50 protein-coding genes and 3 tRNA genes (1 of these 53 cut by a window edge) are annotated in these 56,721 nt (G+C 61.8%); 50 read left to right on the top strand and 3 right to left on the bottom strand.

The genetic code is table 11. From position 1 onward, the window contains the following. The 35 genes from tsaE to GEOBRER4_RS14335 all read left to right on the top strand — a co-directional run. On the top strand, window positions 1-455 hold the 3' portion of the coding sequence (gene tsaE / locus GEOBRER4_RS14505) for a tRNA (adenosine(37)-N6)-threonylcarbamoyltransferase complex ATPase subunit type 1 TsaE (protein ID WP_185242907.1). Its footprint begins 7 nt before the window's first position; the window shows 455 of its 462 coding nt (coding positions 8-462); the start codon falls outside the window, past its left edge; it ends in the stop codon at window positions 453-455. A 280-nt stretch (window positions 456-735) separates the two neighbouring features. After that, entirely contained in the window at window positions 736-1,950 is a 1,215-nt protein-coding gene (locus GEOBRER4_RS14500; protein ID WP_085811988.1) for an aspartate kinase, read from the top strand. A gap of 153 nt (window positions 1,951-2,103) precedes the next feature. After that, window positions 2,104-3,690, top strand: coding sequence for a citramalate synthase (cimA, locus tag GEOBRER4_RS14495; protein WP_185242906.1), 1,587 nt, complete (start codon window positions 2,104-2,106; stop codon window positions 3,688-3,690). Further along, entirely contained in the window at window positions 3,690-4,244 is a 555-nt protein-coding gene (locus GEOBRER4_RS14490; protein ID WP_185242905.1) for a ComEA family DNA-binding protein, read from the top strand. The genes cimA and GEOBRER4_RS14490 overlap by 1 nt, the downstream gene beginning before the upstream one ends. Window positions 4,245-4,752: 508 nt before the next feature. Further along, complete coding sequence (locus GEOBRER4_RS14485) at window positions 4,753-5,163, top strand: RrF2 family transcriptional regulator (protein ID WP_085811991.1); 411 nt, start codon at window positions 4,753-4,755, stop codon at window positions 5,161-5,163. A 143-nt stretch (window positions 5,164-5,306) separates the two neighbouring features. Continuing rightward, a complete protein-coding gene (locus GEOBRER4_RS14480; RefSeq protein WP_185242904.1) occupies window positions 5,307-6,650 on the top strand; it encodes a cytochrome ubiquinol oxidase subunit I in 1,344 nt (447 codons plus the stop codon). A gap of 10 nt (window positions 6,651-6,660) precedes the next feature. Further along, the gene (gene cydB / locus GEOBRER4_RS14475) at window positions 6,661-7,689 is read left to right on the top strand and encodes a cytochrome d ubiquinol oxidase subunit II (RefSeq protein WP_185242903.1); all 1,029 of its coding nucleotides are present in this window, start codon (window positions 6,661-6,663) and stop codon (window positions 7,687-7,689) included. Between the two features lie 338 nt (window positions 7,690-8,027). Further along, complete coding sequence (gene tig / locus GEOBRER4_RS14470; protein WP_185242902.1) at window positions 8,028-9,335, top strand: trigger factor; 1,308 nt, start codon at window positions 8,028-8,030, stop codon at window positions 9,333-9,335. Window positions 9,336-9,343: 8 nt separating this feature from the next. Beyond that, the gene (gene clpP / locus GEOBRER4_RS14465) at window positions 9,344-9,943 is read left to right on the top strand and encodes an ATP-dependent Clp endopeptidase proteolytic subunit ClpP (protein WP_085811995.1); all 600 of its coding nucleotides are present in this window, start codon (window positions 9,344-9,346) and stop codon (window positions 9,941-9,943) included. Next, window positions 9,940-11,193, top strand: a complete 1,254-nt coding sequence (clpX, locus tag GEOBRER4_RS14460; protein WP_085811996.1) for an ATP-dependent Clp protease ATP-binding subunit ClpX — start codon at window positions 9,940-9,942, stop codon at window positions 11,191-11,193. Before clpP ends, clpX begins: the two co-directional genes overlap by 4 nt. Before the next feature lie 14 nt (window positions 11,194-11,207). Then, window positions 11,208-13,628 (top strand): endopeptidase La, encoded by a 2,421-nt coding sequence (gene lon, locus GEOBRER4_RS14455; RefSeq protein ID WP_185242901.1) that lies wholly within the window; start codon window positions 11,208-11,210, stop codon window positions 13,626-13,628. 63 nt (window positions 13,629-13,691) lie between these two features. Then, window positions 13,692-13,991, top strand: coding sequence for an HU family DNA-binding protein (locus GEOBRER4_RS14450; protein WP_226377793.1), 300 nt, complete (start codon window positions 13,692-13,694; stop codon window positions 13,989-13,991). 20 nt (window positions 13,992-14,011) lie between these two features. After that, a tRNA-Asp gene (locus GEOBRER4_RS14445) sits at window positions 14,012-14,088 on the top strand. 12 nt (window positions 14,089-14,100) lie between these two features. Beyond that, a tRNA-Val gene (locus GEOBRER4_RS14440) sits at window positions 14,101-14,176 on the top strand. A gap of 96 nt (window positions 14,177-14,272) precedes the next feature. Then, window positions 14,273-14,349, top strand: a tRNA-Asp gene (locus GEOBRER4_RS14435). A 229-nt stretch (window positions 14,350-14,578) separates the two neighbouring features. After that, window positions 14,579-15,322: a polyprenol monophosphomannose synthase gene (locus GEOBRER4_RS14430; protein WP_197971386.1), complete on the top strand. Its 744-nt coding sequence runs from the start codon at window positions 14,579-14,581 to the stop codon at window positions 15,320-15,322. Beyond that, window positions 15,319-15,504, top strand: coding sequence for a hypothetical protein (locus GEOBRER4_RS14425; RefSeq protein WP_085811999.1), 186 nt, complete (start codon window positions 15,319-15,321; stop codon window positions 15,502-15,504). The genes GEOBRER4_RS14430 and GEOBRER4_RS14425 overlap by 4 nt, the downstream gene beginning before the upstream one ends. Before the next feature lie 72 nt (window positions 15,505-15,576). Further along, window positions 15,577-16,782, top strand: a complete 1,206-nt coding sequence (locus GEOBRER4_RS14420; protein WP_185242899.1) for a type II secretion system F family protein — start codon at window positions 15,577-15,579, stop codon at window positions 16,780-16,782. Window positions 16,783-16,789: 7 nt separating this feature from the next. Continuing rightward, window positions 16,790-18,511, top strand: coding sequence for a GspE/PulE family protein (locus GEOBRER4_RS14415; RefSeq protein WP_185242898.1), 1,722 nt, complete (start codon window positions 16,790-16,792; stop codon window positions 18,509-18,511). A 9-nt stretch (window positions 18,512-18,520) separates the two neighbouring features. Next, the gene (gene pilM, locus GEOBRER4_RS14410) at window positions 18,521-19,438 is read left to right on the top strand and encodes a type IV pilus biogenesis protein PilM (protein WP_185242897.1); all 918 of its coding nucleotides are present in this window, start codon (window positions 18,521-18,523) and stop codon (window positions 19,436-19,438) included. Continuing rightward, a complete protein-coding gene (locus tag GEOBRER4_RS14405; RefSeq protein ID WP_185242896.1) occupies window positions 19,435-19,971 on the top strand; it encodes a PilN domain-containing protein in 537 nt (178 codons plus the stop codon). Before pilM ends, GEOBRER4_RS14405 begins: the two co-directional genes overlap by 4 nt. Beyond that, complete coding sequence (pilO, locus tag GEOBRER4_RS14400; RefSeq protein WP_185242895.1) at window positions 19,968-20,522, top strand: type 4a pilus biogenesis protein PilO; 555 nt, start codon at window positions 19,968-19,970, stop codon at window positions 20,520-20,522. The genes GEOBRER4_RS14405 and pilO overlap by 4 nt, the downstream gene beginning before the upstream one ends. Next, complete coding sequence (locus GEOBRER4_RS14395; RefSeq protein WP_185242894.1) at window positions 20,519-21,151, top strand: type II secretion system protein PulP; 633 nt, start codon at window positions 20,519-20,521, stop codon at window positions 21,149-21,151. The genes pilO and GEOBRER4_RS14395 overlap by 4 nt, the downstream gene beginning before the upstream one ends. A 20-nt stretch (window positions 21,152-21,171) precedes the next feature. Next, complete coding sequence (locus tag GEOBRER4_RS14390) at window positions 21,172-23,889, top strand: cohesin domain-containing protein (RefSeq protein ID WP_185242893.1); 2,718 nt, start codon at window positions 21,172-21,174, stop codon at window positions 23,887-23,889. A gap of 20 nt (window positions 23,890-23,909) precedes the next feature. After that, window positions 23,910-24,404, top strand: a complete 495-nt coding sequence (locus GEOBRER4_RS14385; RefSeq protein ID WP_185242892.1) for a type II secretion system protein — start codon at window positions 23,910-23,912, stop codon at window positions 24,402-24,404. 4 nt (window positions 24,405-24,408) lie between these two features. Further along, a complete protein-coding gene (locus GEOBRER4_RS14380) occupies window positions 24,409-24,816 on the top strand; it encodes a type IV pilin protein (RefSeq protein WP_085812007.1) in 408 nt (135 codons plus the stop codon). A 31-nt stretch (window positions 24,817-24,847) separates the two neighbouring features. Beyond that, window positions 24,848-25,519, top strand: a complete 672-nt coding sequence (ftsE, locus tag GEOBRER4_RS14375; RefSeq protein WP_185242891.1) for a cell division ATP-binding protein FtsE — start codon at window positions 24,848-24,850, stop codon at window positions 25,517-25,519. Next, window positions 25,506-26,450: a permease-like cell division protein FtsX gene (ftsX, locus tag GEOBRER4_RS14370; protein WP_185242890.1), complete on the top strand. Its 945-nt coding sequence runs from the start codon at window positions 25,506-25,508 to the stop codon at window positions 26,448-26,450. Before ftsE ends, ftsX begins: the two co-directional genes overlap by 14 nt. A 1-nt stretch (window position 26,451) precedes the next feature. Beyond that, window positions 26,452-27,645, top strand: a complete 1,194-nt coding sequence (locus tag GEOBRER4_RS14365; RefSeq protein WP_185242889.1) for a murein hydrolase activator EnvC family protein — start codon at window positions 26,452-26,454, stop codon at window positions 27,643-27,645. A gap of 34 nt (window positions 27,646-27,679) precedes the next feature. Continuing rightward, window positions 27,680-29,014, top strand: a complete 1,335-nt coding sequence (locus tag GEOBRER4_RS14360; RefSeq protein ID WP_185242888.1) for a S41 family peptidase — start codon at window positions 27,680-27,682, stop codon at window positions 29,012-29,014. 166 nt (window positions 29,015-29,180) lie between these two features. Beyond that, window positions 29,181-30,428, top strand: a complete 1,248-nt coding sequence (locus tag GEOBRER4_RS14355; RefSeq protein WP_185242887.1) for a cohesin domain-containing protein — start codon at window positions 29,181-29,183, stop codon at window positions 30,426-30,428. A 226-nt stretch (window positions 30,429-30,654) separates the two neighbouring features. Continuing rightward, window positions 30,655-32,112 carry an NADP-dependent succinate-semialdehyde dehydrogenase gene (gabD, locus tag GEOBRER4_RS14350; RefSeq protein ID WP_185242886.1) on the top strand — a complete coding sequence of 486 codons (1,458 nt, stop codon included), beginning with the start codon at window positions 30,655-30,657 and terminating at the stop codon, window positions 32,110-32,112. 104 nt (window positions 32,113-32,216) lie between these two features. Next, a complete protein-coding gene (gene fdhD, locus GEOBRER4_RS14345; protein ID WP_185242885.1) occupies window positions 32,217-32,984 on the top strand; it encodes a formate dehydrogenase accessory sulfurtransferase FdhD in 768 nt (255 codons plus the stop codon). A 252-nt stretch (window positions 32,985-33,236) separates the two neighbouring features. Continuing rightward, window positions 33,237-35,756 (top strand): bifunctional aconitate hydratase 2/2-methylisocitrate dehydratase, encoded by a 2,520-nt coding sequence (acnB, locus tag GEOBRER4_RS14340; protein WP_185242884.1) that lies wholly within the window; start codon window positions 33,237-33,239, stop codon window positions 35,754-35,756. A 112-nt stretch (window positions 35,757-35,868) separates the two neighbouring features. Further along, complete coding sequence (locus GEOBRER4_RS14335; RefSeq protein WP_085812016.1) at window positions 35,869-36,069, top strand: hypothetical protein; 201 nt, start codon at window positions 35,869-35,871, stop codon at window positions 36,067-36,069. A gap of 105 nt (window positions 36,070-36,174) precedes the next feature. On the opposite strand, the gene GEOBRER4_RS14330 is transcribed toward GEOBRER4_RS14335, so the two are convergent. Further along, window positions 36,175-37,941: a M3 family oligoendopeptidase gene (locus GEOBRER4_RS14330; RefSeq protein ID WP_185242883.1), complete on the bottom strand. Its 1,767-nt coding sequence runs from the start codon at window positions 37,939-37,941 to the stop codon at window positions 36,175-36,177. 310 nt (window positions 37,942-38,251) lie between these two features. Here GEOBRER4_RS14330 and GEOBRER4_RS14325 point away from each other — a divergent pair, with 310 nt between their 5' ends. Then, on the top strand, window positions 38,252-39,040 hold the full coding sequence (locus GEOBRER4_RS14325; protein WP_185242882.1) for a helix-turn-helix domain-containing protein: 789 nt from the start codon (window positions 38,252-38,254) through the stop codon (window positions 39,038-39,040). Here the strand turns inward: GEOBRER4_RS14325 and GEOBRER4_RS14320 are convergent. Together GEOBRER4_RS14320 and thrC are read right to left on the bottom strand one after the other, a co-directional pair. After that, the gene (locus GEOBRER4_RS14320) at window positions 39,030-39,722 is read right to left on the bottom strand and encodes an HAD-IA family hydrolase (protein WP_185242881.1); all 693 of its coding nucleotides are present in this window, start codon (window positions 39,720-39,722) and stop codon (window positions 39,030-39,032) included. The two genes, GEOBRER4_RS14325 and GEOBRER4_RS14320, sit on opposite strands and share 11 nt — an antisense overlap. 58 nt (window positions 39,723-39,780) lie before the next feature. Further along, window positions 39,781-41,157, bottom strand: coding sequence for a threonine synthase (gene thrC, locus GEOBRER4_RS14315; RefSeq protein WP_185242880.1), 1,377 nt, complete (start codon window positions 41,155-41,157; stop codon window positions 39,781-39,783). Window positions 41,158-41,616: 459 nt separating this feature from the next. Between thrC and rimP the strand changes: the two genes are divergently transcribed. From rimP to rnk, 14 genes are all read left to right on the top strand, one after another. Next, window positions 41,617-42,099 (top strand): ribosome maturation factor RimP, encoded by a 483-nt coding sequence (gene rimP / locus GEOBRER4_RS14310; RefSeq protein WP_085812021.1) that lies wholly within the window; start codon window positions 41,617-41,619, stop codon window positions 42,097-42,099. A gap of 38 nt (window positions 42,100-42,137) precedes the next feature. Next, a complete protein-coding gene (gene nusA, locus GEOBRER4_RS14305) occupies window positions 42,138-43,289 on the top strand; it encodes a transcription termination factor NusA (protein ID WP_185242879.1) in 1,152 nt (383 codons plus the stop codon). Window positions 43,290-43,295: 6 nt separating this feature from the next. Continuing rightward, on the top strand, window positions 43,296-43,889 hold the full coding sequence (locus GEOBRER4_RS14300; protein WP_185242878.1) for a DUF448 domain-containing protein: 594 nt from the start codon (window positions 43,296-43,298) through the stop codon (window positions 43,887-43,889). Next, window positions 43,890-46,835, top strand: a complete 2,946-nt coding sequence (gene infB / locus GEOBRER4_RS14295) for a translation initiation factor IF-2 (RefSeq protein ID WP_185242877.1) — start codon at window positions 43,890-43,892, stop codon at window positions 46,833-46,835. A 120-nt stretch (window positions 46,836-46,955) separates the two neighbouring features. Next, window positions 46,956-47,315, top strand: coding sequence for a ribosome-binding factor A (locus GEOBRER4_RS14290; protein WP_085812024.1), 360 nt, complete (start codon window positions 46,956-46,958; stop codon window positions 47,313-47,315). Then, window positions 47,296-48,264, top strand: a complete 969-nt coding sequence (locus tag GEOBRER4_RS14285) for a DHH family phosphoesterase (protein ID WP_185242876.1) — start codon at window positions 47,296-47,298, stop codon at window positions 48,262-48,264. The genes GEOBRER4_RS14290 and GEOBRER4_RS14285 overlap by 20 nt, the downstream gene beginning before the upstream one ends. A gap of 2 nt (window positions 48,265-48,266) precedes the next feature. Next, complete coding sequence (gene truB / locus GEOBRER4_RS14280) at window positions 48,267-49,151, top strand: tRNA pseudouridine(55) synthase TruB (RefSeq protein WP_226377958.1); 885 nt, start codon at window positions 48,267-48,269, stop codon at window positions 49,149-49,151. Window positions 49,152-49,268: 117 nt separating this feature from the next. After that, the gene (gene rpsO, locus GEOBRER4_RS14275) at window positions 49,269-49,535 is read left to right on the top strand and encodes a 30S ribosomal protein S15 (protein WP_085812027.1); all 267 of its coding nucleotides are present in this window, start codon (window positions 49,269-49,271) and stop codon (window positions 49,533-49,535) included. 184 nt (window positions 49,536-49,719) lie between these two features. Then, window positions 49,720-51,810 carry a polyribonucleotide nucleotidyltransferase gene (gene pnp, locus GEOBRER4_RS14270; protein WP_185242874.1) on the top strand — a complete coding sequence of 697 codons (2,091 nt, stop codon included), beginning with the start codon at window positions 49,720-49,722 and terminating at the stop codon, window positions 51,808-51,810. A 53-nt stretch (window positions 51,811-51,863) separates the two neighbouring features. Next, window positions 51,864-53,120, top strand: a complete 1,257-nt coding sequence (locus GEOBRER4_RS14265; protein WP_185242873.1) for a M16 family metallopeptidase — start codon at window positions 51,864-51,866, stop codon at window positions 53,118-53,120. A 1-nt stretch (window position 53,121) separates the two neighbouring features. Further along, entirely contained in the window at window positions 53,122-53,562 is a 441-nt protein-coding gene (dut, locus tag GEOBRER4_RS14260; RefSeq protein WP_085812030.1) for a dUTP diphosphatase, read from the top strand. 154 nt (window positions 53,563-53,716) lie between these two features. Then, the gene (locus GEOBRER4_RS14255; protein ID WP_185242872.1) at window positions 53,717-54,820 is read left to right on the top strand and encodes an aminopeptidase; all 1,104 of its coding nucleotides are present in this window, start codon (window positions 53,717-53,719) and stop codon (window positions 54,818-54,820) included. 347 nt (window positions 54,821-55,167) lie between these two features. Next, window positions 55,168-55,983 carry a rod shape-determining protein gene (locus tag GEOBRER4_RS14250; protein ID WP_226377792.1) on the top strand — a complete coding sequence of 272 codons (816 nt, stop codon included), beginning with the start codon at window positions 55,168-55,170 and terminating at the stop codon, window positions 55,981-55,983. A gap of 45 nt (window positions 55,984-56,028) precedes the next feature. Continuing rightward, window positions 56,029-56,460 (top strand): nucleoside diphosphate kinase regulator, encoded by a 432-nt coding sequence (gene rnk / locus GEOBRER4_RS14245; protein WP_085812033.1) that lies wholly within the window; start codon window positions 56,029-56,031, stop codon window positions 56,458-56,460. Window positions 56,461-56,721 lie beyond the last annotated feature (261 nt).

Raw genomic sequence — 56,721 nt, 5'->3', positions numbered from 1 at the left:
CAGTCGAGACCAACAGCTGCGAGGAAACGGTGGAGTTGGGGGCGAGGCTCGGCAGGCTCCTTGAGCCGGGCGATTTCGTCGCCCTGGTGGGGGAGCTTGGGGCGGGGAAGACCCAGTTCGCCAAGGGGATCGCCCTGGGGCTCGAGGTGGACCGGGAGACCCCGGTGACAAGCCCCACCTACACCATACTTAACGTCTACCAGGGGAGGATCCCCCTGTACCACTTCGACCTGTACCGCCTCCAGGGTGCGGACGAGGTGATCGACCTCGGTTTCGAGGAGTACTTCTCCGGCGACGGGGCCTGCGTGGTCGAGTGGGCCGAGCGCCTGGAAGACGAGGTCCCGAAGGAGATCCTCACCGTCAACCTGAGCCACCGGGGGGAGGGGCGCTCCGTGTCATTCCACGCCAAAGGGGCGCGCCCTAACGTCATTTTGAAGTCCCTGTTCCCCTCCTGACACCTGCCATAAACAGCATCTTCAAACAGCGGGTTGCCCGGCCGCGGCAGCGCGCGCGACAACCTTCACCTCACGCTGCAACCCCGCTCGTTCCTCAACGGGCGGGGTTCTTTTTTGGGGGGGATTCTCCCCTGACCGGAATAATTTACCCATTCCGGTGCCTTGGCCGCTCTTACTTAAAAAAATGTTTTGACCGTGAACTCTATTCTTGCTAATAAAGGTGTCTCTAAACCACCGGGGGCTTTCCGGGAATTAACAGTTGAGTATAAGGAGGACTGACATGGCTTTGGTGGTCCAAAAGTACGGCGGCACCTCGATGGGTTCCGTCGAACGAATTCGCAACGTCGCCAAGAGGGTGGCGAAAACCTACGATGCCGGCAACGACATGGTGGTGGTCGTCTCCGCTATGTCTGGCGAAACTAACAAGCTGGTGGCGCTTGCCAACGAAGTCTGCGAATTCCCGGACAACCGCGAATACGATGTCCTGGTTGCAGCAGGCGAGCAGGTTTCCATCGCATTGCTGGCCATGTGCCTCAAATCGATGGGTTACAAGGCTAAATCCTACCTGGGTTTCCAGGTTCCCATCGTGACCGATAGCGCCTACGCCAAGGCGCGCATCGAAAAGATCGACGATACCAAGATGCGCAGCGACTTGAAGGAGGGGACCATCCTCATCGTGGCCGGTTTCCAGGGCGTGGACGAGACCGGAAGCGTCACCACACTCGGGCGCGGCGGCTCGGACACCTCGGCGGTTGCCCTCGCGGCGGCGCTCAAAGCGGACGTCTGCGAGATTTTCACCGACGTTGACGGCGTCTACACCACGGATCCGAACATCTGCAAGGACGCCAAGAAGATCGAACGCATCTCCTACGAGGAGATGCTGGAGCTGGCAAGCCTGGGAGCCAAGGTGCTCCAGATCCGCTCCGTCGAATTCGCCAGCAAGTACAACGTCGACGTCCATGTCCGCTCTAGCTTTAACGAAAATCTCGGAACCATGGTTACCAAGGAGGATAAAGATATGGAAGCAGTACTCGTCTCGGGTATCGCCTATGCCAAGGATGAAGTGAAAATAGCAGTCATGCAGGTCCCGGACAAGCCGGGGATCGCAGCCCAGATCCTGTCGCCGCTCTCCGATGCCAATATCTCCGTGGACATGATCGTTCAGAACGTGAGCGAGGCCGGTTCCACCGACTTCACCTTCACCGTGCCCCAGGCCGAATTCAAGAAGGCGCTTGCCATCACCCAGGAGACCGCGCAGGCGATCAACGCCAAGGAAGTCCTCTCCGACGAGAACGTGAGCAAGGTCTCCATCGTCGGCCTCGGCATGAGAAGCCACGCAGGGGTCGCCACCACGATGTTCAAGGCGCTCGCCGCCGAAGGGATCAACATCCAGATGATCTCCACCTCCGAGATCAAGATCTCCGTGGTAGTCGATGCCAAGTACACCGAGCTCGCCGTAAGGGTGCTGCACGACGTCTTCGGCCTTTCGAAATAACACCCGTTCAACGTTCAAGGTTCGACGTTCCAGATCTTGCCGGCCCTGGCTGGAGGTTCTGGGACGTCGGGCGGCGCGCGTGCGAGCGGCTTGATCTTTTAAAAACGTTGAACGTCGAACGTTGAACGTCTTTTGAATGAAGGGTGGGGTGATATGAGCTTGGTGAAACTGTACGATACGACGCTTAGGGACGGAACGCAGGCAGAAGACATCTCTTTCCTGGTGGAAGACAAGATCCGCATCGCCCACAAGCTGGACGAGACCGGGATCGCTTACATAGAAGGCGGGTGGCCCGGCAGCAACCCCAAGGACGTCGCCTTCTTCAAGGACATCAAGAAAGAGAAGCTTTCCCAGGCGAAGATCGCCGCTTTCGGCTCCACCAGGCGCGCCAAGATCACCCCGGACAAGGACCAGAACATCCGCACGCTGGTGCAGTCCGAGGCGGACGCGGTCACCATCTTCGGCAAGAGCTGGGACTTCCAGGTCCACGAGGCGCTGAGGATCCCGCTGGAAGAGAACCTGGAGCTGATCTACGACTCGCTGGAATACCTGAAGGCGCGCATGCCCGAGGTGTTCTACGACGCCGAGCACTTCTTCGACGGCTACAAGGCGAACCCCGAATATGCCATCAAGACGCTCAAGGCGGCAGAGCAGGCGGGTGCGGACTGCATCATCCTCTGCGACACCAACGGCGGCACCATGCCTTTCGAGATCGCCAGCATCGTGGCCGAGGTAAAGAAGGCGGTCTCGACGCAGCTTGGCATCCACACCCACAACGACAGCGAGTGCGCCGTGGCGAACTCCATAGTCGCGGTCCAAAGCGGCATCGTCCAGGTGCAGGGGACCATCAACGGCTTCGGCGAGCGCTGCGGCAACGCGAACCTCTGCTCCATCATCCCGGCGCTCAAGGTGAAGATGAAGATGGAGTGCGTGAGCGACCAGCAGATGCGCCAGTTGCGCGACCTCTCCCGCTACGTCTACGAGCTCGCCAACCTCGCCCCCAACAAGCACCAGGCCTACGTCGGCAACTCCGCCTTCGCCCACAAGGGGGGGGTGCACGTCTCCGCCATCCAGCGCCATCCAGAGACCTACGAGCACATGAGACCGGAGCTGGTGGGGAACACCACCCGGGTGCTCGTCTCCGACCTCTCCGGGCGCGCCAACATCCTCGCCAAGGCGACCGAGTTCAACATCAACCTGGACAGCAAGGACCCGGTGACCCTGGAGATCCTGGAAGACATCAAGGCGATGGAGAACCGCGGCTACCAGTTCGAGGGGGCGGAGGCTTCCTTCGAGCTCCTGATGAAGCGCGCGCTCGGCACCCACCGCAAGTTCTTCTCCGTGATCGGTTTCAGGGTCATCGACGAGAAGCGCCACGAGGACGACCAGCCGATCTCCGAGGCCACCATCAAGGTCAAGGTGGGGGGGAAGATCGAGCACACCGCGGCGGAAGGGGCAGGGCCGGTCAACGCGCTCGACAACGCGCTCAGGAAGGCGCTGGAGAAGTTCTATCCCAAGCTTCGCGACGTGAAGCTGCACGACTACAAGGTCAGGGTGCTCCCGGCGGGGCAGGGGACGGCATCCTCCATCCGGGTCCTGATCGAGTCCGGCGACAAGGAAGGTCGCTGGGGAACCGTCGGGGTCTCCTCCAACGTCATCGAGGCCTCCTACCAGGCTCTCGTCGACGCCATCGAGTTCAAGCTCCACAAGGATGAGGAGGCGGCGGCGCCGAAACCGTGATGCCCACGAGCAGCCGACTCGCCATCTGGTGTATCGCACTGCTCCTCTCCCTGACTCTCTACGCAAAAGGCCGCTTTCCCGCCCCGAAGGGTGAGGAAGCGGCCTTTTTGCGTGATCGGGGAGGGACGGTCGCGGTGCGGCTTTCAGGCGATTTCCCCCAGGCCGGCGTCTATCGGTTTCCCGACGGTACCTCGATTGCGACCGCCATTAAAATGACGGTCGCGGATCCGGAGGCTCTAGGAGTGCTTCCTGCCAGCTCGTCCATGGTGCTGCAAAACGGAGATGTTCTCACCCTTGGCCTTCCCGAAAGGGAAAAAGCTGTGATTTCAATCACTAAAATGGGAGTGAGGGAACGGATGCTGCTGGGGGTGCCCTTGGATCCGGACCGGATGTCCGCGAAGGAATGGGCGCTGCTGCCGGGGATCGGGCCGGTGCTCTCGGAAAGAATCGTGACGGAGCGTCACGAAAATGGCGCTTTCGGCTCTCTGGAGGGGGTGTCGCGGGTGCCGGGGATCGGGCCCGCAAAGCTTGAAGCTATCAGAAGATATTTCTAATGGTCCATAAATCCGCTTTTTATCGATGGTTCCTCAAGGACGGCGACTGCATACGATTACAATATTTTCATAACCATTATCTTGGCATGCAAGGTGAAATATAGCTCCCCACATGAAGTCTTTTAATCAACTTTTTGTTGGGAGGTAAGGTTTATGAAATGTCCTAAATGCAAAGGTAGAATGTTTGCCGAAAAATATTACGACTTCGTTAGATCTTTCGATGCCTGGAAATGCACCTGTTGCGGGGAGGTCCTCGACCCGACCATTCTGGCCAACAGAGCGAGAAACTTCAACAGCCTCCTCGGCTGATACCAACCATGTACACATGCCCATGAAAGGGGGCCGCGCAAACGGCCCCCTTTTCCGCTGTCCACAAGCCGCCCCCTTGACTTGCCAGACCTTTTCGTAGCGCCAGCCGCCGCTGAAAATTTTTCCCAGGAGTTTTACGCTTGACACGGTCCGGATGCTCCGTTATAAAAGGGATAAATTTGGTCCTAAAGGTGTTATTATGATGGAACTGACCCGAAAGGGTGAATACGCCATACGCGGCATCATCTACCTGGCCCAGCAGCCGCCGGGGCGCGTCTCGCTGATCAGCGAGATCGCAGCGGCAGCCGAGGTCCCGCAGACCTTCCTGGCCAAGATCTTCCAGAGCTTCGCCAAGCTCGGCCTGGTCAGCTCCTCGCGCGGCACCGGCGGCGGCTTCGTCCTGGGGCGTCCCGCCTCTGCGATAACTCTGCGGGAGGTGGTGGAGGCGGTGGAAGGGCCCATCCTTCCCAACCGCTGCCTTCTCGGAAGCGCCTGCGACCGGGGAGGCCCATGCCGCGTGCATGCGGTATGGAAGCAGGTGCAGACCGAGGTGGTGCACATCCTGGACGGTGTGACCATCGACTCCCTTGCGCGTGGCCCGCAGCAGTAGCGCAGCGCAAAAAAAATTTGCCTACCAATAGGATAAAGAAGGTCCTGTTGATCTTCTGGGATCCTTCACCTTGATCCGGCCGTTATAGCAGAAGCAAGGGCCGCCGGCCCAAAAACGTGCATTATATTCAAAGGAGCGCACAAATGGATGTATTGACCTTGAGCAGGCTGCAGTTCGCCATCACCAGCATGTTCCACTTCATCTTCGTCCCATTGACCCTGGGGCTGTCGATTCTCGTGGCCGCCATGGAAACCCGCTACGTGATCAGCGGCAACGAGATGTACATGCGGATGGCGAAGTTCTGGGGGAAGCTCTTCCTGATCAACTTCGCCCTGGGGGTGGTGACCGGCATCACCTTGGAGTTCCAGTTCGGCATGAACTGGGCCGAGTACTCCAGGTACGTGGGCGACATCTTCGGCGCCCCCCTCGCCATCGAGGCGACGGTCGCCTTCTTCCTCGAATCGGTGTTCATCGGCGTATGGGCCTTCGGCTGGAACAAGGTCGGAAAGAAGATGCACGCAGCCTCCATCTGGATCGTCGCCCTGGCGACGAACCTCTCGGGGCTCTGGATCCTCCTTGCCAACGGCTGGATGCAGCACCCGGTGGGGTATGTGCTCCGAAACGGGCGCGCGGAGATGGTCGACTTCATGGCGCTCCTCACCAATCCGTTCGGCCTTTTGAAATTCGGGCACCAGATCGTTTCCGGCTACACGGTGGGGGCCTTCTTCGTCATGGGGGTCTCGGCATGGCATCTGCTCAGGGGGCGCAACCGCCCCTTCTTCAAGGCATCCTTCGGCATGGCAGCGGTCTTCGCGCTGGTCTCGACGCTTATGGTGGCAGTGGTAGGCGACTTCCACGCGGTCGACGTCGCCAAGACCCAGCCCGCCAAGTTCGCAGCCATGGAGTCCATCTGGGACAGCTGCCGCAACGCCCCCATGCACCTGATCGCCTTTCCCGACGAGAAGAACCAGTGCAACCTGGTCTCAGCCTTACCGGTTCCCGGCATGCTGAGCCTTCTGGCCTATCATGACCTGAACGCCGAGGTGCGCGGCCTGAACTCCTTCCCCAAGGAGGACCGCCCGCCGGTGCTCCCGGTCTTCCTCAGCTTCCGCGCCATGGTCGGGCTAGGGACCCTCTTCATCATCCTCGCCGCCGTGTCGCTCTTTTTCCACCGCAACAACCTCCTGGAGAAGTACCCCTGGTTCCTGCGCCTGATGGTTTTCTGCATCCCGCTTCCCTATATAGCCAACCAGCTTGGGTGGGTGGTGTCCGAGGTGGGGAGACAGCCCTGGATCGTCTATGGCCTCATGAGGACCTCCGACGCGGTTTCGAAGAGCATCGACCTGTCGCAGGTAATCGGCTCCCTGCTCGGGTTCACGCTCCTTTACGGTCTTTTGGGCTTCGTCGACATCTACCTTCTGGCCAAGTTCGCCCGCAAGGGGCCTGAAGAAACCAGCACCGGCGCCACCGGCGCCTTCGGAAAATAGGGGGGAAGAAATGGATCTGCATATCGTCTGGTTCGTGCTTTGGGGTGTTCTCTGGGGGGTCTATTTCATGCTGGACGGGTTTGTCCTGGGAGGGGGGATGCTGCACCGCGTGCTCGGTACAAGCGATACCGACCGGCGCGTCCTCATCAACAGCTACGGCCCGGTCTGGGACGGCAACGAGGTCTGGCTCGTGACCGCAGGTGGCGCCACCTTCGCCGCTTTCCCTACCACCTACGCGCTCATGTTCAGTTACCTCTACACCCCCTTGTTGCTGCTGCTCTTCGCCCTCATCGTGCGCGGGGTCTCCTTCGAGTTCCGCGGCAAGGAGGACGGTCCCCTTTGGAAGGGGTGCTGGGACTGGGCCATCGTCGTCTCCAGTTTTATCCCTGCGCTTTTGTTCGGGGTGGCCTTCGGCAACATCTTCGCGGGGCTTCCCATGGACGAGGCGGGGTATCACGGCTCTCTCATTTACCTCTTGAACCCCTACGGCATCGTCAGCGGGCTTCTCTTCGTACTGCTCTTTTTGGAGCACGGCGCGCTCTACGCGGCCGTTAAGAGCACCGGTTCCCTGAGCCGGCGTGCCGAGGAGCTGGCGAAGTTCCTCTGGGTGCCGCTTCTGGTGGTGGCGGTCGGTTTCCTTGCCTACAGCAATTTCGCGACGAAGCTCTACGACAACTACCTCGCCGCCCCGGTCTTCGCCGTGGTGCCGCTTATCGCCGTGGCGGCACTTTTGGCCGTGCGCCTGTTCCTTGCCAAGGGGGAGACACTGGCGGCGTTCGCGGCCTCCTGCGCCACCATTCTCGGCGTGGTTTTTACCGGGGTCGTCGGGCTTTTCCCGAACCTGATACCTTCGAGTCTGGACGCGGCCTACAGCCTCACCATATACAACAGTTCCTCCTCCGACTACACGCTGCGCATCATGACCGTCGTCGCCTTCGTCTTCGTGCCGATCGTGATCGCCTACAAGATCTGGGTCTACCGTCTCTTCCGGGGGCGGGTGAGCGCCGAGACCCTGGCCGGGGACCACGAGGCCTACTAGCAAAGCGCGCCAGCCGCGTCTCCGGCCCTGTCCGGAGGCGCGGCTGATTCACCGCCGGCCTGAGCAGTTTTGAGGGGGGCTCTCCCCCTGGCGCGGCAGGTTAAAGCGTTGATAGAACATATCTAATTCTGTGTTGACAAATTCCCTCCCCCTTTGGTACTTTACCCTCTTGTTGCGTGCGCCAAACGACGAGCGCCGCTCCCAAGCCTCTTCCGTGAGGCAGCTTCCCCTGCGGATGCCCCGACGACCCGTCATCAGAATTCCCGCCCAGACCCCATGCCAATAGGCATTACGGCAGAGAGCCTGCCCTATAATGTGAACAAAAGAGAGGAATTTTCATGCAGATCAGCGTTGAATCGGTCAACAGCATCAAGAAGAAGTTGAACTTCGAAATCCCGGCAGACAAAGTTTCTGCTGAAGTTGACAAAGCTTATGCCGAAATAAGAAAGCATGCCGCCATAAAGGGGTTCCGTAAGGGCAAGGTCCCGATGGGCCTGATCGAGAAGCACTACGGCGAGAAGATGGCCGAGGACGTGGTGAAGAACCTGGTCCAGGACAGCTACTTCAGCGCGGTGAACGAGAAGGGGCTGAACCCGGTCGGCTACCCGGTGATCGAGAGCGACCAGCTGAAAAAGGGTGAACCGTTCAAATACTCCGCCACCGTCGAGATCTTCCCCGAAATCGAGGTCAAGGATTACGCCGGCCTCGAAGTGGTCAAGGAGAAGCTGGAGATCGACGATTCCGTCGTCGCCGCCCGCCTGAAGGAGATGCAGGAGCGCATGGCGCAGCTCGGACCGGCACCCGAAGGACATGCCGCTGCCCTGGGCGACTTCGTCACCTTCGACTTCAAGGGCTCCACAGACGGCGTCTACTTCGAGGGGGGCTCCGCCGAGGACTTCCAGCTCGAACTCGGCTCCGGGCGCTTCATCCCCGGCTTTGAAGACCAGATGGTCGGCATGACCGTCGGGACCAACAGCACCATCAAGGTCAACTTCCCCGAGGGGTACGGCAGCGCCGAGCTCGCCGGCAAGCCCGCCGACTTCGAGGTCTCCGTCAAGGAGATCAAGGTGAAGGAGCTTCCGGAGCTGAACGACGACTTCGCCAAGGAGTTCGGCGAGGAGTTCGAGACCCTGGACCTGCTGAAAGCAAAGCTCGCCGAGATCAACGAGGCCCAGGAGACCAGCCGCATCAACGCCGAGCTGCGCGACCGCCTCATCAAGGCCCTGATCGAGAAAAACGACATCGAGGTCCCCGAGGCGCTGGTGGACCGCCAGGTCCAGATGATGCTGGAGAGCACCAAGCAGAGACTTACCTCCCAGAGGCTTTCCCTCGAGATGATGGGGATGACCGACGACAGCTACAAGGCGCAGTTCCGCGAAAACGCCCGCGAGCAGGTGAAAGGTTCGCTGCTTCTGGATGCGGTCGCCGACAAGGAGAAGATCGAGCCGACCGAAGAGGAGTTCGAGGCCCAGCTCTCCGTGATCGCCGAGCAGACCAGGCAGGACCTGGAGAAGGTGTCGCAGCTCTACAAGACCAACGAGCGGGCCAAGGACAACCTGATGGCCCAGATGCGGGAAGACAAGGCGGTGCAGTTCCTTCTTGAACGCGCCAAGGTGACCGAAGTCCCCAAGGCGGAAATTAAATAGGAGTGTCCATGCTTGTACCGATAGTAGTGGAGCAGACCGGCCGGGGAGAGAGGTCCTACGACATCTACTCGCGCCTTCTGAAGGACAGGATCATCTTCCTGGGCGGCGGCATCGACGACAACGTCGCGAACCTGGTGATAGCGCAGCTCCTCTTCCTCGAGGCCGAGGACCCGGACAAGGATATCCACCTCTACATCAACTCCCCCGGCGGCGTGGTTACCGCCGGCATGGCCATCTACGACACCATGCGCTACATCAAGGCGCCGGTCTCCACCATCTGCGTCGGGCAGGCCGCCTCCATGGGGGCGTTCCTTCTCTCCGGCGGGGAGAAGGGGAAAAGGTTCTCCCTGGTCAACTCGCGCATCATGATCCACCAGCCCCTGGGCGGTTTCCAGGGGCAGGCGACGGACATCCATATCCACGCCAAAGAGATCCTGCGCATGAAGGATCAACTGAACGCGCTTTTGGCCGAGCACACCGGCCAGAGCGTCGAGAAGGTAACGGCCGACACGGAGCGCGACTACTTCATGTCGGGCGAAGAAGCGATGAACTACGGCATCGTTGATGCTATCGTGACTAGAAATGTCGTCACCGGAGGTGCCAATTGAGCAGAAGAGATGACCGTTCCGACACGCTGATCTGTTCCTTTTGCGGGAAGAGCCAGGAAGAGGTAAAGAAGTTGATTGCGGGGCCCACGGTCTACATCTGCGACGAGTGCATCGAGCTTTGCAACGACATCATCGCGGAGGAGTCCAAGCTGGAGGATGCCTCCGCAACCGACGTGAGGAAACTTCCCAAGCCGCAGGAGATCAAGGAAGTCCTCGACGAGTACGTGATCGGCCAGTCCCGGGCCAAGAAGGTCCTGGCCGTCGCCGTGTACAACCACTACAAGAGGGTCGAGGCCGCGGTTAAGCCGGGCGACGTCGAGATGCAGAAGAGCAACATCCTGCTCCTGGGCCCAACCGGCAGCGGCAAGACGCTCCTGGCGCAGACCCTTGCCCGCATCCTCAAGGTCCCCTTCGCCATGGCGGACGCCACCAACCTCACCGAGGCGGGGTACGTGGGCGAGGACGTCGAGAACATCATCCTCACCCTTTTGCAGGCGTCCGACTACGACGTCGAGAAGGCGCAGAAGGGGATCATCTACATCGACGAGATCGACAAGATCGCCAGGAAGTCCGACTCCCCCTCCATCACCCGCGACGTCTCGGGCGAGGGGGTGCAGCAGGCCCTTTTGAAGATCATCGAGGGGACAGTTGCGAGCGTACCCCCCAAGGGCGGGCGCAAGCACCCGCAGCAGGAGTTCCTCAAGGTGGACACCACCAACATCCTGTTCATCTGCGGCGGGGCCTTCCCTGGGCTGGACAGCATCATCCAGCAGAGGATCGGGGTTAAGACGCTTGGCTTCGGCGCCGACGTGAAGAAGAAGGTGGAGAAGAAGGCAGGGGAGCTTTTGGCCGGGGTGACCCCGGAGGACCTCCTGAAGTTCGGCTTCATCCCCGAGTTCGTTGGTCGTCTCCCGATGCTCGCCTCGCTCTCCGAGCTGGACGAGGAGGCGATGGTCCAGATCCTCAAGGAACCCAAGAACGCGCTCATCAAGCAGTACCAGAAGCTCTTCGACATGGAGCACGTGAAGCTGAAGTTCACCGACGGCTCGCTGGTCGCCATAGCGCGGGAAGCACTGAAGAGAAAGACCGGCGCCCGCGGCCTGCGCTCCATCCTCGAAAACGCCATGCTCGACATCATGTACGAGATCCCGTCCCAGAGCATGGTGAAGGAAGTGGTCATCAACGAAGAGGTGATCTACAGCAAGGAAAAGCCGATCATCGTCTACGAGAACGTGGCGGAAAGCGCCTGAGCATACAGGAAAACATGACTGAGAAAGCCAGAACCAGAGGTAAAAAGAGGGGGAATCCGGAAAGATTCCCTCTCTTTCCATTAAGGGACATAGTTATCTTCCCGCACATGGTGATTCCCCTCTTCGTGGGAAGGGAGAAGTCGGTGCTCGCCCTAGAGGCGGCCATGGCGCAAAACGACAAGCTGATCCTTTTGGCCACGCAGAAAAACGCGAAGACTGAGGACCCTGAGCCCGGCGACATCTACACGGTCGGGACGCTCTGCCAGGTGATCCAGCTCCTGAAGCTCCCCGACGGGACCGTCAAGGTGCTGGTGGAAGGGAAGCGGCGCGGCTCCATCGCCTCCTTCTCCGACAACAGCGAATACTTCGAGGTCGAGGTCGAGGTGCTCGAGGAGCAAAGCGGCAACGACAGCGAGAACGAGGCGCTGAAGCGCGGCGTGCTCGCCTCCTTCGAGAGCTACGCGGAGCTCAACAGCTCGGTCCCGTCCGAGCTCCTGCAGACGGTGCAGGCGATCGCCGACCCCTCGCGCCTTGCCGACTCCATCGCCCCGCACCTGAACCTCAAGGTGGCGCAGAAGCAGGAGCTTCTGGCCGCGGTGCAGCCTGCCCGCCGCATGGAGCGCCTGTTGTCGCTCATGGGGGCGGAGATCGAGATCCTGCAGATCGAGAAGAAGATCCACGCCAGGGTCAAGAAGCAGATGGAGAAGACCCAGAAGGATTACTACCTGAACGAGCAGATCAGGGCGATCCAGAAGGAACTGGGAGGGAAGGACGAGTTCAAGCAGGAGCTGCGCACCCTGGAGGCGAAGGCGGCCAAGCTCCCCCTCTCCCCCGAGGCGAAGCAGAAGATTCAAAGCGAGATCAAGAAGCTGAAGTTCATGTCCCCCATGTCGGCCGAGGCATCGGTGGTGCGCAACTACGTGGAGTGGCTCTTGGCGCTTCCCTGGGGTGCCTACGCCGAGGAGAACCGTGAGCTCAAGGTGGCCCGGGAACGGCTGGACGCGGACCACTACGGCCTGGAGAAGGTGAAGCTCAGGATCCTGGAGTTCCTGGCGGTGAACGCGCTGGCGCCGGGGATGAAGGGTCCCATCCTCTGCCTGGTAGGTCCCCCCGGCGTCGGCAAGACTTCGCTTGCCCGCTCCGTCGCCAAGGCGACCGGCCGCGACTTCGTCAAGATCTCGCTGGGTGGGGTGCGCGACGAGGCCGAGATCAGGGGGCACCGGCGCACCTACGTCGGCGCCATGCCCGGGCGGATCATCCAGTCGCTCAAGAAGTGCGGTTCGTCGAACCCCGTGTTCCTTCTGGACGAGATCGACAAGATGAGCTCGGACTTCCGCGGCGACCCGGCCTCGGCGCTTCTGGAGGTGCTCGACCCGGAGCAGAACCACTGCTTCAACGACCATTTCCTCGACCTGGACTACGACCTCTCGCAGGTTATGTTCATCACCACTGCCAATTCCAGCCACACCATACCGAGGCCGCTTCTGGACCGCATGGAGGTGGTGCGGCTGGACGGCTACACCGAGCACGAGAAGCTCGCCATCGCGCGCGAGTACCTGGTCCCCAAGCAGGCGGCCGCCAACGGGCTAGCCGGGAAGGGGGTCGGCTTCACCGACTCGGCGGTCCTTGAGCTGGTGCGCCGCTACACCCGCGAGGCGGGGGTGAGGAACCTGGAGCGCGAGATCGGCTCCATCTGCCGCAAGATCGCCTTCGCCGTGGCAGGCGGCGGGAAACTGCGCCGCACCGTGCAGCCGCGCCAGATAGCCGGCTACCTGGGCGCACCCCGGTTCAAGTACGGGGAGGCCGGGCTCGAGGACGCCGTCGGGCTCGTGACCGGCCTTGCCTGGACCGAGGTGGGTGGGGAGCTCCTGAACATCGAGGTGGTGTCCCTGCCGGGCAAGGGTAAGCTGACCGTGACCGGGAAGCTCGGCGAGGTGATGCAGGAGTCGGCGCAGGCGGCGATGACCTACGTCCGCTCGCGAGGGGAGCTGCTCGGCTTCGCCAAGGACTTCTACCAGCACCTGGACATCCACATTCACGTCCCGGAAGGGGCGATACCCAAGGACGGCCCTTCGGCCGGCATAGCCATGGCCTGCGCGCTCACCTCGGCGCTCACCAGGAGGCCGGTGAGGCGCGACATCGCCATGACCGGCGAGGTGACCCTGCGCGGCACGGTGCTCCCCATCGGCGGCCTCAAGGAGAAGCTTCTAGCGGCAGGGCGTGGGGGGATCCGGACCGTGCTGATCCCCAAGGAGAACGAGAAGGACCTGGCGGAGATCCCCAAGGAGATCCGCGCCGGCATCACCGTGCACCCGGTGGCCCACATGGACGAGGTGCTGGGGTACGCGCTGCTCGCACCGGTCGGGCTCGCTCCGGCCGCGCTCTACGGCGATGCGACCGTCGCCGTGGCCGAAAATTCAGTTGTGCCACATTAGAAAAAAAGCCGCAGAAAAAAGATTGACAGCCGCGACGGGGCTCTGGTATAAGATGTCTTCACTTTGCGATGCAGACCGGGAGGAGCAATGAATAAGGCAGAGCTGGTAAGCGCCATAGCAGAAGAAGCCCAGTTAACCAAGGTCGATGCTGAGAAGTCCCTCATGGGAATTTTGGACGCGCTGACCAACTGCCTCGCAGCAGGCGATAAGGTCACCCTCGTCGGCTTCGGCACCTTCAGCGTCGCGCAGCGCGCCGCGAGGACCGGCCAGAACCCGCAGACCGGCAAGAAGATCGAGATCGCCGCTTCGGCAGCGCCGAAGTTCAAGCCGGGGAACACGCTGAAGGACCTGGTAAACAGCTAAAGCAGAAAAGTTGTACATGCGGGGTTGTAGCTCAGTCGGTTAGAGTGCCAGCCTGTCACGCTGGAAGTCGCGGGTTCGAGCCCCGTCAACCCCGCCATACATATCTAAAGGGTGAATAGCTCAGCTGGGAGAGCGCCAGCCTTACAAGCTGGATGTCGGGGGTTCGATCCCCTCTTCACCCACCAAAAGAAAAAGTTCAAGGTTCAACCATTAACGTTGGAACCAAGAACCCAGGAACGGGACGGTTGACGTCTTTGAACGTCGAACCGTCTTGAAGTCTTGGGGTTGTAGCTCAGTCGGTTAGAGTGCCAGCCTGTCACGCTGGAAGTCGCGGGTTCGAGCCCCGTCAACCCCGCCATTGAAAGGGAAGATCGCAGATGCGATCTTCCCTTTTTCTTTTTCCCTTTGCTCCCGCCAGCGCCGAAACTGCAGCAGCCTGACCGGCTCAGCCTGCGCCCCTTTGTCTTGACTTGCCCGAGGCAAATCGTTTATTCTCTGCGATGTCCCAACCCAGGCGCAGCGCGCCCCGGCTGGGCCCTTTTTTTGTCTTTTTCCGGTCATCTCTAGTCAAAAGAAAGCGAGTCCTCTTGAAGCCCATCAAACCGATCGTGGTGATACCCACCTACAACGAAAGGGACAACTTGGAGCGGTTGGCCCGGCAGGTACTTTCCCTAGACCCCTCGCTGGAATTGCTGGTGGTGGACGACAACTCGCCGGACGGCACCGGAGAGGTGGCCGAGGCGCTGGCGGCTGAGACCGGCCGGGTGACGGTGCTGCACCGTAAGGGGAAGCTTGGGCTTGGGTCCGCCTACCGGGAAGGCTTCGCCCGCGCGCTTTCGCTTGGGGCCGACGCGGTGGTGCAGATGGACGCCGATTTCTCCCACGATCCCGCGGTGATCCCCTATTTCTTCGAGGAGCTGAGGCGCTCCGACCTGGTCATCGGCTCCCGCTACCTGAACGGGGTAAGCGTGGTGAACTGGCCGCTGCGCCGCCTCATGCTGAGCTACTTCGCCAGCGTCTACACGCGCGTCATCACCGGCCTCACCATCTCCGACTGCACCAGCGGCTTCAAGTGCTTCCGCGCCGAAACGCTGAAGGCGATCGATCTCGCCAAGGTCCGTTCGGACGGCTACTCCTTCCAGATCGAGATGAACTACCGCGTCAAGGAGAAGGGGTTTAGCATCAGCGAGGTCCCCATCATCTTCATAGACCGGCACGCCGGGACTTCGAAGATGTCGAAGAGGATCGTGCGCGAGGCTGTGGTCATGGTCTGGAAGCTGAAGTTAGGGTCGCTTCTGCGAGGCCTTTTGCCAGAACGGGGGGTGTCATGAGCGACGCGCTTTGGTCCCTGGTCTGTCTCGGCGGGCTCTGGGGCTTCGTAGCCTGCACCATTTTGCTGATCCTGAAGGCCTTTCCGGCACGGGACCGCTTCGACCGCCTGGCGGCAGTGAAATGGGGGGCGGGAGCCTTGATCTGTTTCGCCGCCTGGGTGATCGGCATGACCCAGGCCTGACGCCGGCGTAGACAGAACCGGTTTTCTTTTGAGGTTTTAATTCAGCCACTTTTGTGGTACTCATATTGCCTTATGCCCGTTTTTACCTGTAAAATAGGCGCCTCGGACGGCAAGGTTCTGGTCAAGGAGCTCGACGCGGTCAACGCAGTTCTGCTCCGGCAGAGCCTGGAAGAGCAGGGTTACGTCGTCTTCGAACTGCGCAAGAAGCCGTTCCAGTTCCTTTTGGAGTCGGGGATCGGGCGCAAGAAGATCGGCAACAAGGAGCTCCTTTTGTTCAACCAGGAGCTCCTGGTGCTGCTAAAGGCTGGGCTCCCCATCCTCCAGGCGCTCGACACCATCCTCGAGTCCGGGGGCGGGAAGTTGAACGAGATACTGTCGGCGATCCGCGAAGACGTAAAAGGGGGGATAGCGCTTTCCGCCGCGTTCGAAAAGTTCCCGCGGGTGTTTCCCCATCTCTACATCGCGTCGATCCGCGCCGGCGAGCGGACCGGCGACCTGCCGCAGACCATCCGCCGCTACATCGCCTTTTTGAAAAGGACCGAGGGGTTCCGCGGCAAGGTCATCGGCGCGCTCATCTACCCCGCCATCCTGGTCACGGTCGCGGCGGTGGCGGTCAGCCTTTTGCTCATCTACGTGGTGCCGACCTTCAGCACCATCTACGCGGATTCCGGTGCGGCCCTGCCGATGCCGACACAGATTTTGATCAATTTCACCGGGCTGTTGCGGCATTACCTGCCGCTGTTGCTGCTCCTCGTGGCGGGTGGGGTCGCCGCCTTCAGGCGCTGGAGGCAGACCGAGTCGGGGCGCTACACCGTGGACGGCTTCAAGATCAAGACCCCCCTTCTGGGCGCCATCACCAGCCGCTACGCGCTGGCAGGCTTCACCCGCACCCTGGCAACCGTGCTCGGCTCCGGTATCCCGATCGTCGAGGCGATGCGGATGTCTGTGGGGACGTTGAACAACAAGGTGCTGGAGCGCGGACTGCTCCTCGCCGTGCACCGCGTGGAGGAGGGGAGCAAGCTCTCCACGGCGCTGGAAGGGATGAAGCTGATGCCCCCCCTGGCGCTTCGGATGCTCACCGTCGGCGAGACCACCGGGAGCCTGGAGGAGATGCTCTCCGACATCGCGGACTACTTCGAGGAAGAGATCGAGCGGGACCTCCATGTACTGACCACCTCCATCGAGCCGGCGATCATGATCGTCATGGGTGTGCTCATCGGCGGCATCATCGTCACCATGTACCTGCCGATCTTCAAGATCGCCAGCACTGTCGGCTAGAGGAACCATGCTGAAACCTTTCCGCAAGAAAAGACTGGGCGACATCCTTTTGGAGCGGGGGGACCTGACCCCGGACCAGCTCGCCTACGCGCTGGACAAGCAGCAGAGCACCAAGGAGCGCCTGGGCATCATCTGCCTGGCCGACGGGCTGATCAGCGACGTCGTCCTGGCCGTGGCGCTGGCGGAGCAGTTCGGCCTCGAGTACGTGGACTTAAAGGGTGTCCGGCCGGACGAGTCCCTTTTCAGCTTCATCCCGCCGGAGACCATGTTCCGCTTCCATTTCGTGCCGCTGGAGCTGCAGGGGGACCTCCTGGTCGTTGCCATCTCGGACCCGACCGCGGTGCTGCAGCTGGACGAGATGGCGCTCCTTCTGGAACGCCCGCTCCTTTTCAAGGTGGCCGCCGAATCGGAAATCGCCTACCACCTGAAGCGGGGGGAGGGGACCAGCCGGGTGCTGAAGGAGGTCTCCGAGGACTTCATGCTGCAGCTGGTGACCGAGACCGACAAGGGGGAGGAGATCCTCTCGGTCGAAAACGTCTCCGCTGACACGAGTCCCATCATCAAGCTGGTGAACTCCACCATCCTCGACGCGCTCACCAGGCGCGCCTCCGATATCCATATCGAGACCGCCCAGGACGGCGTCCTCATCAAGTACCGCATCGACGGCGTCCTCTACAAGGCGACCGACCCCATCGACTCCCACTTCCAGGGGCCGCTCATCTCCCGTCTCAAGGTCATGAGCGAGCTGGACATCTCTGAGCGCCGCATCCCGCAGGACGGCCGCTTCAAGGTGCGCATCGGGGCTAAGTCCATCGACTTCCGCGTCTCCATCATGCCGAGCGCCTTTGGCGAGGACGCGGTCATCCGTATCCTCGACAAGGAAAGCATTGCCAGCGACCTCCGTGGGCTCACCCTGGAGACCCTCGGCATGGCGTCGCGCGAGATCAAGCGCTTCAGGAAGATGATCAAGGAGCCCTACGGCATGGTGCTGGTCACCGGGCCTACCGGTTCCGGCAAGACCACCACCCTTTACGGCGCCCTCACCGAGATCCACACCGGCCTCGAGAAGATCATCACCATCGAGGACCCGGTCGAGTACGTCCTCTCCGGCATCACCCAGATCCCGGTCAACGAGAAGAAGGGGCTCACCTTCGCCCGGGGGCTGCGCTCCATCCTGCGCCACGACCCGGACAAGATCATGGTGGGCGAGATCCGCGACTCGGAGACGGCGCAGATCGCGGTGCAGTCGGCGCTCACCGGTCACCTGGTCTTCACCACGGTGCACGCCAACAACGTCTTCGACGTCATCGGCCGCTTCACCCACATGGGGATCGACCCGTACAACTTCGTGGCCTGCCTGAACTGCGTCATGGCGCAGCGCCTGGTCAGGAAGATCTGCCGCGCCTGCCGCAAGCCCGTCACCGTGAGCGACGAGGAGCTGCGCGAGTCCGCCATCGACCCGGAAAGCGCCCGCGGCCTCACCCTCTACGAGGCTCAGGGGTGCGACGAGTGCAACGGCACCGGGTACCGCGGCCGCTCCGCCATCGTGGAGCTTTTGGACTTAAACGACGAGATCAGGGAGCTGATCATCGCCAAGTCGCCGGTGGCGGCGCTCAAGAAGGCGGCTAAGGCCGCCGGGACCATGTTCCTGCGGGAGAGCGCGGTCGCCAAGGTGCTGGCGGGCGAGACGACGATAAAGGAGATCAACCGTGTCACTTTCGTCGAGTAGGTGCGAGCCATGCTAAGGGCGAGGACTGGCCTGGGACTCGAGATCTCCGCCGGCGGGCTCAGCTTCGCCATGGTGAGCGGGGGGAAGACCCCGAAGGTGGAAACGGGGCTCTCGGTCCCTTTTGCGCCGGGGATGCTGACCCTGTCGCGCCGGGAGCCCAACGTGAACGACCCCAAGGGGTTCGTCAACGCGCTAAGGGAGGGTTACCTGCGTCTTTTGACCCGGGAGCGCTCGGTCTGCGTCTCCCTTCCTGACGCGGTGGGGCGGGTGGTGCTGCTCGACCTGGAGGCGCGCTTCCGCAACCGCGATGAAGGGCTGGACGTGATCCGCTGGAAGCTGAAAAAGAGCCTCCCCTTCGATATCGGCACCGTGCACCTGGACTACCAGACCCTGGAGGAGAAGGAGAACGGTTCGGTGTCGCTGCTGGTCTCGCTCGTCTCGCGGGCGGTGGTGACGCAGTACGAGGAACTCCTGATCCAGGCTGGGCTGGAGCCCAAGCAGATCGACTTCACCTCGTTCAACCTGTACCGCCTCTTCGCGCCGCGGCTGGACATCTCGGAAGACGGCGCCTTCGTCACCTTCTACCAGGGGGCGATGACGGTGCTCATCTTCCATGCCGGCGTATTGAGCTTCTACCGCACCAAGGAAGGGGTGGGCGACGTGCAGAACCTCTACCGCGAGGTGAACAGTTCCTTCCTGGTCTACGGCGACCGCTTCCCGGGGCAGGCCGTGGGGGAGGTCCTCTGCATGGCGGCCCCCGCCGACGCGGAGTCGTTCCGGGCGCTCGTGGCCGAAGCCGCCGGGATCGAGCCGGTACTGCTCGACCTGGAGCGCATGGTGCAGCAGGCCCCGGCGCTGGGGCTGGACCGCCCGGCACTGCACGCCCTGGCGGGGTCGATGGGCGCCGCCCTGAGGAGCCTGCCATGAAACTGACCATAAACCTGGCAACCCGGCGCTACCTCAACCTGCGCCTTTTGAACGCCTGGCTCATCGGGGGAGGGCTACTGCTGGCAACGCTCTTGGTGTACCAGGTGCGCGAGATAGCCGGCAATCAGGTCGAGTTCAACAAGATCAAGCGCGAAAGCGCGGCTCTCAACAGCGGACGTCCGGGTGCTGCGCCGGTTAGCCCGGAGCAGCTTAAGTCCGTGGAGAGCGGGATCGCCTTCGCCAACGAGCTGATCGACAAAAAGACCCTCAACTGGCTCGCACTTTTGGACAAGCTGGAAGGGGTGGTCCCCCCTGGGGTCGCGCTGACCCAGGTGGAACCGGCTTTGAAAGAGCAGTCACTCAAGTTCGCGGGGGTCGCCTACAATTTCTCCAACCTGCGCACGCTGCTGGAGAACATGGAACAGTCTCCCAACTTCTCGGAGGTGTACCTCTTGGGCCAAAACGAGGTCAAGGTGGGCAAAAGCCAGCAGGGTATAGGCTTCACCATCTCCTGCAAGGTCGGTTACCGATGAATTTCCAGATCTTACGCGACATCGTGGCCGCCAGGGGCAAATCGCTGGCTTTCCTCGCCTTCCTGCTCCTGCTCGCCACAGCGGTGCAGCTCTACCTTTCCTTGTGGCAGCGCCCCGCGCTGGAGAAGGCGCAGGTCGAGTGGTTCGCCAGGAGGGACGCGATCGCCAGGGGGGAGGCCGTGGGTGACGCCTCGCGCTACCACAACGGCATGCGCGACCTGGCGGAGTTCCAAAAACGCCTGGTGCCCAAGGAGCGCTTCCCGGCGCTGATGAGCCAGATCTACGACAGCGCCAAGAAGAACTCGCTTTCGCTTAAAGGGGTAAGCTACAAGCCCGGCAAGTTGAAGGACCAGAAGCAGATCGCGACCTACGGCGTTTCCTTTACCGTTTCCGGGCACTATGGCTCGGTGAAGAGCTTCATCGCGGATCTTTTGCGCTACAACGAACTGATCACGGTCGACTCGATCGCGCTGGGGAGCCAGAGCCAGACCGAGGAGATGGTGAACCTCAGGGTCCAGACCACGGTGTATATGAAGACGGAGGGGGCATGAACCGCCAGAAGCTAGTGCTTTCCCTGTTGCTGCTGGTCCTCGCTGGCTCCGTCGGCTATTCGTTTCTGCGCTCGCCGCGGCAGCAGGAGGTGGCCGCGCTGAAGAACCGCCCGGGGATGGTGGCTTCGGTATCCAGGAACAAGAAGGCGCCGGTCCAACCGGCCGCGGTCGACAACAAGAGCGTGCATCTCGCGCAACTGGACCAGGCGCAGCCCGGGTTCACCGGCTTTAAGCGCAACATCTTTTCCCCCATCTTCAAGGAAGAGGCGCCCCCTGCGCTCAAACTGCCGCCGCCTCCCCCGCCGGTCAAGCTGCCTCCTCTTCCGCCTCCGATGCCGCAGGCACAGCCTGCGCCGCCGCCACCGCCGCCTCCGACCCAGGCACAGGTGGACGAGTCCGAGATGGCGAAGTTCGTTTTCCTTGGCTACTTGAAGAAAAACGGGGAGAAGACTGTGTTCCTCTCCAGGAACAACGAGATCATCCTGGCCAAGAAGGGCACCAAGCTCGGGTCGAGGTTCCAGGTGACCGACCTGACCGACGATGCACTGACCATCAAGTCCCTGACCACCGACCAGCAGATGGTGATACCCCTGGTCGAGAACAGGTCGCTCGCGCGCCGCACCAAGTAATAAGGTTAAGGAGCAACTGCATGCATAGACCAAGACCGATCTTAACCCTGATGCTGGTGGCCCTGGCCCTTTCGGGCTGCACCTCCGGTCGCACCGCATTCAGCAAGGCAGAGAAGCTGGAGCGGGAAGGGAACCTTGACGCCGCGCTGGTGAAGTACGCCGAGGTATCCGCTGCCAACCCCGACGTCGGCGAGTACCGGGTAAAGCTATTGAACATCACCGAGACGGCTGCGCGCGCACACTTCGAAAAGGGCGAGGCGTTCTTCGCCAAGAAGAACTACGACGAAGCCCTCAGGGAATACCAGAGCGCCTACGCAATGGACCCGACCCACGTCCTGGCCAAGACCCAGGCGGACCAGGTGCTTAAGCTCAGAAACGCCCAGACCTACCTTTTGGAGGGTCTCGACTTCGAGAAGAACCGCAAGCCGCGCGAGGCGATGATAGCGTTCAAGCATGCCCTCGAGTTTGAGCCCGAGAACAAGGAAGCGAAGCAGGGGCTGGATCGCATCCTTGCCAACAAGCGCCAGAAGCTGGACGGCTTCGAACTGAACCTCAAGTCGACCAAGCCGATAACCCTCAAGTTCCGGGACGCAAAGCTCAAGGAGGTCTTCAACATCCTTTCCCAGCTCTCCGGCATCAACTTCGTTTTCGACGAGGCGGTGAAGGACACGAACATCACGCTGCACCTGGAGAACGGCTCCTTCCAGCAGGCGATGGAGCTGATCACCGGGATGCAGAAGCTGGACAAGAAGATCCTGAACGAGAGCACCATCATCGTCTACCCGAAGACCCCGGATAAGGTGAAGCAGTACGAAGAGCTCTTCCTGCAGACTTTCTACCTGAACAAGCTCGACGCGAAGAAGGCGGTCAACCTGGTGCGCACCATGCTCCAGGTGAAGAAGATCTACGTGAACGAGGAAGCCAACGCCCTGGTCATCCGCGACACCCCGGACGTGATCGAGGTGGCGCGCAAGATCCTGGAGGCGAACGACGTCCCCGACGCCGAGGTGCTCCTCGAGGTGGAGGTCTTCGAGCTCTCCAAGCAGAACGCCGAGACCTTCGGGTTGCTCCTCTCCAGGTACGCCACTTCAATGGGGGTGACCGGGCCCGGAAGCACCGGCACCAATCCGTTCCTGGTCGACACACTGGGCGCAGTCACCACCACAACTACCACCGGGTCGACGACTACGCCGGTACAGCCGAACAACCTTTTGAACGTCTTCAACGTCAGGGGGTATAACGGCTATCTCACGGTCCCCAACGCCACCTTCAACTTTGGCAAGACGCTCGCCAACGGCGAAACCCTTTCCAACCCGAAGATCAGGGTGAAGAACAGGGAGAAGGCGAAGTTCAACGTCGGCACCAGGGTCCCGATCACCACCACCTCCTCGCCCTCGGGCGGCGGCGTCAGCGTCAACGTGCAGTACGTCGACGTCGGGGTAAAGGTGAACGCCGAGCCGACCATCCAGTTGAACAACGAGGTCGCGATCAAGCTGGGGCTCGAGGTGAGCTCCATCCTCAACGAGAAGACCATCGGCACCGACCAGGCCACCACCGTGGTCACCATCGGCACCAGGAACCTCGACACCGTGCTGTCGCTCAAGGACGGCGAGACCAGCATCATCGGCGGGCTGATCCAGAAGACCCAGACCGACAGCAAGAGCAAGGTATTCCTCTTGGGGGACATCCCGGTCCTCGGGCCGCTGTTCAGCAACACCAGCGACAAGAAGGACAAGACCGAGCTGCTGCTTGCCATCACCCCGAGGATCGTGCGCGGCGTGACCGTTCCCGACAACGACGTCGCAGCCTTCTGGTCCGGGCGCGAGGACGAACCTTCGGCGCACCAGCCTTACTCCTCCTTCGTGGAACCTGAGTTCGCCAACCTGGAGCCGGCAGCCGGGGGGGCGGCCCCTGCTGCCGCGAAACCGGCCCCGAGGGTGCTCCCTAGCCTGGTGCCGGTACAAAAGCCGGTGCCTGTTCCTGTTCCCGCTCCTGTTCCCGTACCGTCTGCCGCACCGGCTGCTGCACCTGCTCCGGCCGATGTCGCTCCTGCCCCGGCTCCGACCGATGTCGCTCCTGCCCCGGTTCCGACCGATGACGCTCCGGCTCCGGCCGATGTCGCTCCTGCTCCGGCCGATGTCGCTCCTGCTCCCGATGGCGCTGCCGCGGCAGTACCGGCACCTGCACCGGACGCCGTTCCGGCCGAGGAGGAGGTACCGGGCCCAGAACCGGTCCCCGAACCGGTTCCCGCGCCTGTGCCTGTACCTGTGCCGGCCCCGGTTCCAGACCCCGCTGCCGCACCCGCAGCGAAGCAATCGATCCCGCTTCTCACCGACTCCATGATCGCGCTGAGCCTCCCCGCCAAGGTGAAGCTGAACGACCAGTTCAGCGTCCAGGTGAACGGCTCCGGCATGAAGGAGGTGTACAAAGCCGTATTCGTTGTCTCCTACGACCCGAAGCTGTTGGAGCCCGTCTCGCAGTCGGAGGGAAACCTCTTGAAGCAGCCGGGCAAGCCCTCTACCTTCCAGTCCTTCGTGGACAAGAAAAAGGGCGAGATCTGGATGTCTGGGATGCGCGAGGAGTCTAACGGCATGGCCAACGGCGTCCTGGCGACCGTCGGCTTCAAGGCGATAGGGACGGGATCGGCCGGCGTCGCCATCAACAACACCAACTTCAGCAAGAGGACCGGTGACCAGATTCCGGTCACCGCCTTCAAGTCCGTGGTGGAGGTAAAGTAGCCTTTCGGGGCTTTCAGATCATGTGGAAAATCCTTGAAGACAAGCGCGGGTTGAGCCTGATCGAGCTGGTGGTGACGATGTCCATACTCATCATCCTCTCCTCGCTGATACTTCCTTCCGCCCAGATGGCCTCGAAGCGGAGCAAGGAGATCGAGCTCAGGCGGAACCTGCGCGAGATCAGGGCCGCCATCGACGAGTACAAGAAGACCTACGACCGTGGCGTCGATGAGAAGAAGATCATCGCCTCGCTCAATAAGCCGGAGGGGTACCCCGAGACTCTCAAGGTGCTGGTGGAAGGGGACGACGTCAAGGGGTACCTGGGGTACAAGAAGAAGTTCTTGCGCAGGATCCCGGCGGACCCGTTTTACACGCCTCAGGGGGACGAAGACGGGTGGGGGCTGCGCTCCCACAACGACGAGCCCGACAGCACCACCTGGGGTGGGGAGGACGTCTTCGACGTCTATTCCTTGAGCGACGGGACGGCGATCGACGGCACGAAATACAAGGACTGGTGACCTCATGTTGAAGAGGATTGCAAAAACGCAGCGGGGTTTCACCCTGATCGAGCTGATGATCGTCCTGTCCATCATCGGCATCCTGGCCGCGATCAGCGCGCCGAACTACCAGTGGGGGATCGTCCGGGCGCGCGAATCGGTTCTGCGCGAGGACCTCTACACCCTGCGCTCCACCATAGACCAGTACTACGCAGACCAGGGCAAGTACCCGGAAACGCTGCAGGAGCTCGTGGAGAACAAGAACAAGTACCTGAGGGAGATCCCGAAGGACCCGTTCACCAAGTCCAGGGAGACCTGGGTCACCGCCGCGCCTCCTGCCACCGATTCGGGCGAGCCGGCCACAGGCGTCTACGACGTGCACAGCGGCTCCACGCTGGTCGGCTCCAACGGCGTGCCCTACAACGAGTGGTAACCCTCACGAAACAGACGAGGCTTTAAGGAAAATGATCCAACTGCACAACGTATCGATGTCGTATCAGGCCGAATCTACGGCGCTGACCGACGTGTCCCTCAAAATCCCCAAAGGGGATTTTGTTTTTTTGACCGGGCAGTCCGGGGCGGGGAAGTCGACGCTTCTGAAGCTCATCTACGCCGAACTCATCCCCACCCGCGGGCAGGTGGTGATCGACGGCGCCAACGTGACGAGGCTTTCCAGGAAAGAGATCCCCTACCTGCGCCGCTCCATCGGGGTGGTGTTCCAGGACTACAAGCTGTTGCCAAACCGCACCGTTCTCGAGAACGTCGCCATTACCCTGGAGGTTCTTGGGTGGGGCAAGCGCGACATCGGCAAGAAGGTGTACCACATCCTGAAGTCCATGGGGCTCGAGGACAAGGTGAACACCACACCGTTGAGGCTCTCCGGCGGTGAGCAGCAGCGTGTGGCGCTGGCCCGGGCGCTCGTGAACGACCCCAAGATCCTGATCGCGGACGAGCCCACCGGGAACCTGGACGACGAGAACAAGGAGCAGATCCTCTCCATCTTCAAGGAGGCGAACATCCGCGGCACCACCGTGGTGGTGGCAACCCACGACCGCCGCGTGATCGAGAACTCCCACCGCAGGATGATCCGGCTGGAGAAGGGACGCATCGTGGAGGTGGCCGATGTCCAGGAGTAACAAGGCAGTCCGTCCCAAGCTGGCGCAGGAGGGTTTTTTCGGGCGCCTGGGCTATTTCTCCAACCGGGCCGTGGCGAACCTCAGGCAAAACGTCTTCGTGAGCGCGGTCACCGTGGGGACCATTGCGCTCGCGCTCCTCATCGCCTCGCTTTTCCTGCTGGTCTACGTGAACCTTTCCGGAATGGCCGAGGGTTGGAGCGACAAGGTGCAGGTGACCGCCTACTTCGACGCCGAGCCGGCGCCGCTTGCTGTGGCCGCGCTGAAGGGGAGGGTGCAGGCGATACCGGGGACCGCCAAGGTAGTCTTCGTGAGCCAGGCCGAGGCCGAGAAGCGGCTAAGGAACAGGCTCAAGGGGCAGGAGTCCCTCCTGGAGGGGATCTCCGCCGATGTGCTCCCTGCATCGCTCGAGATCCGCCTGGACCGGGAGCACCGCGACAACGATTCGGTCGCGGCCTACGTGGCGAAGCTCAAGAGGCTCGAGGGGATCAACGAGGTGCAGTACGGTGAGGAGTGGGTCCGCCGTTTCAACTCCTTCATGAACCTGTTCCGCCTGATGGGGGCGCTCCTAGGCGGCTTCCTCACCATAACGGTGCTCTTCATCGTCTCCAACACCATCAAGCTCACCATCTATGCCAGGAAGGACGAACTTGAACTCCTGGGGCTCGTGGGGGCGACCCGCTTCTTCATCAAGGCCCCGTTCCTGATCGAGGGGGTGCTGCAGGGGGCCGCGGGGGCGGTGATCTCGCTTCTGGCGCTTCTTTGTTGCTACTTCGCCTTCCTGAAAAATGCCGGCGACTTCCTCGGCATCAACCCGGCTTCGGCTGGTCTTTCCTTTCTTCCCCCCTCGCACCTGGTAGGGGTGGTACTGGGAGGGGTGCTGCTCGGTTTCATCGGCAGCGCGACCTCGCTGAAGAGGTTCATAAACGTCTAGCATGCGTCACATTCTCCTGATAAGCTGTCTGGCCCTCTTCCTGATCCCTTCCCTTTGCGGCGCGGGGGCCAAGGAAGAGCTGCAGACCATAAAGAAACAGATCAAGGAAAAGAACCGGCTCATCTCTAAGACCCAGAAGGTGGAGACCAAGGTTTCGGGCGAGCTGGTGCAGATCCAGAAGACCCTGGCCGAGAAGCAGTCCAGCCTGGTCTCCCTGGGGCGCGACCTGGCCACCGTGGAAAAGGGGATCGACAAGACGCTCGTGGACATCGAGAGTGAGCGCCAGGAGGCCGAGCGCAAGCGGGTGCAGATCAACCGCCGCGTCGCCGCCCTGTACAAGGGGGGAGACACCGGGAACCTCAGGGTGTTCTTCTCCTCTGAGTCTTTCCCGCAGATGACAGAAAACCTCCGCTACATGCGCAGCATACTGGAGAACGACCGGAAGCTCTTTCAGCAGTACAACGAGAACCTTAAGCGACTGAACCTGTTGAAGCAGAGACTGGAGCAGGACGCGGCGCGCAAAGAAGGGATCCGGCGCAACATAGAGGCCAAAAAGCGCGAGATAGAGCAGGAGAAGAGCAAGAAGGCGAACTACCTGGTAAAGGTGAGGCAGGACAAGCAGCAGTACCTGGCTTCGCTCAAGGAGTTGCAGGCCAATGCGGGACGCCTGCAGAGCATGATCCAAAAGCTTGAAGCCAGAAGTAGAAAAGCGTATAGTTCCAAGGTTCGCGGCAAAGCCCAAGGTACCAAGGCGCAGCCCGTTTCTCCCAGGTCCGTGGCCGTACCGAACCAGGGGCTCGGGGCGCAGAAGGGGAGGCTCTCCCTGCCGGTGAGGGGGACCATCGTGGACCGCTACGGCAGGCACAAGCATCCTGAGTTCGACTCCTTCACGTTCAGCAACGGCATTTCTGTATCAGCCCCAGTCGGAAGCGCCATCCACGCTGTCTACGACGGCGAAGTGATTTTTGCGGACTATTTCAAGGGCTATGGTAATATGATCATCGTCGATCACGGGGACGGCTTCTTCAGTCTCTACGCCCACGCCTCATCGATGGCGAAAAGGGTCGGGGCGAAGGTCTCAAAGAACGAGGTCCTGGCCAGCGTGGGCGACGTAGATTCCAGCAAGGGACCGATGCTTTATTTCGAGATCCGATACCAGGGGAAACCGGTCGACCCGTCCCCCTGGTTCAGATAAGCAGGGTACCGTAACAAAATCCTAGGGAGGTAAAATGTTCAAGGGCAGCAAATTGAAGAAGACAACCCTGTTTGTCACAACCGTGTGCCTGCTGACGCTGGTGATCGGCTTCGGCATGCAGCGCAGATGCGCCGCCCAGGGGGGCGGCAACGATTACCAGTCCATCGAGTTGTTCACGGACGTGCTTGCCATCGTCAAGAAGAGCTACGTAGAGGAGGTAGACACCAAGAAGCTCGTCTACGGCGCCATCAACGGGATGCTCACCTCGCTGGACCCGCACAGCTCCTTCATGCCTCCTGAAACCTACAAGGAAATGAAGATCGACACCAAGGGCTCCTTCGGCGGCCTCGGCATAGAGATCACCGTGAAGGAAGGGATCCTCACCGTCATCTCCCCGATAGAGGACACCCCCGCCTTCAAGGCAGGGATCAAGGCCGGCGACCAGATACTCAAGATCGACGACAAGTTCACCAAGGACCTCACCATCACCGATGCGGTGAAGAGGATGAGGGGGGTGAAAGGGACCAAGGTCACCCTCACCATCATGCGTGAAGGGTTCGACAAGACGAAGGACTTCGTCCTGGAGCGCGACATCATCCAGGTCAAGAGCGTGAAGCACAAGGTGCTCGATGACGGCTACGGCTACATCAGGATCGCTCAATTCCAGGAGAAGACCGACGACGACCTGGAAAAGGCGCTGCAGGCCCTTCAGGGCGATAAGAAGCAGCTCAAGGGGCTGGTGCTCGACCTGCGCAACGATCCGGGCGGGCTCCTGGACCAGGCTGTTCGGGTGAGCGAGCACTGGATCGACGAAGGGAAGCTGATCGTCTACACCGAGGGGCGCGAGAAGGATTCCCAGATGCGCTTCACCTCCAGAAAAGGGCACAAGCAGCCTGACTACCCGATCGTGGTGCTGATCAACAGCGGTTCCGCCAGCGCCTCCGAGATCGTCGCCGGCTGCCTGCAGGACCACAAGCGCGCCGTGGTGATGGGGACCCAGAGCTTCGGCAAGGGGAGCGTGCAGACCATCATCCCGCTCGCCGACAACTCGGGGCTGAGGCTCACCACTGCCAGGTACTTCACCCCCAGCGGCCGCTCCATCCAGGCCAAGGGGATCACCCCCGACATCGTCGCCGAGAAGGTCGACCTTGCCGCCAGCAGCGAGAAGCGTGAAGGGATGCACATCAGGGAGAAGGACCTCGAGAACCACTTCGAAGGGGACAAAAAGGACGGCACCGACGATAAGAAGGAGAAGCCCGCGCCCTACAAGACCGACGAAATGATCAAGAGCGACTCCCAGGTGCTGCGCGCCCTCGACCTGCTGAAAGGGTGGGAGATCCTGAAGACCATGGGAAAACTCCCGTCCTGATGGGACGATAAACTGAAGTGACAAAAGGAAGGAATAGTACTGCTATTCCTTCCTTTTTTTATGCCGTTGCGTCTGTGTCGTACCTTTCTTGACAGTCCAACCTGCACTGGCTAAAGTAAACCCTTGTTCAATCCCGCTTCCGACTCCACCTGTCAGGAGGTTTCCAATGTCGAGAAGAAATGCCTGCCGCGGATTGTTGATACTGTTCGTGCTGGTGCTGTTGCCAACAACTCTGTTCGCCGCGCCTTTTCTGTCCATTGCCTCGCCTTCGGCGGATGGAGTCTTCGTGCTGCGAGGTGAGCAGATGGCCGGCGTCGCCGGGCTCGACATCGCAGTGGGCTACGACAGGAACACGCTCTCCTCGCCCCGCATCACCATGGGGAACTTCGTCGACGGGATGTTGAACTCCAGCAACCCGAGCAACCCGATCCGGATCGCCATCGTCGGCTCGAAAGCGCTCGCGGCATCAAGCGGCGTAATCGCCACCATCGCCTTCGAAAGGATGGGGGACTCGGCCGGGGTGATCACCTTGCTCACGGCCTCCCTCATCGACGCGAAGGGGAAGAAGCTCCCCATCCCTGCCACCGCGATCCGGAACCCGCAAAGCCCAGGCCACGTGGAAACCCCTCCCGATGGGAATCCCGCCGAGAGCAAAGAGGACAAGGACGAGCCGCTGGTAATCGACGCCACTGAGGCGACTGGCCGGCCGGCTCCCGTCGTCCTCGGCGGAACCGTGACGCTTCCCCAGGAGCAATCCCAGGCGGCTGAGCCTAAGGGTGTGCCCCAGGAGGCCCAAGACCGGGAACTTACCCCCGTTCAGCCGCAGCACAGGGAGGCTGCGCCGGTGGAGGCACGCGAGCCCGAGGCGAAAGCTGCGCCGCAACTCCCGACTCGACCGGTGCACCTGCAAAGCGTGCTGGAGCGTTTCCGGCAGTTCAAGGGGGAGCGGAGCGTCGCCAGCCTGACCTCCCTTTTCAAGCCGGTGGGGGAGCAGCCCCTGCAGCAGTTCCCGCCGATAGCGATTGCCGACGGCAACGCCACGGTCACCGTGGTCATCGCCATGGAGACCGGGGAGAGACCGCCGGTCTTCTCCTTCAAGGGGGCGCGCTTCGTCTCGGTCAGCCGTACCGAGGAAGGGGAGTGGGAGGTCGAGGCGAAGCCTGAGGCAGGGGTGGTCGAAGCCGGCATCACCATGCTCTACCAGGGGCTATCCCAGGAATTCCCGCTCACCGTAACGCCGGCCCTTCGGCTGCCGACTCTTCAAGGGAGCGCAGTGACGGAGGCTTCTTTCCGGAACTTCCTCGCGGCGGGAGCGGACCTGAACGGCGACGGCCAGGTGGATTACCTGGACGACTACATCTTCACCGCCAACTATCTGGCTCAATCGCAGGAGCTGGACCAGCAAAAGGAATGAGCCGGCGGGGAGCGCCTGTCGGGCCCTGAGGCTCAAGGGGCTTCTCCCGAGCAACCGCCGGGCTTGGCCTGAGACCGGGGGAGCCGCGTCGCGAGGCGCAGGATCATTGAGGTTTTCCTGTTGCCGCCGGGCGAAGTATGAGGTATACACAATCTGCCCGGCATCGGCCGCAGCCGCCGGGTTTAGCCGTCGATATCATTCAATGTGGTTTACAGGGGAGGAGCCGATGTTAGTTCTCAAGGACAGCAACCTTTTCCAGCAGCTCTGCTTCATAAACGGGGCATGGACCGGCGCAGACAGCCGCGAGACCATCGACGTCACCAACCCCGCCACCGGCGAAAAATTGGGCACCATCCCGAAGATGGGGGGCGCCGAGACCCGCCGCGCCATCGAGGCCGCCAACGCCGCCCTTCCCAAGTGGCGCGCCAAGACCGCGCAGGAGCGCTCCGTGATTCTCAGGCGCTGGTCGGAGCTGCTCCTGGAGCACCAGGAGGACCTGGCCGTCCTGATGACCGCGGAGCAGGGGAAGCCTTTGGCCGAGTCGCGGGGCGAGACTGTCTACGCCGCGTCGTTTCTGGAGTGGTTCGCCGAGGAGGCGAAACGGATCTACGGGGACGTGATCCCGCCTCATCAAAGCGACAAGCGGATCGTGGTCCTGAAGGAGCCGATCGGCGTCTGCGCCGCCATAACCCCCTGGAACTTCCCCTCCGCCATGATCACCAGGAAAGCGGGGCCTGCGCTTGCCGCCGGCTGCACCATGGTGGTGAAGCCCGCGACCGCCACCCCCTACTCGGCGCTGGCGCTAGCGGAACTGGCCCGCCGCGCCGGGGTCCCGGACGGCGTCTTCTCCGTCGTCACCGGCTCCGCTGCGGGAATAGGCGGGGAGATGACGGCGAACCCCATCGTGCGCAAGCTCACCTTCACCGGCTCCACCGAGATCGGGAAGAAGCTGATGGCAGAGTGCGCCGGCACCGTGAAGAAGGTCTCCATGGAGCTTGGCGGCAACGCCCCCTTCATCGTCTTCGATGACGCCGACATCGACGCAGCCATCGAGGGTGCGCTCATCTCCAAGTACAGAAACACCGGCCAGACCTGCGTCTGCACCAACCGGTTCCTGGTCCAGGACGGGGTTTACGACCGCTTCGCCGAAAAACTGGCCCAGGCGGTCGCCAACATGAAGGTCGGCGACGGCCTAAAAGGCGAGACCCAGCAGGGGCCCTTGATCGACATGAAAGCGGTGGAGAAGGTCGAGGAGCATATCCAGGACGCGCTCGCCGGCGGCGCGCGCGTGGTGACCGGCGGCAAACGCCACATGCTGGGGGGGACCTTCTTCGAGCCGACCGTTTTGGCCGACGTGAAGCCCGGGATGCTGGTGGCGAAAGAAGAGACCTTCGGTCCGCTGGCGCCCCTTTTCCGCTTCAAGACGGAGCAGGAGGCGATCCAGATGGCCAACGATACCGAGTTCGGCCTGGCCGCCTATTTCTACAGCCAGGACGTCTCCCGCGTCTGGCGCGTCGCCGAGGCCATAGAGTACGGCATCGTTGGCATCAACACCGGCCTCATCTCCACCACGGTGGCCCCCTTCGGCGGCGTCAAGGAGTCCGGCATCGGGCGCGAGGGGTCCAAGTACGGCATCGAGGATTTCCTCGAGGTCAAGTACCTCTGCATCGGCGGGGTCAAGTAGCATTGCCCCTCCCCCTTCGGGGCTGCACTAAAAAGGGTGCACCTTCTCCTCCCCACGGAGGGGGGAGGCTGGGAGGGGGAAGCTGGTAGGTGAGACGAGGCGCTATGGCAGAGGTCCAAAGATATGCAGGCGGCGAGCTGGTCCCGGGGGAGGCTTCCCTGGTGCAGGAGCTCCCGCTGCTGCTCAGGGTGAACGACCGCGAGCTGGTCACCCTGATCGCCTCGCCCCATGATCTGCGCTTCCTGGTGGCGGGGTTCCTCCGGCTCCAGGGTTTCGTCACCTCGCCGGAGGACTTCCTGCTGCTGAGCGTGTGCAACGACTACGGCATCGCCAACGTCCGGATCCGCGGGGAAATTCCCGTAAACCTCAAGCCGGTGCTGACCTCCGGGTGCGGCACCGGCATCATCTTTTCCCTTCCGGGAGAAGAAAGCCTGGAGCCTCGCAGCCCCAACAACCCGCCGGTTCCTGCCGTGGCCGTTTTCGAGCTGATGAAGCGGTTGACTCTTCTCTGCGAGAAGTACAGCAAACACGGCGGGGTCCATTCCGCGGCGGTGGGAGACTGCGAGGGGAGACTCCTTTTGCACGCCGAGGACATCGGCCGCCACAACACCGTCGACCGCCTGGCGGGGGAGGCGCTGTTGCGGGGGGTGCCGCTGGAGGGAACCCTGCTGGTGACTTCGGGGCGGGTATCCGCCGAGATGGCGGCAAAGGCTGCAACAGTCGGCATCGTTCTCATCGCCTCCCGCACTTCGCCCACCGACATGGCCGTCACCATCTGCCAGAAAGCCGGCATCATCCTCGTAGGCTACCTGAAAGGGGGCAAATTCACCGTCTATGCCCATCCCGAGCAACTTGCACTTTCCCACCCCTGACTCTCATCTTTGACTGATCGGCATTTTATTCCTCCCATGTGACCCGCCGACTCTCTTTGCTTTCGTTACTGCCAGCTTCCCAAAACTGGATCCCTTGCTGCAGCTGCAAGAACCGCTGTTTTATCCTTCTTTTTCAGCAATTGACAAAGCGGGGTAAAAACTGTATACAGTATCCACTCAAATGAAGCTCGTCTGCCAAGACAACGTCTCCATAAATGCCGTAAATAGCTGCACAAAATCTTAGGAGGGACCATGATTGAAGCGTATCTGAAGCAAGAGGCAGAAAGAAAAGCACTCGGTATCCCCGCGAAGCCGCTCGACCCCGAGCAGACCGCGGAACTTTGCAAACTGCTTGAGGCACCGCCGGCCGGCAAGGAGGCGTTCCTGCTTGAGCTCCTCAAGGAGAGGGTTTCCCCGGGCGTCGACCCCGCAGCCGAAGTGAAGGCCGGTTTCCTCGCCGGTATCGTCTCCGGTGCGAAGAAATCCCCGCTCATCTCCAAGAAAGAGGCAGTCCAGATCCTCGGCACCATGCTGGGCGGCTACAACGTAGCCCCGCTGGTCGCAGCGCTCAAGGACGCCGAGCTTGCCGACGAGGCCGTCAAGGCGCTTTGCGGCACCACCCTGGTGTACGATGCATTCGATGAGGTGCTGGCGCTTTCCAAGACCAACGCATCCGCCAAGAAAGTCATCGAGTCCTGGGCCAATGCCGAGTGGTTCACCTCCAAAAAGGGCCTTCCGGAGACCGTGAAGGTGAAGGTCTACAAGGTCGACGGCGAGATCAACACCGACGACTTCTCCCCGGCAGGCGACGCCTGGAGCCGCCCGGACATCCCCCTGCACGCCCTTGCCATGGGCAAGACCCGCTTCCCGGACGGCAACGCCACCATCGCCAAGTTCAGGGCTGAAGGGTTCCAGGTCGCTTTCGTGGGCGACGTCGTGGGTACCGGCTCTTCCCGCAAGTCCGCCTGCAATAGCGTCCTGTGGCACATCGGCCAGGACATCCCCTGCGTACCGAACAAGCGCCGTGACGGCATCATCATCGGCGGCGTCATCGCTCCGATCTTCTTCAACACCGCGCAGGACTCCGGCGCGTTCCCGATCAAGACCGACGTCACCAAGATGAAGACCGGCGATGTCATCGTGATCGACTCCAAGAAGGGCGAGATCAGGAGCGAGGGCGGCGAAGTCCTCTCCACCTTCACCATCGCGCCGAACACCCTTTCCGACGAGTTCCGCGCCGGCGGCAGGATCCCGCTGATCATCGGCCGCGCCCTTACCGACCGCGCCCGCAAGGCTCTCGGCCTCGCGCCGACCGATGTCTTCACCCTCCCGGTCAACCCGGTGCCGAAGGCAGGCCAGGGTTACTCGCTTGCGCAGAAGATGGTAGGCCAGGCCTGCGGCGTCACCGGCATCCTCCCGGGTACCGCTTGCGAGCCGAAGATGACCACCGTCGGTTCCCAGGACACCACCGGTCCCATGACCGCTGACGAGCTGAAAGAACTCGCCTGCCTCAAGTTCCTGGCGCCGATGTTCATGCAGTCGTTCTGCCACACCGCAGCTTACCCGAAACCGGCCGACGTGAAGATGCACAAGACCCTGCCGCAGTTCATCATCGAGCGCGGCGGTGTGCCCCTGAAGCCGGGCGACGGCGTCATCCACTCCTGGCTGAACCGTCTCCTCGTTCCGGACACCGTCGGCACCGGCGGCGACTCCCACACCCGTTTCCCGATCGGGATCTCCTTCCCGGCAGGTTCCGGCCTGGTCGCCTTCGCGGGCGCCCTCGGCTTCATGCCGCTTGACATGCCTGAGTCCGTCCTGGTCCGCTTCAAGGGCAAGTTCAACCCCGGCATCACCCTGCGCGACGCGGTCAACGCGATCCCGCTGTGGGCCATCAAGCAGGGGCTCCTCACCGTGCCCAAGAAGAACAAGGTCAACATCTTCAACGGCCGCATCCTCGAGATGGAAGGTCTTCCCGACCTCTCCGTCGAGCAGGCGTTCGAGCTCACCGACGCCGCCGCAGAGCGTAGCGCCGCAGCAGGCTGCATCAAGCTCTCCGAGAAATCCGTCGCCACCTACCTCCGCTCCAACGTGGCGCTGATGAAGCAGATGATCGCCGACGGCTACCAGGACGCGCAGACCCTGCAAAACCGCATCGACGCGGTCAACGAGTGGCTGAAGGCGCCGAAGCTTCTCGAGGCTGACGCCAACGCCGAGTACGCCGCAGTCATAGAGATCGACCTGGCCGAGATCACCGAGCCGATCCTTGCCTGCCCGAACGACCCGGACGACGTCAAGATCCTCTCCGAGGTCGCCGGCACCCCGATCCAGGACGTGTTCCTCGGTTCCTGCATGACCAACATCGGCCACTTCCGCGCTGCAGGCGAGATCTGGAGGGGGACCAAGTTCAACCCCAACGTCCGCACCTGGATCTGCCCGCCGACCCGCATGGATCAGGCGAAGCTGAAGGACGAGGCATACTTCTCCGTCTACAGCGCCATGGGCGCACGCGTCGAGATCGCCGGCTGCTCGCTCTGCATGGGTAACCAGGCACGCGTGCCCGACGGGGTGAACATGTTCTCCACCTCGACCCGTAACTTCGACGACAGGATCGGCAACGGCGCCAAGGTGTTCCTGGGCTCCGCTGAGCTGGGCGCAGTCACTGTCAACCTCGGCAAGCTCCCGACCCCGGCCGAGTACCTGGCGGTATACAAGGAGAAGGTCGAGCCGAACAAGGAGACCGTTTACAAGTACCTCCAGTTCGACGAGATGTAAGAATTAATGCAACTGCAGCAATGAAAAAGGCCCGTCGGGAAACCGGCGGGCCTTTTTTCGGTTATTCTTTGCTGCATCAAATTCCCCATGCGAGTGCATACAGGAGGGTGACATGACCAAGGCGTATTTTCTTCTCTTGCTGGCGTGCAGCCAGGTTTTCTACGGCTGCTCCAACAACGCCGTCACCAGGGGGATGTTCGAGGGGATCCGGACCCGGAACCAGCTGCAGACCACCCCGTCCGAACAAGTCGGCAAGCCGGCGCCTCCCGATTACAACGAGTTCGAGAGGTTTAGGCAGGAAACGACCAGGTAGAGCGCAGTACGCCGCAGCGGGAGCTGAAAGCAAAGAACGGCAAAAAAAGGGCCCACCGGGAAACCGGCGGGCCTTTTTGCTTCTTTTCTCCTGCGGCCGAGAGAGTTACAGCAGCGCCTTCAACTCCTTGATCAGGTCGCCCAGGAGATCGTACCCCCCCTGCCAGAAGCTCGGGTCGCTGAAGACGATGCCTCCGGGGGCGAGCGTGTCGCCGGGGGACTTGGAACCGCCGTCGGCCAGGATGTCGCGGTAGATCGGCACGAAGCTCTCGCGCTCCTTCAGGTAGCGTTGGAACAAGGAGAGCACGACCAGTTCGGCGCAGGTGTAGGAGTAGCAGTAAAAACGCGCGTGGATGAAGTGGGAGATGTAGCTCCAGCCGTAGCGGTAGGGCTCTATCATCTCGACTGCGTCCCCGTACAACTTCGCGTTCTCGTTCCACCAGAGGTCGCAGAGCTCGCTCGCGGTCAGAAGCCCGTGGGCCCGCTCCAGGTGCATCCGCTCCTCGAACCTGGTGAGGACGTTCTGGCGGAAGGTGGTGGCGATGATGTCCTCTATCTTCGCGCAGAGAAGCGACTTCTTCACCTCCACGTCCGTTTCCCGTTCCAGGAGCTGCCGGGTCAAAAGCATCTCGCCGAAGACAGACGCGGTCTCGGCGAGCGGCAGCGGAGGGTGGTAGTTGAGCATGCTCTGGCGCTGCGCCAAAAGGTAGTGGATGCCGTGCCCGACCTCGTGCGCCATGGTGGATACGTCGCGCAGGTTCCCGGTGAAATTCAAAAGGAGGTACGGGGGGAGCGCAGGGGTCATCCCCATGCAGAAGGCGCCTCCGCTCTTGCCGGGGCGGGGGAGGACGTCGACCCTCTTGCCGGTGAAGAAGGAGTCGGCAATTTCCGCGAACTCGTCGGAGAAGCCGCGGTAGGCTGCGACCGTCATGGCGCGCGCCTCCTCGAAGCTGTACTTGCGGTCGCTCTCGGAGATGGGGGCGTAGACGTCGGTGTTCTTAAGTCGCGGGAGCCCCAGAAGCTTCGCCTTGAGACGGAAATACTCCTGCGCCAGCTGGTAATTCTCCTCGGAGACCCGCATCAGGCTTTCGACCACCTCGCTGGGGATCTCGTTGCCGAGGTTCGTGGGCTCCATGGGGTGGCCGTAGTTTCTCAGCTCCAGTTCCTGGGAGTGGTCCAAGGCGACGTTGTTGAAGACGGCCGAGAACATGATGCCGTTTTCTTCGTGGCGTTTGAGGAAGGTGCCGAAGGCCCTTTCCCTCAGCTCCGCGTCCGGGTGGTGCAAGAGCGCCAGGAGCTCCTCGCCGGTCATCTCGCGCGTCTCCCCGTCGATCTCCAGCTGGTAGCGCAGCGAGGCGGAGACCTCGTCGAAGAGGTTGCAAAACGCCTGCACCCCGGTCAGGCTCTTCTGCGCGAGAAGGCTCTCCTCCCGCTCGGTCAGCGTGTGCTTCTTGAACTTGCGCAAAACCTGCAGGTAATGGCGGTAGTTGTCCAGGAGAAGGTCGTCAGCAAGCTTTGCGAAGGGCTCCTCATCCATCTGGATCAGTTCCAGGTCGAAGAAGATGAGCTCCCTCCCCATGGCGTTGCCGAACTCCTGGGATTTCTGCGACAGCCGCTTGTGCTCGTCTTTTTCGCTGTCGGCCGCGAAGAGGAGGTGGGCGTACAACTGGGGCTTCGCCAGAACCTCCTGCAGTGACTCGTACTGTTTCAGCGCTTCCAGGAGCCCCTGAGCGTCGAGGAGCGCCACCTTTCCCCGGTAGCGCTCGCGGAAGGCGGCGACTTGGCCGGTCCCGTCTTCGAAGGCGCGGGCAAGTTCCGGGGCGGAGGGGGAGGGGTAGAGCGGTGTGGTATCCCAATTGAGTTCGCTTTGCATGGTTTCTCCCTGGATGCTTGGTGAATCGTCAATGATTTCATGGAAATGCAACCGATAGTAATGCATGGGCCCCGCAGTGTCAAGAAAGGCCCGGCCCAGGTTCCGCGCTCCGCTGACCCAGAAGGGACATTCCTTTCCTTGACAACAGTTTGCACTGCGATAGAAATAGTGAGTGTTAAAAAATGCCAATGAAATCAGCCGCTCAACAGGCGTTCAGAAGCCTGAGGCGAATGCCGGCACGCTCGGTGGCTGAGGTCCCCGCTCCCCCACGTGATGCTCTTACCGGTAGCAATTACGAGAAGGGTCACCTATGGAAAAGCTTCTGGTGGTCGAGGCAGAAAAGCCCCTTTGCATGCAGCTGGAATCCCAACTTTGCCTGGAGTACGAAGTGGTTGCTGGGACGGAGCGGGCAGTGGCCATGGACCTGTTCCTGCAGCATGCCCCGAAGGTGGTGCTGCTAGGACTGGGGTTCGCCATGGATGCTGCGGAGAACCCGGACGAGGTGCGCCTTTTGGAATGGATGCTGAAGGTGCGGCAATCTGCCAAGGTGGTGCTCCTCGTGCTCCCCGAGCAGCGGGAGGAGGCGCACCTCGCGCTGCAACTGGGCGCCTACGACTTCCACTGGAAGCCGGTCCGGATGGCGGAGCTGCAGGTCACCATCCGCCGGGCTTTTCACCTGAATGAGATAGAGGAGCAGCATCAGGCGCTGAAGAAGACCCTGGAGCGGACCACGGCGGGGATAGAGGGTCTCGCGGGGCAGTGCATGGCGCTGCGTCAGCTCTTCGTTCCCAGGAAGAGCGCTCCGTTGCCGGAGACGGACCTTTGCTACCGGGCTCGCCTGGTGGGGGTCGCGTCCGAAGGGGGCGGGTCAAGCTGGGAGAGCGAGGGTGCGGACGGCGCTCCCCGACTGGTAGGGCAGGTGACCCTGCGTGAGGCGCGCGACAAGGTGGAGAAGTTGATGGTCGAGGAGGCGGTCGGCAACAGCGGCGGGAACATGACCCGGGCCTCCGAGCTTCTCGGGGTGAGCCGCCCCGCCCTGTACGACCTGATGAAGAAGTACGGCCTGGGCAGGAAGGGGCAGACGCCGGTCAGATACTGACGGTCATGCCGCTGTCGCGCGGGATCAGTTCGCTGAAGTAGTGGATGGTTTGGAAACGTTCGGAAATCGAAGGGGTCGAGGTCGAGCTGAAGCGCCCGACGTGGATCAGGTAGCCGATGCCGAAAAGCCGCGCCGTCTCCAGGTTCGTCTCGCTGTCCTCTCCGAGCATAGTCCGCTGCGGCCGGTACGGTATCGCCTGCTGCAGCTTCCCCCAGAACGCAGGATCCTCCTTGGGTAGTCCCAGGTCGTGGGCCGAGACTATCCCGTCGAAGTAGCTCCCAATCGTGGTTCTGCGCAGCTTCAAGTTGAGCGTCTTGCCGTGGGCGTTGGTGACGAGGTACGTCTTCTTGCCGTGCTGGCGCAGAAAGAGCAGGAACTCGGTGACGAACGGGTGCACCGCGATCAGGTGGTCCAGCTCTTCCTTGAGCACGGGAATGTCGAGCCCGAGCTGCTCGGACCAGTAGTCGAGGTCGGTCCAGTTGAGGGTGTTTTCCTGCGAGCGGAACATGCGGTAGAGCTTCTCTTTGGCCGCTTCGATGGTCCCGCCGTGCTTCTCTGTATAGCGTATGGGGACGTGCTCGAGCCAGAAGTGGTCGTCGAAGTGCCGGTCCAGGAGCGTGCCGTCCATGTCTAAAAGCACGGTGTCGATGAGGGTCCAGTCGATTTTCAGGGGGAGGGGCATCGGGTGTTCCTTGATCCGGCGGACCGCTCGCTATAGCCGATCCGCCGGATGCTGCTTTTTACGCCTTGGCCTTAACGAACGCCTTGACCTTTTCGTGGTCGGGCGCCATCAGCTCGCAGCGGGTCTCTTTCCCTACCAGGGCCGCCAGCGCGGGGGGGAGGGGGGGCGGGGCGCCTATGGCGCGCTCCACCGCATCACCGAACTTCGCCGGGTGGGCGGTGGCGAGGCAGACCACCCTAGGGTGCCCCGGCGCGCATTCCAGGGCGCCGCGCACGCCGACCGCCGTGTGGGGGTCGAGGAGGTAGCCGGTTTCGCGGTTGAATGAGGCGATTGTCTGAAGCGTCTTCGCCTCGTCCACCGTACAGCTCATGAACTCGGCCTGCACCCTCTGCAGCTGCTCCTGGGTGAACACGATCCTGCCGGTCGACTGCAGCTCGGTGAAGGCGCTGCTCACCTTCTCCGGGTTCTCGTCCCACAGGTAGTAGAGGTAGCGCTCGAGGTTAGAGGCGAGCTGGATGTCCATCGAGGGGGAGACGGTCTGCACCACCTTGCCGAGCGAATAATCGCCTTTTTGCACGAAGCGGGCGAGGATGTTGTTCTCGTTGGTCGCCAGAAGCAGCTTCTCCACCGGGAGCCCCATCCGTTTCGCCAGGTAGCCGGCGAAGATGTCGCCGAAGTTCCCGGTGGGGACGGAGAAGATCACTTCCTTCTGCTCGGGGAGCCTTCCCCAGGCGTAGAAGTAGTAGACCACCTGGGCCAGGACGCGCGCCCAGTTGATGGAGTTCACCGCGCCGAGCGCGTACTCCTTCTTGAACTGAAGGTCGTTGAAGAGTGTCTTCACGATGTTCTGGCAGTCGTCGAAGGTCCCCTCCACCGCGATGTTATGCACGTTCTCGTCGAGCACGCTGGTCATCTGCAGCGCCTGGATGGGCGAGGTCTTAAGGTGCGGATGCAGGATGAAGATGTTGATGTTCTCCTTGCCCCGTACCCCGGCGATGGCCGCGCTCCCGGTGTCGCCGGAGGTGGCGCCCAGGATGTTCATCTTCTCGCCGCGCTCCTTCAGAAGGTACTCGAAGAGGTTCCCCAGAAGCTGCAGCGCCACGTCCTTGAAGGCGAGGGTGGGGCCGTGGAAGAGCTCAAGGATGTAGACGCCGTCCTTTTTCACCAGCGGCGTGGTCTCTTGGTGCTCGAAGTTGCCGTAGGAGCGGTCGATGAGAGCCTTCAGGTCCGCTGCCGGGATATCGGTGGCGAAAAGGGAGATGATGTTGAAGGCGAGCTCGCGGTAGGGGAGCTTGGACCAGGAGGCCAAGGTGCCGCGGTCGATCTGCGGGATGGCCTCCGGGAGGATCAGCCCGCCGTCGGTGGCAAGTCCCATCATCACCGCGTCCTTGAAGCCGACCGGCGCTATCTTTCCCCTGGTGCTTATGTATTTCATGTGGATTCTCTTTCTGCTGTAGGTGGTTTTGCCGTTTCGGCAACGTCAATATATAGCAGTTAAAAGTTCAAAAGTGAAGCGATTGCTGGGCCTGGCAGTATTTGGGCGGGCACGGAACGCCCTGCTTCATCGCGGGACTGTCACTACGGCAAGTATTGCAGACACAATATCGATACCCCCAGTGCAGCCAAAGTTGCTACAGGAGTAAAAAAAACCACGGTAAATATTAATTATGTCTCATTGAGCTGCCGGCATCACCTTGCGCCTCCTCCTTTCTTGCACAAGCGAAACGGCTGCTGGATCAGCCGCAAACGCGGCTCGAAATGCTGGAAAACGGCCGTATTTTCCAAAAAAAGCGCTTGCATAAAGAGCTCTTCCATGCTAAATATTGGGAACATGTTAACGTTCACTCAAAAGTGAGCTCCTCCGGCTCGCTTTTTTTTATGGGAAATCCTTGAGATGGCGAAGGTCGACGTAGCAGAAAGAGTAACTGAGATTGTTGCAGAAGTGGGAGCCCCGCTCGGCATCGAGCTGGTCGACCTGGAGTACAAGCGCGAGGGGCGCGACATGGTGGTGCGGGTCTTCCTGGAGAAGCGGGAAGGGGGTATCAACCTGGACGACTGCGCCGAGGTGAGCCGGCAGCTCTCCGACATCCTCGACGTTGAAGACTTCATGCCGGAGCGCTACACGCTGGAGGTTTCCTCCCCCGGCATCTGCCGTCCTCTCAAGAAGGTGGCGGACTACGAGCGCTTCCTGGGGCACCTGGTGAAGGTGAAGACCTTCGAGATGCTAGCCGACGACGCCGGCAACAAGCGCAAGACCTTTACCGGGAAACTCGCCGGCATAGCGGACGGGGTGATCAGCATAGACCTTACCGAGGGGCAGCATGCCAGCGTCCCGCTGGACAAGGTGGCCAAGGCGAACCTGGAATTCGAATTCTAAAAAATTGACAATACCTAGCAAGTGAAGGAGACCGTGACGTGGAAACAAGCTTTAACCTCAAGCACACGATCGACCAGATCGTAAAAGAGAAGGGGATCGATAAGAACATTGTAGTGGAGGCGCTGGAGCAGGCTGTCCTCACCGCTGCCAACAAGAAGTTTCGCAATACCCGCGACCTTGAGGCGCACTACAACCCTGAGATAGGCGAGGTGGAGCTGTTCGAGTTCGTCACTGTCGTGGAGGAGGTTCAGGATTCCTATCGCGAGATCGAGCTGGACGAGGCGCGCGAGGAGGACCCCGAGGTAGAGATCGGCGACTCCATCGGCATGAAGATGGACGCATCCGGCTTCTCCAGGATCGCCGCCCAGACCGCGAAGCAGGTGATCATCCAGCGCGTGCGCGAGGCCGAGCGCGAGACCATATTCAACGAGTTCATGGAGCGCCAGGGCGAGATCGTGAACGGCGTGGTGCGCCGTTTCGAGAAGGGCGACCTCATCGTCGACCTCGGGCGCGCCGAGGCGCTTTTGCCGCACAAGGAGCAGGCCCCGCGCGAGGTCTACCGCCAGGGGGACCGCGTCAAGGCCCTGATCACCGAGATCCGTATGACCACCAAGGGGCCGCAGATCATGCTCTCCCGCACCCATCCCACCATGCTCGCCAAGCTCTTCGAGGCCGAGGTGCCGGAAATCGCCGAGGGGATCGTCGAGATCAAGAGCGTGGTGCGCGAGCCGGGCGGGCGCGCGAAGATCGCCGTCTACTCGCACGACTCCGACGTCGACCCGGTCGGCGCCTGCGTCGGCATGAGGGGGTCCCGCGTGCAGAACGTGGTCTCCGAGCTGCGCGGCGAGAAGATCGACATCATCCCCTGGAGCGAGGACATCGCCCGCTTCGCCTGCAACGCGCTGGCTCCCGCCGTGGTGACCAAGGTGTACGTGGACGAGGAGGAGTACGCCATGGAGGTGATCGTGGCGGACGACCAGCTCTCGCTTGCCATCGGCAAGCGCGGCCAGAACGTGCGACTTGCGGCGAAGCTCACCGGCTGGAAGATCGACATCAAGAGCGAGACCCGCATGGCGGAGGCCGAGCTGCAGCAGTTCGCCTCCTACGACGGCACCGAGGTGGAAGAGGAGCCGGCCGAAGAGGCGGTGGAAGTCCAGCCGCAGGTCGAGGCCGCAGAAGAGGAGATCTAGCGCAGCATGCCCAAGGCCAACCCGCAAAGAAGCTGCCTCGCCTGCCGTGAGACCAGGGACAAGGGGAGCCTGCTTCGCCTGGTGCTGGCCCCGGACGGCGCGGTAGTCCCCGACCTGCAGCAGAAACTACCCGGACGCGGTGCCTACACCTGCATGAAGGGGAGCTGCCTCAAGCAGGCGGCGCAGAAAAGACAGTTCGGCCGCGGTTTCAAAACCGAGGTCGCCGCAGTGGACCCGGAAGGGCTTGCGCGGCAGGTAGTTGAAAAGCTCGAGGAGCGGATAGCCTCCTACCTCTCCCTGGCCAACAAGGCGGGGAAGATCGTCTCGGGCTCGGACCAGGCGATGGAAAAGCTCAAAAAGGGCGGGGCCGGGATCATGTTCCTGGCCACCGACATCTCCGCCGATATAGGCGAGAAATTCCGTGGCGTTGCCAGGCTCCATGGGGTCCCTTGCGTCTCCCTGTTCACCAAGGAGCGCCTCGGGGCACTCCTTGGCAAAGAGCTCAGGAGCGTCCTGGTGGTCACGGAGAGCGGCTTCGTCGGGTCGATTGAATTGGAAATGGAAAAGTACAGGAACTTCTTTGAGGAGGAGCGTGAGTAGATGAGCAAAACCCGCGTATACGAGCTGGCGCAGCAGATGGGGATCGACAATAAAGAGCTTATGGCAAGGCTGGCCGACGCCGGTGTGTCGGTAAAGAACCATATGGCGGTCCTTGAGGATTCGGATATCAAGGCGCTGTCCGCCCCTGCGCAGACACCCCACAAAGAAGTCTCCCAGGAGGAAGTCCGGGTCAAGCCGACCCTGATCCGCCGCCGGGCCAAGGCCGTCGAGCCCGAGGTAGCAGCCGCCGAAGCCGCACCCGCTCCCGTTCAGGAGGAGGCGCCGGTTAAGGCCGAGCCCGAGAAGGTAGAGGCCGAGACGGCCGAGGCCCCCAAGCCGCGCCCGGAACCGGTCCGCGCCCGCATCATTGAGGCTGCGCCCGTACCTAAGCCTGCAGCTGCACCCGCCGAGGCAGCGAAGCCGGAGAAGGAAAAGGCCGCTCCCCAGGCACCCGCTGCCGCCGCTCCCAAGTCTGCGGAAGCTCCGCCGGCACCCGCCGCGGAAGCAGCCCCCGCGGCGCAGGCACCGGCCCCGGCAGAGGCCCCGGCAGCGAAGCCGGAAGCGCCCGCCCCCGCAGCACCGGCAGCCCCGGTCGCGGCAACCCCGGCAGAGGCACAGCCCACCGCCAAGGCCGAAGAGCCGGAGCCGGAAAAGGCGACCCCCACCAGGGCGAGGATCCTGGGACGGGTAGAGATCCCGATTCCCGCGCAGCGCCCTGCCGAGCGCCGCGAGTACCAGCGCACCGCTCCTGGCGAGCGCCCCGCGCCGCGCCCCGGCATGCCGCGCGGCGTAGAGCGTCCCGGCACCGAGCGCCCCGCCCCCCGTCCGGGCGGACCGCGTCCCGCCGGCGCCCCTGGCCGTCCCGGCGAGCGCCCGACCACCGGCCGCCCCGGCGGACCCACGGGTGGGCGTCCCGACCGTCCGGCACCGCTTGCCCCGATTGATGCGCCGCCGCTTCTGGGCGACGACCGCCGCAAGGGTAGAAAACCGGCCCCGGCCGGCGGCACCGATTACGCCAAAAATGGCAAGAAGGGCGCCCCCGCCGCCGCAGGCAAGGGGAAGAAGGAAACCTTCAAGGACATCCTCGACAAGCGCGAGCGGGTCTTCGAACCGGGCCCCCGTTCCAAGGGGAAAAAGGGTAAGTACGAGAAGGTCCAGATCGGCAAGAAGACTGAGATCACGGTTCCGAAGGCCATCAAGAGGATCATCAAGATCTCCGAGTCGATCACCGTGGGTGAGCTGGCCAAGAGGATGGGTATCAAGGCCACCGACCTGATCCGCGCGCTGATGAAGCTCGGGGTCATGGCCACCATCAACCACCCGCTCGACTTCGACACCGCAACGCTGCTCGCCACCGACTTCGGCTACGAGATCGAGAACGTGGCGCTGGACGTCGACGAGATCCTGGAAGCGGAGCCGGATGCGCCGGAGTCCCTTTTGAAGCGTCCGCCGGTCGTCACCATCATGGGTCACGTCGACCACGGCAAGACCTCGCTTCTGGACGCCATCCGCGAGGCGAACGTCATAGCCGGCGAGGCCGGCGGCATCACCCAGCACATCGGCGCCTACGACGTCGAACTGAACGGCAGGAAGATCACCTTCCTCGACACCCCGGGCCACGAGGCGTTCACCGCCATGCGCGCCAGGGGGGCCAAGGTCACTGACATCGTCATCCTGGTGGTGGCGGCGGACGACGGCGTCATGCCGCAGACCCGCGAGGCGGTGAACCACTCGAAGGCCGCCGGCGTTCCCATCATCGTGGCGATCAACAAGATCGACAAGCCGGAGGCGAGCCCCGGCAAGGTGAAGCAGGAACTGATGGAGTTCGGGCTGGTGTCCGAGGAGTGGGGGGGCGAGACCATCTTCGTCGAGGTCTCCGCGAAGAAGCGGATCAACCTGGAGTCGCTCCTGGAGATGGTCCTTCTGCAGGCGGACGTCCTGGAGTTGAAGGCGAACCCCGACAAGCCCGCCCGCGGCACCATCGTCGAGGCGAAGCTGGACAAGGGGCGCGGCCCGGTCGCGACCGTCCTGGTCCAGGAAGGGACTCTCAAAAGCGGCGACTACTTCGTGGCCGGGGTTCACTACGGACGCGTCCGCGCCATGCAGAACGACCGCGGCGACAAGGTCCTTGCGGCAGGCCCTGCCATGCCGGTCGAGGTCATCGGCTTCAACGGGGTTCCTGACGCGGGCGACATCTTCGTGGCCATGGGCGACGAGAAGCAGGCCAAGGAGATCGCTAACCACCGCCAGATGAAGCTGCGCGAGACGGAACTCGCCAAGCACAGCAAGCTCTCCCTGGAGCAGCTCTACGAGAAGATCCAGAAGGGCGAGGTGAAGGACCTGAACACCATCGTCAAGGGCGACGTGCAGGGTTCGGTCGAGGCGGTCGCCGAGTCGCTCAGAAAGCTCACCACCGACGCCATCCGTCTCAACGTGCTGCACGCCTCGGTCGGTGCCATCACCGAGACCGACGTCAACCTGGCCAGCGCCTCCAACGCCATCATCCTCGGCTTCAACGTCCGTCCCGAGGTCAAGGCTGCGGCGCTCGCCGAGAAGGAAGGGGTCGACGTCAGGCTCTACAACATCATCTACGACGCGGTGGACGACATCAAGAAGGCGATGGAAGGGCTCCTGGAGCCGACCTTCAAGGAGAAGTACCTGGGGCGCGCCGAGATCCGCGAGGTATTCTCGGTACCCAAGGCCGGCATGGTCGCCGGCTCCTACGTCACCGACGGCAAGATCGTCAGGAACGCCCAGGTTCGCCTCTTGCGCGACAACATGGTGGTCTACGAAGGGAAGCTGGGGAGCCTGCGCCGCTTCAAGGACGACGTGAAGGAAGTGGCCACCGGCTACGAGTGCGGCATGTCCCTCGAAAACTACAACGACCTAAAGATCGGCGACATCTTCGAGTGCTTCGAGATGGAGAAGGTAGCCGGCAAGCTGTAATACGAAGACAAAACGGGGAGAGCGGCGTCCCGCGTCCGGCAACCCGGCCGCGGAAGGCCCTCTCCCCTTAACCGTTTACGCCCGGGCATTTTTCCCGGGCGGATCAGAGAGAAAAAGAAAATGGTAAAGCGTTCAGACAAGGTTGGGGAGGAGATCCACAAGATCATCTCCGAGCTCCTGATCAAGGGGCTCAAGGACCCGCGCATCGGGTTTCTCACCATCACCGGCGTGAAGATGACCCCGGACCTCAGGCAGGCGACGGTGTACTTCACCGTGCACGGCTCCGACGAGGACAAAAAGAACAGCGAGGCGGGGCTCAATTCCGCCAAGGGGTACATCCGCAAGGAGATCGGGCAGGCGCTCAAGATGCGCTTCGTCCCCGAGATCCTGTTCAAGTACGACACTTCCCTTGATTACGGCCAGCATATCGAATCGATTCTGAAGGAGATAGGGGCAACGGATGACGGCGACCAAAGCTGAGATAACCCGGATACTGGCGGAGATCGACAACGGCTCCAGCTTCCTGATCACCAGTCACGAGAGTCCCGACCCGGACGCGGTCGGCTCGTCGCTCGCCCTTGCCAACTACCTTTCCGGGCGCGGCAAGGACGTCACCGTCTACCTGAGCGACCCGGTCCCGGACAACTGCTCCTTTCTCCCCATGGCGGACCAGGTCTACGGTGAGATGCCGGAGCGTGACTTCGACGTCTGCTTCGTTCTCGATGTGGGGGAGTTCCGCCGGGCGGGAAAGGCGGTCACCGAGAACAAGAGGATCGGCCGCTTCATCAACATCGACCACCATCTCGGCTGCGAGAACTTCGGCGTCTGCAACCTGATCGACCCCAGGGCGAGCGCCACCGCGGCTCTCATCCACCGGATCATCAAGCAAGCCGGCGACGAGGTGGATTATCCCACCGCGCTCTGCATCTACACCGCCATCCTTTCCGACACCGGGAGCTTCCACTACTCGAACTCGGACCCCGAGGCCTTCGCCATCGCCGGCGAGATGGTCGGCAAGGGGGTGAACGCCTGGGACGTGAACGAGAACCTCTACGAGAGCGAGCCCTTGCAGCGCATCGCGCTCCTGGCGCTGGCTCTTTCCGACCTCACCGTCTCCCCCTCCGGAGAGTACGCCTCGGTGACAGTCACGCTCGACATGTACGAGAAGACCGGTGCCACCGCCCAGGACACCGACCGCTTCATCAACTACCCCCGCTCCATCAGGGGAGTGCAGGTGGCGCTCTTCTTCCGCCAGATTGAGGAGGGGCTTTTCAAGGTCGGCTTCAGGTCCAAGGGGAAGGTCGACGTCTCCGCGGTATCCGCCTCCTTCGGCGGCGGCGGGCATCACAACGCCGCCGGCTGCACGGTCAAGGGGACGCTGGCCGAGGTTAAGGCCCTGGTCTTCGACCGACTGGAGCAGATGCGCTGATGCTGAACGGCTTTTTAGTGATCGACAAGCCGGCCGGTGTCACCTCGCATGACATCGTGTCGAAGGTGCGTCGCGCCATCAATCAGAAAAAAGTGGGGCATACGGGAACCCTCGACCCCTTCGCCACGGGCGTACTGCCGGTGGCCGTTGGCGAGGGGACGAAGGCGATCCAGTTCTTGGACGAGTCGGAGAAGGAGTACCGGGCCGTATTGAGGCTGGGGATCGCCACCGACACCCAGGACCTGACCGGGCAGGTGCTCTCCGAGCGCGACTGGTCGCACCTGGAGGCGTCGGACCTGGAACGGCTCGCGCCGCAATTTCTCGGGCTCCAGAAGCAGATGCCTCCCATGTTCTCCGCCATCAAAAAGGATGGCGTCCCGCTCTACAAGCTGGCGCGCAAGGGGATCGAGGTGGAGCGCGAGGCGCGCGAGGTGGAAATCCACGCGCTCTGCTTCGAGTGGATCCGCCTCCCCGAGGCCTGCTTCACCGTTACCTGCTCGCGCGGCACCTACGTCAGGACCCTTGCCAGCGACATCGGCGAGGCGCTTGGGTGCGGTGCGCACCTCCTCGAACTGCGGCGCACGAGAAGCGGCCTTTTCCGCGAGGCCGACGCCATCAGCATCGAGGCGCTGGCCGAGGCGGTGAACCAGGAGGACCTGATCCTCCCGCTGGACCGGGCTCTCGACCACCTGCAACGGCTGGAGCTCACCGAGGCGGGGGGGAGGAAGGTGCAAAACGGCGTGGTGCCGCAAGCTGCGGATTTCACCACCGCAACCGGAGAGTTCAGGCAGGGCGAGCAGGTGCGACTCTATCAGGGGGAACGTTTTGCTGCAGTAGCCGAGTACGACATGCTCAAAGGGCTCCGATTGGCGCGCGTATTTAACTAGTATTGTGCTTTACAGCCTGTTGCTTTTATGGTACACAGTTCGGATGCTTCAACTGCCGCGGCTTAACCTCGGCGCTGGCAGAATTTATAAACGAGAAGGACGAAGGGGGAAAATTAAATGCTGGTAACTGACAAGAAGCAGGAAATCGTCAATGCTCACAAGCGTCATGATTCCGATACGGGTTCGCCTGAAGTGCAGATCGCACTTCTCTCCGAGCGTATCACTTATCTGACTGAGCACTTCAAAACCCACAAAAAAGACCATCACAGCCGTCGCGGGCTGCTGAAGATAGTCGGTCAGAGAAGGGGTCTTCTCGACTACCTGAAGAAGAAGGATGTGGAGCGGTACAAGGCCATCATCGCGAAACTCGGTATCAGAAGGTAAGGTAAGGAAAAAGGCAACATGCCTCTACGGGGTATGTTGCCTTTCACTTTCATCACTTAAGGGCCTTGTGCCCTTTTTCTCGTTGGGGGCGTGGATAAAACCGCCTTGCTGTGCTGGCTCGCAGGGCGCTTTTATCGGCGGCCCCAACACCAACCGTAAAAATCTCTAAATTGGAGGCCGAAGAATGGTACACACCGTACAAGCAGAATGCTGTGGCAAGACAATCACAATCGAAACCGGAAAGATCGCGAAGCAGGCAAGCGGCGCGGTCATGATCAAAAGCGGCGACACCATGGTGCTCGTCACCGCCGTCGCCTTGAAGAGCGCCAAGGAAGGGCAGGGCTTCTTCCCGCTCACCGTCAACTACCAGGAGAAGGCTTACGCGGGCGGCCGCATCCCCGGCTCCTTCTTCAAGCGCGAAGGTCGTCCCTCCGACAACGAGACCCTGACCTGCCGTCTCATCGACCGCCCGATCCGCCCGCTGTTCCCGGAAGGGTTCCTGAACGACACCCAGGTCATGGCGACCGTGGTTTCGGCCGACAAGGACAACGACCCTGGCATCCTCTCCATGATCGGCGCCTCCGCGGCCCTGATGGTCTCCGACGTTCCCTTTGCAGGTCCCATCGCCGGCGTCAAGGTGGGGCGTGTCGACGGCCAGTTCGTCGCCAACCCCACCGCTGAGCAGGAGGAAAAGAGCGATCTCGAGATCGTGATCGCCGCCAGCCAGGACGCGATTCTGATGGTTGAAGGTTCCGCCTCCGAGGTTTCCGAGGACGACCTGCTGGAAGCCATCTTTTTCGGCCACAAAGCGGTGCAGCCGGTCCTCGCGGCCCAGCTGGAACTTGCCAAGAAGGTCGGCACCCCGAAGCGCGAAATCCCGGCGCCGGTGGTGAACGAGGCGCTCAAGGCGCGCGTCGCCGCTTTGGCCAAAGAGGGGATGAAGCAGGCGGTCCGCATCAAGACCAAGGTCGAGCGTCATCTGGCCATCGACGCCATCGCCGACGAGACCGTGGCGGCGCTTGCCACCGAATTCGAAGGCTCCGAGAAGGAGATCAAGGGGTTCATCGAAGACCTCGAGTACGACCTCGTGCGTGAGCACATCATCAAGGACGGCCAGAGGATCGACGGCCGCGACACCAAGACCATCCGCAACATCTCCACCGAAGTAAGCCTGCTCCCCCGCGCCCACGGCTCCGCCCTGTTCACCCGCGGCGAGACCCAGTCCATCGTGGCTGCGACACTCGGCACCTCGGTTGACGAGCAGCGCATCGACTCGCTCTACGGCGATTCCAGGAAGAAGTTCATGCTGCACTACAACTTCCCCCCGTACTCCGTCGGCGAGACCAGCTTCCGTCTCGCTCCGGGGCGCCGCGAGATCGGCCACGGCATGCTCGCCGAGCGCGCCCTGCAGCAGGTGCTCCCTAAGCATGACGACTTCCCCTACACCATCAGGATCGTCTCCGACATCACCGAGAGCAACGGCTCCTCCTCGATGGCTACCGTCTGCGGCGGTTCGCTGTCCATGATGGACGCAGGCATCCCGATCAAGGCTCCGGTGGCCGGTATTGCCATGGGCCTCATCAAGGAAGGCGACGACTTCGCCATCCTCTCCGACATCCTCGGCGACGAAGATCACCTGGGGGACATGGACTTCAAAGTGGCAGGTACCGCAGAAGGCGTCACCGCGCTGCAGATGGACATCAAGATCGGCGGCGTAACCCGCGAGATCATGAGCGCCGCCCTGGCGCAGGCCAAAGCAGGTAGGATCCACATCCTGGGCGAGATGGCCAAGACCATCGCCGCACCGCGCGGCGACCTCTCCGCCTTCGCGCCGCGCATCACCACCATCTGGGTCAAGGTCGACAAGATCCGCGACGTTATTGGTTCCGGCGGCAAGAACATCCGGAGCGTCACCGAGGCGACCGGGGTTTCCATCGACATCGACGACACCGGCAAGATCAATATCGCTTCCACCAACAAGGAAGCCTGCGACCTCGCCATCAAGATGATCAGGAACCTCACCGCCGAGGCCGAAGAAGGGAAGCTCTACATGGGCACCGTCAAGAAGATCATGGAATTCGGCGCCTTCGTCGAGATCTTCCCGGGAACCGACGGTCTGGTCCACGTCTCCGAGCTCGACACCGAGCGCGTCAAGAACGTGAGCGACATCCTCAAAGAAGGGGACAAGGTCCTGGTCAAGTGCATCGGCATCGACAAGCAGGGCAAGATCAAGCTCTCCCGCAAAGAGGCTCTGGGTCAGACTTTCACCGAATAATCGTTCTCATTTGAGAGCTGGCAATTTATGGCAATCCGGGTATAGTTCAAGCCATGATTAAAAAGACCACCCTAAATAACGGGATACGCGTCATCACTGAGCGTATCCCGTACGCCAGCTCGGTTTCCATCGGCATCTGGGTCGCCAACGGCTCCCGCCATGAAAGGCGGGAGTCCAACGGCGTCGCCCATTTCATCGAGCACCTGCTCTTCAAGGGGACCGAGAGGCGCTCCTCCCTCGACATAGCCCGCGAGATCGACTCGGTAGGGGGCGTTTTGAACGCCTTCACCAGCCGCGAGTACGTCTGCTACTACGCCAAGGTCCTGGACAAGTTCCTCCCCAAGGCCGTCGACCTGCTTACCGACATCTTCCTCCATTCCACCTTCGACCCCGGTGAGATCGAAAAGGAGCGCCGCGTGGTGCTCCAAGAGATCAACATGATGGAGGACACCCCCGACGACCTGATCCACGACCTGTTCCACCAGCACTTCTGGAAGGGGCACCCGCTGGGGATGTCCATCCTGGGGGACGCCGAGAGCGTCACCGGCCTCTCCCGCGACGCCATCATCGCCTACAAGGATCGGATGTACCGCTCCGACGACGTCATCGTCACCGCTGCAGGGAACCTGACTCACGACAAGCTGACCGCCCTTTTGGAGGAGTACCTGCACTCCGTCCCCTCCGGCAACGGCAGGACCGAATCGGCGCCTCCCGTCTACGAGCGGAGGATCGAGCTGATCGAGAAGGAACTGGAGCAGATCCACGTCTGCCTCGGCCTCAAAGGGGTGCAGCAGAGCCACCCCCAGCGCTACGATGCCTTCATCATGAACGCCATCCTGGGGGGCTCGATGAGTTCGCGTCTCTTCCAGGAAGTGCGTGAGAAAAGCGGCCTTGCCTATTCCGTCTATTCCTACATCGCCTCCCACGCAGACGCCGGTTCGCTGGTGGTCTACGCCGGGGCAAGCCCCGAGAACCAGGCCGAACTCCTGGAGATCATGCTGCGCGAGATCGGGCGCTTCAAAAAAGAACCGGTCCCGGCCGAGCAGCTGGAGGGTGCCCGCGAGCAGCTCAAGGGAAACCTCCTTCTCTCCCTGGAGTCCAGCGACAACCGCATGTCGCGCCTTGCCAAGAACGAGATCTACTTCGGCACCCCGCTGCCGCTCTCCGAGATCATGGAGGGGTTCGACCGGGTCACCGCTGAGAGCATCCAGACCCTCGCTGTAGACATCCTCGACAATTCCGCGCTCACCCTGGTCATGCTGGGGCGGATCGGCACACCTTCCTTCAAAGCTGACGACATAAACGTCTGAGATGGGTAGCCTGCCTGTCCGGATAAAGAGGTTGAGGGCGACCCCGCTTCCCTGCTACATGACGGAGCACGCGGCCGGCGTCGACCTCTGCGCGTCGCTTGCCGCCGATTTCGTGCTGGCACCGGGAGAGAGGGCGCTGGTCCCGACCGGGCTTGCCATCGAGCTCCCGCCGGGATTCGAGGCGCAGGTCAGGCCCAGAAGCGGCCTCGCTCTACGCCACGGCATCGCGCTGGTGAACTCGCCTGGGACTATCGATGCAGACTACCGCGGCGAGATCGGCGTGATCCTGATCAACCTGGGGAGCGAGCCTTTCACGGTAAGCGACGGCGAGCGCATTGCCCAGATGGTGTTCGCCCGCTGCGAGCGCGCCGAGTTCATCGAGGTCGAGGAGCTGGGCGACACCGCGCGCGGCGCCGGCGGCTTCGGGCACACGGGAAGATAGAGAAAACAGATTAAGATTAAGATTAAGACTGAGACTGAGACTGAGACTGAGGCTGAGGCTCTCAGAAGAAGTACTGGAACAACAACCTGCCGCGCGGTTTTCCCGCCGCGCAGCCGCGTCACCCATTCTTCAACCAACCATCGGGGGCAGGCATATGAAAGATCCACGCTTAAGACAATTCGCTGAAGTCCTGGTCGACTACTCCGCTCGCGTCCAGAAGGGGGACGTGGTGCTCATCTCCTGCGCCGGCACCGAAGGCGCGCCCTTGGTCAAGGAACTCTACGCGCTCTGCCTGGAGCGGGGCGCAAAGTACGTCGAATACGAGTTCACCATCCCCGACATCAACCGCTACTTCTACAACCTCGCCAGCGCCGAGCAGCTCTCCTACTTCCCGCAGCACAAGCTCGATTTCATGAAGCAGGCCGACGTCTACATCGGGCTCACCGCGGCGGACAACTCGATGGTGATGGCCAAGGCGAAGCAGTCCAGCATGATCGCCTGGTCCAAGGTGGTGCGACCCATCATCGACCAGCGCGTAAAGCACACCCGCTGGGTGATCACCCGCTATCCGACCCAGTCGGCGGCCCAGGAAGCGCGCATGAGCCTGGACGAGTACGAGGATTACCTCTTCGCGGCCTGCTGCATGGACTGGGAGGAGGAATCGCGGAAGCAGGACGCGCTGAAGGCGTGCGTCGACGCGGCGGACCGGGTGCGCATCAAGGCATCGGACACCGATCTCTCCTTCAGCATCAAGGGGCTCCCCGGCATCAAGTGCGACGGGCGCCTCAACATCCCCGACGGTGAGGTCTTCACCGCGCCGGTGCGTAACTCGGTGCAGGGGTACATCACCTACAACTGCCCCACCGTCTACCAGGGGAAGGAATTCAACAACATCCGCCTCGAATTCGAGAACGGCCGCATCGTGCGCGCCAACTCGCCGGGGATGGACGAGGAGCTGAACCGCATCCTCGATACCGACGACGGAGCGCGCTACGTGGGGGAATTCGCCATCGGAGTCAACCCGAAGATCACGGTGCCGATGCGCAACATCCTCTTCGACGAGAAGATTTTCGGCTCCATCCACTTCACCCCGGGGCAGGCCTACGACGAGTGCGACAACGGCAACCGCTCCGCGGTCCATTGGGACATGGTCAAGATACTGGCGGGCGACGGCGAACTGTGGTTCGACGATATCCTGATCCAGAAGGACGGACTCTTCGTCCACGAGCCCCTGCTCGGTCTCAACCCGGAGGTTTAGCAGGGAGTAGAAAGACGACCTTTTGGCATTGGTCGCCCGCGGAAGACAAAAGCTGCAGCGGATTGACTCAGTTCGCTTCTTCTGATAGATTCGAGGCTGGATAAGAAATGACGGAGAAACAGATGGCACCCATTCATGCACAGTTCAAGCAAATATTCTCTCTTCTGGAAATCGTTCCGGTACGTCGTGACGCGCAAGCTGTCACTGTGACGGAGGGGATAGTATAGGCTTAAGCAGCATGTTTTTCCAAAGCCCCCCACCGACACAGGTCAGTGGGGGGCTTTTTATTTGGAGCTTTCGTCATGATTCCCTTGTTAAAGCCCACATACTGGAGGCCGCATGTCGCCTTGGATGTCGGCACCGCAACCACGCGCATCGCTGCAGGTAGCCGGTTGATGGAGCAACCGTCGATGATCGATGGGAAAAGGGCTCTGCGCGGGGGGGTGGTGGTAGACGCTGAGGCAGCATCGCATATCCTGAAGCCGCTACTGGACAGTGCCAAGGTCTGCGGCATCGTCAAACCCTGTGTACTGGCCTGTGCTCCAAGCGATGCTCGATATGAAGAGCGACAGTCGCTGGTCGACGCGATCATGAGGTCCGGGGCGGCATCGGCCGAGGTGATTCCTGAGCCGCTGGCTGCCGCGATCGGCGCGGGGATCGACGTATCGTCACCCTACGCCAGGATGGTGGTGGATATAGGTGAAGGCGTGACCGATTGCGCGATCATCAGTTCCAGCGAAATCCGTGCTTGCTGCGCGGTCAGGACCGGGTGCGCCCGTATGCGCTCGGCCATCGTGAAAGACCTGGGCTGCAGCGGGTACGGCGACGAATTTGCCGACCACCTGATGCGCCGCTGCGGCCTGGACCGTTCCCCGGAAGAGATCGGGAGCATCACTGTCGCGGCCTCGATAGAACTGGTGCTGGAAGAGATCGCCTGCAAGCTCTCTTCTTTCGTGCGCGATCTACCCGCCGAGATGGGATGCGATGTCATCGACTCGGGGATCTGCCTAACCGGGGGCGGCGCTCTCATACCCGGGGTACGGCGCTTTCTCGAAGAGCGGATCGGCATCAGCATCTCTGTCGCCGACAACCCGCGACACTCCGTAGTCGAGGGGGCTCGGGCGATACTGCCGGTCATGCTGATGCTGAACCGTTGGGACTGATTCTATGCTGCTAAAGCAGCGACACTATAACCTGGAGGTTTCACCATGAAAAACACGCGCAACGCGCAACGCCACGTAGTCATCACCGACTTTGACCTGGAGCGTTTGGAGGCCTTGATCGACAAAGTGCGCTCCACCCAGACGCGAGACAGCAAGAACCTGCAAGAGCTGGGAGAGGAACTGGTTCGGGCCGAGGTGGTCGATCCGGCGGGCATCCCACCGGATGTGATCACCATGAATTCGAGGGTTTGCCTGCAGGATCTCGATTCCAAGGAAGAGTTGATTTACACGCTGGTCTTTCCCAACGAGGCTGACCTGGCCAGCGGCAGGATCTCGATCCTGGCGCCGGTCGGCACCGCCATGATAGGCTTCAGGACCGGCGACCGCATCACCTGGCCTGTCCCCGGAGGGATGAAGAACCTGAAGGTGAAGAAGATCCTCTACCAGCCTGAAGCGGCCGGGGATTACCATCTTTAGGAAGTTGTGGCTCTCTGCAGCAGGCAGGAGGGGGAGAGGTTCTTCCCTGCTGCAGACAGCGAAGCATGACAGGAACAGGGAGGGCGGAAACGGTGCAGAGGTGATCGAGGTCGCTGCTCAGCTGCGATCAATGGTGGACGGGGCCACATTTATATATTATAAATAACTCCGCTCTGAGACTGTGGTGCGCCGAGGCGAGCCACGGCCGGCGACATCCTGATCCAGAAGGCGTCCTCCTCACTTCGAGCGTCTCTGGAAATC

This window comes from Citrifermentans bremense, assembly GCF_014218275.1.
Taxonomy (GTDB): domain Bacteria; phylum Desulfobacterota; class Desulfuromonadia; order Geobacterales; family Geobacteraceae; genus Geomonas; species Geomonas pelophila.
Note: the sequence above shows the minus strand (reverse complement) of the source record. Positions and strands in the feature narration are given on the sequence as shown.

What these genes read in the sequence shown, in the direction of transcription:
- GEOBRER4_RS14500 (WP_085811988.1), top strand. Translation starts at nt 736, where the DNA reads ATGGCTTTGGTGGTCCAAAAGTACGGCGGCACCTCGATGGGTTCCGTC.
- cimA (WP_185242906.1), top strand. Translation starts at nt 2,104, where the DNA reads ATGAGCTTGGTGAAACTGTACGATACGACGCTTAGGGACGGAACGCAG.
- GEOBRER4_RS14490 (WP_185242905.1), top strand. Translation starts at nt 3,690, where the DNA reads ATGCCCACGAGCAGCCGACTCGCCATCTGGTGTATCGCACTGCTCCTC.
- GEOBRER4_RS14485 (WP_085811991.1), top strand. Translation starts at nt 4,753, where the DNA reads ATGATGGAACTGACCCGAAAGGGTGAATACGCCATACGCGGCATCATC.
- GEOBRER4_RS14480 (WP_185242904.1), top strand. Translation starts at nt 5,307, where the DNA reads ATGGATGTATTGACCTTGAGCAGGCTGCAGTTCGCCATCACCAGCATG.
- cydB (WP_185242903.1), top strand. Translation starts at nt 6,661, where the DNA reads ATGGATCTGCATATCGTCTGGTTCGTGCTTTGGGGTGTTCTCTGGGGG.
- tig (WP_185242902.1), top strand. Translation starts at nt 8,028, where the DNA reads ATGCAGATCAGCGTTGAATCGGTCAACAGCATCAAGAAGAAGTTGAAC.
- clpP (WP_085811995.1), top strand. Translation starts at nt 9,344, where the DNA reads ATGCTTGTACCGATAGTAGTGGAGCAGACCGGCCGGGGAGAGAGGTCC.
- lon (WP_185242901.1), top strand. Translation starts at nt 11,208, where the DNA reads ATGACTGAGAAAGCCAGAACCAGAGGTAAAAAGAGGGGGAATCCGGAA.
- GEOBRER4_RS14425 (WP_085811999.1), top strand. Translation starts at nt 15,319, where the DNA reads ATGAGCGACGCGCTTTGGTCCCTGGTCTGTCTCGGCGGGCTCTGGGGC.
- GEOBRER4_RS14420 (WP_185242899.1), top strand. Translation starts at nt 15,577, where the DNA reads ATGCCCGTTTTTACCTGTAAAATAGGCGCCTCGGACGGCAAGGTTCTG.
- GEOBRER4_RS14415 (WP_185242898.1), top strand. Translation starts at nt 16,790, where the DNA reads ATGCTGAAACCTTTCCGCAAGAAAAGACTGGGCGACATCCTTTTGGAG.
- pilM (WP_185242897.1), top strand. Translation starts at nt 18,521, where the DNA reads ATGCTAAGGGCGAGGACTGGCCTGGGACTCGAGATCTCCGCCGGCGGG.
- GEOBRER4_RS14405 (WP_185242896.1), top strand. Translation starts at nt 19,435, where the DNA reads ATGAAACTGACCATAAACCTGGCAACCCGGCGCTACCTCAACCTGCGC.
- pilO (WP_185242895.1), top strand. Translation starts at nt 19,968, where the DNA reads ATGAATTTCCAGATCTTACGCGACATCGTGGCCGCCAGGGGCAAATCG.
- GEOBRER4_RS14395 (WP_185242894.1), top strand. Translation starts at nt 20,519, where the DNA reads ATGAACCGCCAGAAGCTAGTGCTTTCCCTGTTGCTGCTGGTCCTCGCT.
- GEOBRER4_RS14390 (WP_185242893.1), top strand. Translation starts at nt 21,172, where the DNA reads ATGCATAGACCAAGACCGATCTTAACCCTGATGCTGGTGGCCCTGGCC.
- GEOBRER4_RS14385 (WP_185242892.1), top strand. Translation starts at nt 23,910, where the DNA reads ATGTGGAAAATCCTTGAAGACAAGCGCGGGTTGAGCCTGATCGAGCTG.
- GEOBRER4_RS14380 (WP_085812007.1), top strand. Translation starts at nt 24,409, where the DNA reads ATGTTGAAGAGGATTGCAAAAACGCAGCGGGGTTTCACCCTGATCGAG.
- ftsE (WP_185242891.1), top strand. Translation starts at nt 24,848, where the DNA reads ATGATCCAACTGCACAACGTATCGATGTCGTATCAGGCCGAATCTACG.
- ftsX (WP_185242890.1), top strand. Translation starts at nt 25,506, where the DNA reads ATGTCCAGGAGTAACAAGGCAGTCCGTCCCAAGCTGGCGCAGGAGGGT.
- GEOBRER4_RS14365 (WP_185242889.1), top strand. Translation starts at nt 26,452, where the DNA reads ATGCGTCACATTCTCCTGATAAGCTGTCTGGCCCTCTTCCTGATCCCT.
- GEOBRER4_RS14360 (WP_185242888.1), top strand. Translation starts at nt 27,680, where the DNA reads ATGTTCAAGGGCAGCAAATTGAAGAAGACAACCCTGTTTGTCACAACC.
- GEOBRER4_RS14355 (WP_185242887.1), top strand. Translation starts at nt 29,181, where the DNA reads ATGTCGAGAAGAAATGCCTGCCGCGGATTGTTGATACTGTTCGTGCTG.
- gabD (WP_185242886.1), top strand. Translation starts at nt 30,655, where the DNA reads ATGTTAGTTCTCAAGGACAGCAACCTTTTCCAGCAGCTCTGCTTCATA.
- fdhD (WP_185242885.1), top strand. Translation starts at nt 32,217, where the DNA reads ATGGCAGAGGTCCAAAGATATGCAGGCGGCGAGCTGGTCCCGGGGGAG.
- acnB (WP_185242884.1), top strand. Translation starts at nt 33,237, where the DNA reads ATGATTGAAGCGTATCTGAAGCAAGAGGCAGAAAGAAAAGCACTCGGT.
- GEOBRER4_RS14335 (WP_085812016.1), top strand. Translation starts at nt 35,869, where the DNA reads ATGACCAAGGCGTATTTTCTTCTCTTGCTGGCGTGCAGCCAGGTTTTC.
- GEOBRER4_RS14330 (WP_185242883.1), bottom strand. Translation starts at nt 37,941, where the DNA reads ATGCAAAGCGAACTCAATTGGGATACCACACCGCTCTACCCCTCCCCC.
- GEOBRER4_RS14325 (WP_185242882.1), top strand. Translation starts at nt 38,252, where the DNA reads ATGGAAAAGCTTCTGGTGGTCGAGGCAGAAAAGCCCCTTTGCATGCAG.
- GEOBRER4_RS14320 (WP_185242881.1), bottom strand. Translation starts at nt 39,722, where the DNA reads ATGCCCCTCCCCCTGAAAATCGACTGGACCCTCATCGACACCGTGCTT.
- thrC (WP_185242880.1), bottom strand. Translation starts at nt 41,157, where the DNA reads ATGAAATACATAAGCACCAGGGGAAAGATAGCGCCGGTCGGCTTCAAG.
- rimP (WP_085812021.1), top strand. Translation starts at nt 41,617, where the DNA reads ATGGCGAAGGTCGACGTAGCAGAAAGAGTAACTGAGATTGTTGCAGAA.
- GEOBRER4_RS14300 (WP_185242878.1), top strand. Translation starts at nt 43,296, where the DNA reads ATGCCCAAGGCCAACCCGCAAAGAAGCTGCCTCGCCTGCCGTGAGACC.
- infB (WP_185242877.1), top strand. Translation starts at nt 43,890, where the DNA reads ATGAGCAAAACCCGCGTATACGAGCTGGCGCAGCAGATGGGGATCGAC.
- GEOBRER4_RS14290 (WP_085812024.1), top strand. Translation starts at nt 46,956, where the DNA reads ATGGTAAAGCGTTCAGACAAGGTTGGGGAGGAGATCCACAAGATCATC.
- GEOBRER4_RS14285 (WP_185242876.1), top strand. Translation starts at nt 47,296, where the DNA reads ATGACGGCGACCAAAGCTGAGATAACCCGGATACTGGCGGAGATCGAC.
- rpsO (WP_085812027.1), top strand. Translation starts at nt 49,269, where the DNA reads ATGCTGGTAACTGACAAGAAGCAGGAAATCGTCAATGCTCACAAGCGT.
- pnp (WP_185242874.1), top strand. Translation starts at nt 49,720, where the DNA reads ATGGTACACACCGTACAAGCAGAATGCTGTGGCAAGACAATCACAATC.
- GEOBRER4_RS14265 (WP_185242873.1), top strand. Translation starts at nt 51,864, where the DNA reads ATGATTAAAAAGACCACCCTAAATAACGGGATACGCGTCATCACTGAG.
- dut (WP_085812030.1), top strand. Translation starts at nt 53,122, where the DNA reads ATGGGTAGCCTGCCTGTCCGGATAAAGAGGTTGAGGGCGACCCCGCTT.
- GEOBRER4_RS14255 (WP_185242872.1), top strand. Translation starts at nt 53,717, where the DNA reads ATGAAAGATCCACGCTTAAGACAATTCGCTGAAGTCCTGGTCGACTAC.
- rnk (WP_085812033.1), top strand. Translation starts at nt 56,029, where the DNA reads ATGAAAAACACGCGCAACGCGCAACGCCACGTAGTCATCACCGACTTT.